The sequence below is a fragment of the Methylobacterium mesophilicum genome (assembly GCF_036441335.1).
GTDB lineage: Bacteria > Pseudomonadota > Alphaproteobacteria > Rhizobiales > Beijerinckiaceae > Methylobacterium > Methylobacterium mesophilicum_B.
Window position 1 is genome coordinate 1 of record NZ_MLBW01000028.1, and the last position, 55,847, is coordinate 55,847.

49 protein-coding genes and 4 pseudogenes are annotated in these 55,847 nt (G+C 71.8%); 23 read left to right on the forward strand and 30 right to left on the reverse strand.

The window, feature by feature from the left end; translation table 11 throughout:
• Window positions 1–471: 471 nt before the first annotated feature.
• The 5 genes from purQ to MMR14E_RS18180 all read right to left on the reverse strand — a co-directional run bounded on the left by purQ (window position 472) and on the right by MMR14E_RS18180 (window position 3,974).
• Window positions 472–1,152: a phosphoribosylformylglycinamidine synthase subunit PurQ gene (gene purQ / locus MMR14E_RS18160; protein ID WP_331316176.1), complete on the reverse strand. Its 681-nt coding sequence runs from the start codon at window positions 1,150–1,152 to the stop codon at window positions 472–474.
• The gene (gene purS, locus MMR14E_RS18165) at window positions 1,152–1,391 is read right to left on the reverse strand and encodes a phosphoribosylformylglycinamidine synthase subunit PurS (protein WP_020093986.1); all 240 of its coding nucleotides are present in this window, start codon (window positions 1,389–1,391) and stop codon (window positions 1,152–1,154) included. Before purS ends, purQ begins: the two co-directional genes overlap by 1 nt.
• 177 nt (window positions 1,392–1,568) lie before the next feature.
• Window positions 1,569–1,808 carry a hypothetical protein gene (locus MMR14E_RS18170; RefSeq protein WP_331316178.1) on the reverse strand — a complete coding sequence of 80 codons (240 nt, stop codon included), beginning with the start codon at window positions 1,806–1,808 and terminating at the stop codon, window positions 1,569–1,571.
• 128 nt (window positions 1,809–1,936) lie between these two features.
• Entirely contained in the window at window positions 1,937–2,536 is a 600-nt protein-coding gene (locus MMR14E_RS18175) for an ActR/PrrA/RegA family redox response regulator transcription factor (protein WP_012321283.1), read from the reverse strand.
• A gap of 46 nt (window positions 2,537–2,582) precedes the next feature.
• Window positions 2,583–3,974, reverse strand: coding sequence for an ActS/PrrB/RegB family redox-sensitive histidine kinase (locus MMR14E_RS18180; RefSeq protein WP_331316179.1), 1,392 nt, complete (start codon window positions 3,972–3,974; stop codon window positions 2,583–2,585).
• Window positions 3,975–4,244: 270 nt separating this feature from the next.
• Here MMR14E_RS18180 and MMR14E_RS18185 point away from each other — a divergent pair, with 270 nt between their 5' ends.
• From MMR14E_RS18185 to MMR14E_RS18235, 11 genes are all read left to right on the forward strand, one after another.
• Window positions 4,245–5,522: a polyhydroxyalkanoate depolymerase gene (locus MMR14E_RS18185; protein WP_331316445.1), complete on the forward strand. Its 1,278-nt coding sequence runs from the start codon at window positions 4,245–4,247 to the stop codon at window positions 5,520–5,522.
• A 591-nt stretch (window positions 5,523–6,113) separates the two neighbouring features.
• A complete protein-coding gene (locus tag MMR14E_RS18190; protein ID WP_331316180.1) occupies window positions 6,114–7,700 on the forward strand; it encodes an ABC transporter substrate-binding protein in 1,587 nt (528 codons plus the stop codon).
• A gap of 434 nt (window positions 7,701–8,134) precedes the next feature.
• Window positions 8,135–9,076, forward strand: a complete 942-nt coding sequence (locus tag MMR14E_RS18195) for an ABC transporter permease (RefSeq protein WP_331316181.1) — start codon at window positions 8,135–8,137, stop codon at window positions 9,074–9,076.
• Window positions 9,073–10,047: an ABC transporter permease gene (locus tag MMR14E_RS18200; protein ID WP_419539369.1), complete on the forward strand. Its 975-nt coding sequence runs from the start codon at window positions 9,073–9,075 to the stop codon at window positions 10,045–10,047. The genes MMR14E_RS18195 and MMR14E_RS18200 overlap by 4 nt, the downstream gene beginning before the upstream one ends.
• Window positions 10,047–11,057, forward strand: coding sequence for an ABC transporter ATP-binding protein (locus MMR14E_RS18205; RefSeq protein WP_331316182.1), 1,011 nt, complete (start codon window positions 10,047–10,049; stop codon window positions 11,055–11,057). The genes MMR14E_RS18200 and MMR14E_RS18205 overlap by 1 nt, the downstream gene beginning before the upstream one ends.
• A complete protein-coding gene (locus tag MMR14E_RS18210; protein ID WP_331316183.1) occupies window positions 11,054–12,070 on the forward strand; it encodes an oligopeptide/dipeptide ABC transporter ATP-binding protein in 1,017 nt (338 codons plus the stop codon). Before MMR14E_RS18205 ends, MMR14E_RS18210 begins: the two co-directional genes overlap by 4 nt.
• 138 nt (window positions 12,071–12,208) lie before the next feature.
• Complete coding sequence (locus MMR14E_RS18215; protein ID WP_331316184.1) at window positions 12,209–13,348, forward strand: amidohydrolase/deacetylase family metallohydrolase; 1,140 nt, start codon at window positions 12,209–12,211, stop codon at window positions 13,346–13,348.
• A 169-nt stretch (window positions 13,349–13,517) separates the two neighbouring features.
• Complete coding sequence (locus MMR14E_RS18220; protein WP_020093977.1) at window positions 13,518–14,288, forward strand: ABC transporter ATP-binding protein; 771 nt, start codon at window positions 13,518–13,520, stop codon at window positions 14,286–14,288.
• Entirely contained in the window at window positions 14,281–15,213 is a 933-nt protein-coding gene (locus MMR14E_RS18225) for an ABC transporter permease (RefSeq protein WP_331316186.1), read from the forward strand. Before MMR14E_RS18220 ends, MMR14E_RS18225 begins: the two co-directional genes overlap by 8 nt.
• 179 nt (window positions 15,214–15,392) lie before the next feature.
• Window positions 15,393–16,481 carry a YeiH family protein gene (locus tag MMR14E_RS18230; RefSeq protein WP_331316188.1) on the forward strand — a complete coding sequence of 363 codons (1,089 nt, stop codon included), beginning with the start codon at window positions 15,393–15,395 and terminating at the stop codon, window positions 16,479–16,481.
• A 225-nt stretch (window positions 16,482–16,706) separates the two neighbouring features.
• Window positions 16,707–17,159 (forward strand): MucR family transcriptional regulator, encoded by a 453-nt coding sequence (locus MMR14E_RS18235; protein WP_012321295.1) that lies wholly within the window; start codon window positions 16,707–16,709, stop codon window positions 17,157–17,159.
• On the opposite strand, the gene MMR14E_RS18240 is transcribed toward MMR14E_RS18235, so the two are convergent.
• The 6 genes from MMR14E_RS18240 to MMR14E_RS18265 all read right to left on the reverse strand — a co-directional run bounded on the left by MMR14E_RS18240 (window position 17,132) and on the right by MMR14E_RS18265 (window position 24,162).
• Window positions 17,132–17,476 (reverse strand): hypothetical protein, encoded by a 345-nt coding sequence (locus MMR14E_RS18240; RefSeq protein ID WP_331316190.1) that lies wholly within the window; start codon window positions 17,474–17,476, stop codon window positions 17,132–17,134. The genes MMR14E_RS18235 and MMR14E_RS18240 overlap by 28 nt on opposite strands.
• A 188-nt stretch (window positions 17,477–17,664) precedes the next feature.
• Window positions 17,665–19,269 carry an ABC transporter ATP-binding protein gene (locus MMR14E_RS18245; RefSeq protein ID WP_331316191.1) on the reverse strand — a complete coding sequence of 535 codons (1,605 nt, stop codon included), beginning with the start codon at window positions 19,267–19,269 and terminating at the stop codon, window positions 17,665–17,667.
• Window positions 19,270–19,273: 4 nt separating this feature from the next.
• Window positions 19,274–20,695 carry a M20 family metallopeptidase gene (locus MMR14E_RS18250; protein WP_331316192.1) on the reverse strand — a complete coding sequence of 474 codons (1,422 nt, stop codon included), beginning with the start codon at window positions 20,693–20,695 and terminating at the stop codon, window positions 19,274–19,276.
• 60 nt (window positions 20,696–20,755) lie between these two features.
• Complete coding sequence (locus MMR14E_RS18255; RefSeq protein ID WP_331316194.1) at window positions 20,756–21,691, reverse strand: ABC transporter permease; 936 nt, start codon at window positions 21,689–21,691, stop codon at window positions 20,756–20,758.
• Between the two features lie 10 nt (window positions 21,692–21,701).
• Window positions 21,702–22,619 carry an ABC transporter permease gene (locus MMR14E_RS18260; protein ID WP_331316196.1) on the reverse strand — a complete coding sequence of 306 codons (918 nt, stop codon included), beginning with the start codon at window positions 22,617–22,619 and terminating at the stop codon, window positions 21,702–21,704.
• Window positions 22,620–22,629: 10 nt separating this feature from the next.
• Window positions 22,630–24,162, reverse strand: coding sequence for an ABC transporter substrate-binding protein (locus MMR14E_RS18265; RefSeq protein ID WP_331316197.1), 1,533 nt, complete (start codon window positions 24,160–24,162; stop codon window positions 22,630–22,632).
• A gap of 170 nt (window positions 24,163–24,332) precedes the next feature.
• Between MMR14E_RS18265 and MMR14E_RS18270 the strand changes: the two genes are divergently transcribed.
• A complete protein-coding gene (locus tag MMR14E_RS18270) occupies window positions 24,333–25,235 on the forward strand; it encodes a LysR family transcriptional regulator (RefSeq protein ID WP_331316198.1) in 903 nt (300 codons plus the stop codon).
• Between the two features lie 27 nt (window positions 25,236–25,262).
• Here MMR14E_RS18270 and MMR14E_RS18275 read toward each other — a convergent pair whose 3' ends face one another.
• The gene (locus tag MMR14E_RS18275; protein WP_331316200.1) at window positions 25,263–25,913 is read right to left on the reverse strand and encodes a CDP-diacylglycerol diphosphatase; all 651 of its coding nucleotides are present in this window, start codon (window positions 25,911–25,913) and stop codon (window positions 25,263–25,265) included.
• A gap of 47 nt (window positions 25,914–25,960) precedes the next feature.
• Between MMR14E_RS18275 and MMR14E_RS29300 the strand changes: the two are divergent.
• Window positions 25,961–26,041: pseudogene (locus tag MMR14E_RS29300) on the forward strand (hypothetical protein); the annotation flags it as partial.
• 266 nt (window positions 26,042–26,307) lie between these two features.
• On the opposite strand, the gene MMR14E_RS18285 reads toward MMR14E_RS29300, so the two are convergent.
• Together MMR14E_RS18285 and MMR14E_RS18290 are read right to left on the reverse strand one after the other, a co-directional pair.
• Window positions 26,308–26,613, reverse strand: a complete 306-nt coding sequence (locus MMR14E_RS18285) for a hypothetical protein (protein ID WP_331316201.1) — start codon at window positions 26,611–26,613, stop codon at window positions 26,308–26,310.
• Between the two features lie 100 nt (window positions 26,614–26,713).
• Window positions 26,714–29,572 carry a PAS domain-containing protein gene (locus tag MMR14E_RS18290; protein WP_331316203.1) on the reverse strand — a complete coding sequence of 953 codons (2,859 nt, stop codon included), beginning with the start codon at window positions 29,570–29,572 and terminating at the stop codon, window positions 26,714–26,716.
• 361 nt (window positions 29,573–29,933) lie between these two features.
• On the opposite strand from MMR14E_RS18290, the pseudogene MMR14E_RS18295 reads away from it, so the two are divergent.
• Together MMR14E_RS18295 and MMR14E_RS18300 are read left to right on the forward strand one after the other, a co-directional pair.
• Window positions 29,934–30,890, forward strand: a pseudogene (locus MMR14E_RS18295) (DEAD/DEAH box helicase); the annotation flags it as partial.
• A gap of 284 nt (window positions 30,891–31,174) precedes the next feature.
• Window positions 31,175–31,609 carry a heme-binding protein gene (locus tag MMR14E_RS18300; RefSeq protein ID WP_331316206.1) on the forward strand — a complete coding sequence of 145 codons (435 nt, stop codon included), beginning with the start codon at window positions 31,175–31,177 and terminating at the stop codon, window positions 31,607–31,609.
• A 13-nt stretch (window positions 31,610–31,622) separates the two neighbouring features.
• Here MMR14E_RS18300 and MMR14E_RS18305 read toward each other — a convergent pair whose 3' ends face one another.
• Window positions 31,623–32,189, reverse strand: a complete 567-nt coding sequence (locus MMR14E_RS18305) for a PAS domain-containing protein (RefSeq protein ID WP_331316208.1) — start codon at window positions 32,187–32,189, stop codon at window positions 31,623–31,625.
• A gap of 484 nt (window positions 32,190–32,673) precedes the next feature.
• Between MMR14E_RS18305 and MMR14E_RS18310 the strand changes: the two genes are divergently transcribed.
• The 3 genes from MMR14E_RS18310 to MMR14E_RS18320 all read left to right on the forward strand — a co-directional run bounded on the left by MMR14E_RS18310 (window position 32,674) and on the right by MMR14E_RS18320 (window position 34,890).
• Window positions 32,674–33,960 (forward strand): allantoate amidohydrolase, encoded by a 1,287-nt coding sequence (locus tag MMR14E_RS18310; RefSeq protein WP_331316210.1) that lies wholly within the window; start codon window positions 32,674–32,676, stop codon window positions 33,958–33,960.
• Between the two features lie 41 nt (window positions 33,961–34,001).
• Window positions 34,002–34,295 (forward strand): hypothetical protein, encoded by a 294-nt coding sequence (locus MMR14E_RS18315; RefSeq protein WP_331316212.1) that lies wholly within the window; start codon window positions 34,002–34,004, stop codon window positions 34,293–34,295.
• Between the two features lie 139 nt (window positions 34,296–34,434).
• Window positions 34,435–34,890, forward strand: a complete 456-nt coding sequence (locus tag MMR14E_RS18320) for an SRPBCC domain-containing protein (protein ID WP_331316213.1) — start codon at window positions 34,435–34,437, stop codon at window positions 34,888–34,890.
• Between the two features lie 48 nt (window positions 34,891–34,938).
• Here the strand turns inward: MMR14E_RS18320 and MMR14E_RS18325 are convergent, their stop codons facing one another.
• The 3 genes from MMR14E_RS18325 to MMR14E_RS18335 form a co-directional block, all read right to left on the reverse strand.
• Window positions 34,939–35,190, reverse strand: a complete 252-nt coding sequence (locus tag MMR14E_RS18325; RefSeq protein ID WP_331316215.1) for a hypothetical protein — start codon at window positions 35,188–35,190, stop codon at window positions 34,939–34,941.
• A 252-nt stretch (window positions 35,191–35,442) separates the two neighbouring features.
• Window positions 35,443–35,805, reverse strand: coding sequence for a hypothetical protein (locus MMR14E_RS18330; protein ID WP_331316216.1), 363 nt, complete (start codon window positions 35,803–35,805; stop codon window positions 35,443–35,445).
• Between the two features lie 177 nt (window positions 35,806–35,982).
• Entirely contained in the window at window positions 35,983–36,939 is a 957-nt protein-coding gene (locus MMR14E_RS18335) for a LysR family transcriptional regulator (RefSeq protein WP_331316218.1), read from the reverse strand.
• Between the two features lie 101 nt (window positions 36,940–37,040).
• Here MMR14E_RS18335 and MMR14E_RS18340 point away from each other — a divergent pair, with 101 nt between their 5' ends.
• Genes MMR14E_RS18340 through MMR14E_RS18350 form a run of 3 tightly spaced genes read left to right on the forward strand, consistent with a single transcriptional unit; the run spans window position 37,041 to window position 38,852 of the window.
• Window positions 37,041–37,661 (forward strand): YceI family protein, encoded by a 621-nt coding sequence (locus MMR14E_RS18340; RefSeq protein WP_331316220.1) that lies wholly within the window; start codon window positions 37,041–37,043, stop codon window positions 37,659–37,661.
• A 16-nt stretch (window positions 37,662–37,677) separates the two neighbouring features.
• Window positions 37,678–38,283: a cytochrome b gene (locus MMR14E_RS18345; protein ID WP_331316222.1), complete on the forward strand. Its 606-nt coding sequence runs from the start codon at window positions 37,678–37,680 to the stop codon at window positions 38,281–38,283.
• Window positions 38,280–38,852, forward strand: coding sequence for a YceI family protein (locus tag MMR14E_RS18350; RefSeq protein ID WP_331316225.1), 573 nt, complete (start codon window positions 38,280–38,282; stop codon window positions 38,850–38,852). The genes MMR14E_RS18345 and MMR14E_RS18350 overlap by 4 nt, the downstream gene beginning before the upstream one ends.
• A 163-nt stretch (window positions 38,853–39,015) precedes the next feature.
• Here the strand turns inward: MMR14E_RS18350 and MMR14E_RS18355 are convergent, their stop codons facing one another.
• From MMR14E_RS18355 to MMR14E_RS18365, 3 genes are all read right to left on the reverse strand, one after another.
• Window positions 39,016–39,594 carry a GNAT family N-acetyltransferase gene (locus MMR14E_RS18355; RefSeq protein WP_012321323.1) on the reverse strand — a complete coding sequence of 193 codons (579 nt, stop codon included), beginning with the start codon at window positions 39,592–39,594 and terminating at the stop codon, window positions 39,016–39,018.
• Complete coding sequence (locus tag MMR14E_RS18360) at window positions 39,594–41,939, reverse strand: Orn/Lys/Arg decarboxylase N-terminal domain-containing protein (protein WP_331316228.1); 2,346 nt, start codon at window positions 41,937–41,939, stop codon at window positions 39,594–39,596. Before MMR14E_RS18360 ends, MMR14E_RS18355 begins: the two co-directional genes overlap by 1 nt.
• 300 nt (window positions 41,940–42,239) lie before the next feature.
• The gene (locus tag MMR14E_RS18365) at window positions 42,240–43,220 is read right to left on the reverse strand and encodes a hydroxyacid dehydrogenase (RefSeq protein ID WP_331316229.1); all 981 of its coding nucleotides are present in this window, start codon (window positions 43,218–43,220) and stop codon (window positions 42,240–42,242) included.
• A 512-nt stretch (window positions 43,221–43,732) separates the two neighbouring features.
• Between MMR14E_RS18365 and MMR14E_RS18370 the strand changes: the two genes are divergently transcribed.
• Together MMR14E_RS18370 and MMR14E_RS18375 are read left to right on the forward strand one after the other, a co-directional pair.
• Window positions 43,733–45,862, forward strand: coding sequence for a TonB-dependent receptor (locus MMR14E_RS18370; protein ID WP_331316231.1), 2,130 nt, complete (start codon window positions 43,733–43,735; stop codon window positions 45,860–45,862).
• A gap of 153 nt (window positions 45,863–46,015) precedes the next feature.
• On the forward strand, window positions 46,016–46,771 hold the full coding sequence (locus tag MMR14E_RS18375) for a hypothetical protein (RefSeq protein WP_331316233.1): 756 nt from the start codon (window positions 46,016–46,018) through the stop codon (window positions 46,769–46,771).
• Between the two features lie 9 nt (window positions 46,772–46,780).
• Here MMR14E_RS18375 and metB read toward each other — a convergent pair whose 3' ends face one another.
• From metB to MMR14E_RS18420, 9 genes and pseudogenes are all read right to left on the reverse strand, one after another.
• Entirely contained in the window at window positions 46,781–47,941 is a 1,161-nt protein-coding gene (gene metB, locus MMR14E_RS18380; protein ID WP_331316235.1) for a cystathionine gamma-synthase, read from the reverse strand.
• 59 nt (window positions 47,942–48,000) lie between these two features.
• Window positions 48,001–48,603, reverse strand: coding sequence for a cytochrome b (locus tag MMR14E_RS18385; RefSeq protein WP_331316237.1), 603 nt, complete (start codon window positions 48,601–48,603; stop codon window positions 48,001–48,003).
• Window positions 48,600–48,932 (reverse strand): annotated as a pseudogene (locus MMR14E_RS18390) (catalase); the annotation flags it as partial. The pseudogene MMR14E_RS18390 and the gene MMR14E_RS18385, both read right to left, overlap by 4 nt.
• Window positions 48,899–49,438, reverse strand: coding sequence for a BLUF domain-containing protein (locus MMR14E_RS18395; protein ID WP_331316239.1), 540 nt, complete (start codon window positions 49,436–49,438; stop codon window positions 48,899–48,901). The pseudogene MMR14E_RS18390 and the gene MMR14E_RS18395, both read right to left, overlap by 34 nt.
• Window positions 49,439–49,470: 32 nt before the next feature.
• Window positions 49,471–50,895: pseudogene (locus MMR14E_RS18400) on the reverse strand (putative bifunctional diguanylate cyclase/phosphodiesterase); the annotation flags it as partial.
• A complete protein-coding gene (locus tag MMR14E_RS18405) occupies window positions 50,880–51,425 on the reverse strand; it encodes a PaaI family thioesterase (RefSeq protein WP_331316243.1) in 546 nt (181 codons plus the stop codon). The gene MMR14E_RS18405 and the pseudogene MMR14E_RS18400, both read right to left, overlap by 16 nt.
• A 475-nt stretch (window positions 51,426–51,900) precedes the next feature.
• Window positions 51,901–53,217 (reverse strand): glycosyltransferase family 87 protein, encoded by a 1,317-nt coding sequence (locus MMR14E_RS18410; protein WP_331316244.1) that lies wholly within the window; start codon window positions 53,215–53,217, stop codon window positions 51,901–51,903.
• 155 nt (window positions 53,218–53,372) lie between these two features.
• Window positions 53,373–53,777 (reverse strand): GtrA family protein, encoded by a 405-nt coding sequence (locus tag MMR14E_RS18415; protein ID WP_331316246.1) that lies wholly within the window; start codon window positions 53,775–53,777, stop codon window positions 53,373–53,375.
• Between the two features lies 1 nt (window position 53,778).
• The gene (locus MMR14E_RS18420; RefSeq protein ID WP_331316248.1) at window positions 53,779–55,275 is read right to left on the reverse strand and encodes a UbiA family prenyltransferase; all 1,497 of its coding nucleotides are present in this window, start codon (window positions 55,273–55,275) and stop codon (window positions 53,779–53,781) included.
• Between the last annotated feature and the right edge of the window lie 572 nt (window positions 55,276–55,847).

Below are 55,847 nucleotides of genomic sequence, written 5' to 3' on the forward strand. Positions count from 1 at the left end.
GCGCAGGCCGGCGGGCTGTACTGAGGCGGCGCGTCCCGCCCGGCCCGCTCCCGGCCGAGAAAGCTCCCAGCTCAGCCCAGGTCGGGTCCGCCCGGCCTGGGCTCTCGCGTTGCGGGTCGGGGGCGACGGTGCGGCGGACGGTCATCGCCGGGTCGAGGGGCCCGCGAGCGCGACCGACGCCGTCCGGGATGGCGCGGCGGCCATGTCCGTGCGCCATGTCCGCGCGTCATGTCCGCGCGTCATGTCCGCGCGGGCCGTTCCCGCGCGGGGTCTGCCCGTCGGCACCGACCCACGTCGCGCTCCGCAGGCGCACAGAAAAAAGCCGCCCCGGATGGAGCGGCTCGAGGAGTCATCAGGGAGGCATCAAAACAGAGCGGACGTACATGTCCAACTCGACATCCAGATCACTGGATGCCTGTTTATGCCTCGAAAACCTTAATGCGGAGTTAAGTCGGTTCTCGCCCGGCGACCTCAGGCCGCCAGACTGTCGAACAGCCCGCGCCCGTCGGTCCCGCCGACCAGATCCTCGACGAAGTTCTCCGGGTGCGGCATCATCCCGAGGACGTTCCCGGTCTCCGACAGGACGCCCGCGATGGCGTTGAGGGAGCCGTTGCGGTTCGCCTCGACGGTGATCGCGCCGGTCGCGTCGCAGTAGCGGAAGGCGACCCGGCCCTCGCCCTCGATCCGCGCCAGAGTCTCGGGATCGGCGAAGTAGTTGCCTTCCCCGTGGGCGACGCAGACGTCGATCACCTGGCCCCGGGTGTAGGCGCTGGTGAAGCGGGTGTCGGTGCGCTCCACCCGGAGCGTCTGCCGGTGACAGATGAAGCGCCGGTCGATGTTGCGCATCAGCACGCCGGGCAGCAGGCCTGATTCGCACAGGATCTGGAAGCCGTTGCAGATGCCGAGCACGAGGCCGCCGCGGGCGGCGTGGGCCCGGACCGCGTCCATGGCGGCGGCCCGGCCGGCGATGGCGCCGCAGCGCAGGTAGTCGCCGTACGAGAAGCCGCCGGGCAGGACGGCGAGGTCGGTGCCGGCGGGGAGCGCGTGGTCCGCGTGCCAGACGAGGCTCACCTGCGCGCCGGAGCGCCGCAGGGCCCGGACGATGTCCGACTCGCGGTTGGAGCCCGGGAAGACGACGACCGCGGCGTGCATCAGAGGATCTCGATCGCGTAGTTCTCGACGACGGTGTTGGCCAGGAGCTTCTCGCAGGCCGTGCGCAGCGTCGCCTCGGCGGCGGCGCCGTCGGCCGCCGACACCTCGATGTCGAAGACCTTGCCCTGCCGGACGCCGTCGACGCCCTCGATGCCGAGGGACCTGAGGGCGGCCTCGATCGCCTTGCCCTGCGGGTCGAGTACACCGGTCTTCAGGGTGACGATGATACGGGCTTTCATGGATCTTCGGGTCTCACGCGTGTCCGGGACGGGAGTGTGACCTGCGACAACATCACACAGACCGTCGCCGGTCACTTCTAGCAGGAAGGCCGGCGCACTGTCGAACACGCCGCACGCATAGGGATCATTCCGCTGTTCGATACAACTCGAACGCGGAACCCGCGCGCGGGCGCGCGCTCAGCGATGCGCCGCCGGGGCCGGTCCCCGCAGGGGCTCGATGCTGGTCGCCCGGCGCCAGAGCTGGAGCATGATCCAGGCCGCGAACAGGCTGAACAGGCCCATCAGGACGTGTCCGACCCGCTCGCCGAGATCGAAGATGCCCGCGATGGCCCAGCCCGCCGCGATGGCCACGGCGAAGACCTCGGTGCCGACGAGGACCATCATGCTGATGATGGTGATGGCGTTGCGCCCGTTCACGAGATCCGCCCTCGAAAAGATTTCGGGCCCCGGACGAACCGTCCGGGACCCGCGCAGCTAGCCCACAGAGGCGGGGCGATGCAACCGATCGGGCCGGGGCCAGGGCCGCGGCCCGGTCCGGACCGGCCTCAGCGCGGCGCGCGCTTGGCCAGGATCCGCTGCAGGGTCCGCCGGTGCATGTTGAGGCGTCGGGCGGTCTCGCTGACGTTGCGGCTGCACAGCTCGTAGACGCGCTGGATGTGCTCCCAGCGGACCCGGTCCGCCGACATCGGGTTCTCGGGCGGGTCGGCCCGCTCCCCCGGCTGCGCCATCAGCGTGCCGTGGATCTCGTCGGCGTCCGCGGGCTTGGCGAGGTAGTCGAAGGCGCCGAGCTTCACCGCGGTGACCGCGGTGGCGATGTTGCCGTAGCCGGTCAGGATCACGCCGCGGGCCTCGGGCCTGCGCTCCTTGAGGCGGGCGATCACGTCGAGGCCGTTGCCGTCGCCGAGGCGCATGTCGATCACCGCGAAGGCCGGGGCGCGGGCCTCGACGGCGGAGACGCCATCCGCGACGCTGTCGGCCACCTGCACGTGGTAGCCGCGGCTCTCCATCGCGCGGGCGAGGCGGGTCTGAAACGGCTTGTCGTCGTCGACGATCAGCAGGCTGCGGTCGGAGAAGGCGGCCAGCGGATCGGCATCGTTGATCACGGCGGGGTCTGTCGCCGCCGAGGTCCCGGGCTGCGTGAGCATCCGGCACTCCTTTCGGGTTTTCGTCGTCGGGTTCTTGGTCTGTCCCTCATATAGGGACGGCATCGCCCGGTGGCAGGGGGGCGTGGATACTGAGTTCCGGAGAATGTCGCGGCGCGGCGCCGCGCTCGAAGATGTGACGGGCCCAGGAGACGCGCACGATCGCCCCGTGGGCGTCCGGCGCCGCGACGTTCATCAGGGCGAGCTGCGCCCCCGAGCGCTCGATCAGGGTCTTGGCGATGAACAGCCCGAGGCCGAGGCCGGCCCCCACGGTCCCGCCGGATTGCGGCCGGTCGTGGCTGCGGGTGGTGACGTAGGGCTCGCCGGCCCGCAGCAGCACCTCGCTGGAGAAGCCCGGCCCGTCGTCGCGGATCTCGATCCAGACCCGGTCGGGGGTCCAGCGCCCCTCCACGGTGACGCCGGCCTCGGCGAAGTCGACGGCGTTGTCGAGGATGTTGGCGAGCCCGAACATGACGCCCGGGTTGCGCCGGCAGGCCGGCTCCGGCCCCTCGCCGGTGCTGGTGACGGCGAGGGCGGCGCCGAGTGCCCGCTGCGGCGCCACCAGCTCCTCCACGAGGTGGCTGAACGTCACCGTCTCCAGGAAGCCGGCCCCGGCCCCGTCCCCGTCGAGGGAGGTCAGCTTGCCGAGGATGCCGCGGCAGCGGTCGACCTGCTCGCGCAGCAGGTTGAGATCCTCCGCCACCGCCGGCGAGGCGGTGGGCCCGAGCTGGCGGATCAGCTCCTTGGTCACCACCATGATCGTGCCCAGCGGCGTGCCCAATTCGTGGGCAGCCGCGGCCGCGAGCCCGTCGAGCTGCGACAGGTGCTGCTCGCGGGCGAGCACCAGCTCGGTGGCGGCGAGCGCCTGGGCGAGGAGCCGGGTCTCCTCGGCCACCCGCCACGCGTAGACGCCCGTGAAGGCGGTCCCGAGCAGGATCGCGGTCCAGACGCCGGAGACGTACAGGAACGGCAGCTCGATCCGCCCGTCCGCGAACCAGGGCAGGGGCCGGTGCACCAGGGCCAGCAGGGTCGCCAGCCCCACCGCCAGGAGGCCGAGCGCCAGCGTCCGCTCAGGCGGCAGGGCGGTCGCCGAGATCAGCACGGGGGCGAGGAACAGCAGCGAGAACGGGTTCTGGAGCCCGCCCGTGAGGAACAGCAGGGCCGCGAGCTGCACGATGTCGAAGGCGAGCAGCAGGGCCGCGGAATCGTCGCTGAGCCGGTAGCTCGCCGGGAAGCGGATCCGCAGGGCGAGGTTCAGCCAGGACGAGGTGGCGATCACCAGGAAGCACCAGCCGAAGGGCAGGGGCAGGCCCAGGCCGAACTGCGCCCCGACGACCGCCGCGCTCTGGCCCGTGATGGCGAGCCAGCGCAGGCGGACGAAGGTGTCGAGCCGCAGGTGTCGCGCGTCGCGACCGAGGCCGCTGAGATCGGTATCGGGCATAGTCTGTATCGGTGCGTCGCCGGACGGGCCCGCCGGCGCGGCGTCCCGTGGACTCCCTTCGCATGACGCGGCGACGGGATCCCGGCGCGCCGACCCGGACACGTCGTCGCTGCGGACGGTCGCCCGCGGACGTGGTCACAGGCAAGTCGCCGCAGCTCCGGGATGTTCCGCCCGCGTTCAGGCTGGAGCATTATCCTATCGATTCGGGTTGCAGGGGGTGTGGGCCGCGCGGCCCGATGCCCGCGGCCACACCGAGACCGCGAGGTGACGATGCTGCTGGCCTATTCCCTGTACGAGGGCGCCCGCGCCCTGATGGCACCGGCCCGCGTCGCCGCCGACCTCACCCGCTACGGGCTGCAGATGCCGGGCAATCCCCTGGCCTACGGACCCTATGCCCGCGCGGTCAGCGCCGGCTGCGAGATGTTCGAGCGCGTCACCCGCCAGTACGGCAAGCCCGCCTTCGGCTTCACCGAGACGGTGGTGGACGGCGTGGCGGTCCCGGTCACCGAGCGGGTGGTCTGGGAGCGGCCGTTCTGCCGCCTGATCGCCTTCGACCGCGCGTTCCCGGCGGCCCCCGCGGAGCCGCAGCCCAAGCTGCTGATCGTCGCGCCGATGTCGGGGCACTACGCCACGCTGCTGCGCGGCACCGTCGAGGCGATGCTGCCGAACCACCGGGTGTTCATCACCGACTGGACCGACGCCCGGATGGTGCCGCTCTTCGCGGGCCAGTTCGATCTGGACGATTACATCGACTATCTGCAGGAGATGTTCGCGGTCCTCGGGCCGGACCTGCACGTCATGGCGGTCTGCCAGCCGGCGGTGCCGGTGATCGCCGCGGTGGCGCTGATGGAGGCGGCCGACGAGCCGGCGGTGCCGGCCTCCATGACCCTGATGGGCGGCCCGATCGACACCCGCCGCTCGCCCACCGCGGTGAACTGCCTCGCGCAGGAGCGCGGCCAGAAATGGTTCGAGCAGAACACGATCAGCCTCGTGCCGCCGATCTACCCGGGCGCGTGGCGCCGGGTCTATCCGGGCTTCCTGCAGCTGTCGGGCTTCATGGCGATGAACCTCGACCGCCACGTCACCGCCCATTCGGACATGTTCGACCATCTGGTGACGGGCGACGGCGACTCGGCCGAGAAGCACCGCGAGTTCTACGACGAGTACCTCGCCGTGATGGACCTGACGGCCGAGTACTACCTCCAGACCGTGCAGACCGTGTTCGTCGACCACGCCCTGCCGACGGGGCGGATGACGCACCGCGGCGCGCCGGTCGACCTCGGCGCCATCCGCCGCTGCGCGATCCTCGCGGTCGAGGGCGAGAACGACGACATCTCCGGCGTCGGCCAGACCAAGGCGGCCCTCGACCTGACGCCGAACCTTCCCGAGGCGCGCAAGGCCTACCACCTCCAGGCCGGCGTCGGCCATTACGGCGTGTTCAACGGCTCGCGCTACCGGTCGGTGATCGCGCCCCGGATCGCGGCCTTCATCCGCGCCATGCAGGCGGTGCCGGGCGCGCGGGGCGGCCACCTGCGTCAGGTCGGCTGAGGCGCCCGGTTCGGCTCCGCCCGCCCCCGCCGGGCCCTCCTCCGCGGAGGCTCGCGGATTCGTCTCGGGCCGAAGGGCGGGCGCCCTCTCGCCCCCCTCGCGTCGGGAGAGGCCCGCACGGCCCCCGGCGACCGTGCGGGAAGCGCCACGCTCGCATCCAAGCCCCGAAACGACCTGTGATCCCGTCTCCGATCGACGGTTTCGGCATAGCCGCTCCGCGGGCGGAGCGAGGCAACCCGGGCTGCGCGACGCCGGCGGGGATCGCGCTGCCCTGTGTCGCTGCGCGGCGCCCGCGATGACGGTGCGGGACAGATCGGCCGAAACGCCGCGCGCGCCACAGTCCTGAATACATAACGCAGTGACGGGCGGGCTGGCGCGGGGCTTGCGAGACGCGCCCCGTGAGTTCGAGCCGCGCCGCCACAGCCCCCATCCACGCCGACGTCGCCCCGGGGCCGGCGGCGGGGCGGGCGCGTGGCCGGGCGCCGTTGTCACGCCGGGCCATTGCGCCCGTGCATCAGAACCGTTCAAACTCGCCCGCAAGGTGCGGGCCGGCGACCGATGCTTGAGATCCGCACCGCCAGGGAGACGACGATGGACCGCAGGACCTTTCTCAAGGGTTCGGCCGCGCTCGGTTTGGCTGCGCCGCAACTCGCGCGGCCGGCCCTCGCGCAGGGCGGCAAGGTCCTGCGCTTCGTGCCGCAGGCGAACCTCGCCAATTTCGACCCGATCTGGGGGACCCAGTACGTGGTGCGCAACGCCGGCACCCTCGTCTGGGACATGCTCTACGGCGTCGACGCGCAGCTGAAGCCGCAGCGCCAGATGGTCGAGTCCGAGGAGGTCTCGGGCGACAAGCTGACCTGGACCTTCCGGCTGCGTCCCGGCCTCAAGTGGCACGACGGCGAGCCGGTGCTGGCCAAGGACGTGGTGGCGAGCCTCACCCGCTGGATGGCCCGGGACCCGATCGGCCTGATGATCCGCGGGATCCAGGACGACCTCGCGGCGACCGACGACAGGACCTTCCGGTGGCGCCTGAAGAAGCCGTTCCCGAAGCTGCTCTACGCGCTCGGCAAGACCAACGCGCCGATGGCCCTGATGATGCCGGAGCGGATCGCCAAGACCGACCCGTTCACGCAGATCACCGAGTATGTCGGCTCGGGCCCGATGAAGTTCGTCCGCAACGAGTGGGTGCCGGGCGCCCGGGCGGTGTTCGAGACCTTCACCGACTACAAGCCCCGCGACGAGCCGAATTCCTGGCTCGCGGGCGGCAAGCGCATGCTGGTCGACCGGGTCGAGTGGGTGATCATGCCGGACGCCGCCACCGCGTCGGCGGCCCTGCAGAACGGCGAGGTCGACTGGTGGGAGAACCCGATCTCCGACCTCGTGCCCCTGCTGCGCAACAACAGCAGCCTCAACGTCGATATCGCCGACCCGCTGGGCAATATCGGGTCGTTCCGGATGAACCACCTGCATCCGCCCTTCGACAACCCGAAGATCCGCCAGGCCGTCCTGACCGCGATGAGCCAGGAGGACTACATGCGCTCGATCGTCGGCGACGACGACAGCCTGTGGAAGAAGCTGCCGGGCTTCTTCACGCCGGGGACGCCCCTCTACAGCGAGGCGGGCGGCGGCAATGTCGGCAAGGGCGACATCAAGCTCGGCCAGAAGCTGCTCAAGGAAGCCGGCTACAAGGGCGAGCCGGTGGTCTGCATCGTGGCGCAGGACCAGGGGATCACCAAGGCGCAGGGCGACATCACCGCCGACCTCCTGAAGAAGATGGGCTTCAACGTCGATTTCGTCGCGACCGACTGGGGCACCACCGGCACCCGCCGGGCCTCCAAGGCGCCGCCGTCCCAGGGCGGCTGGAACATGTTCCACACCTGGCACGCGGGCGCCGACTGCATCAACCCGGCGGGCTACCCGGCGGTGCGGGCGAGCGGCGACAAGGCGTGGTTCGGCTGGCCGAACATCCCGCCGGTGGAGACCGCCATCGCCGAGTGGTTCGACGCCGCCGACCCGGCCGCCGAGAAGGCCGCCATCGACAAGGTCAACGCCGCCGCCTGCGAGGGCGTGGTCTACGTGCCCACCGGGTTCTTCCTCGGCTACCAGGCGTGGCGGAAGAACGTCTCGGGCATCGTGAAGGGGCCGATCCCCTTCACCTGGGGCGTGTCGAAGGCGTGATGGCGCAGGACTTCGCCACGTCGGCTTGCCCGATCGGCCCGGTCTCGCGTGCCGGCTGCCCGCTTCGGGCAGCGCGCTCGGCGACGCGGCCGCAGGATCAGGCGCGGGTCCCCTCTCCATCCCGGTCGGGCTTGCCCGACCCGGGCTCCGCGGTGCGGATCTCGGGCAGGCCCGAGATCCTTCGGGAGCGGGACAGGGTGAGGGACGAGAACTCTCAGAAGGAGGCGCGACCGGTCCACGCCGCAAGGCGGTGCTCTGTCCTGAACCTTCTCATCCCTCACCCCAACCCTCTCCCGCCCGGGAGAGGGGGCCCGTCGCGCCCTGCCGCCAGCGTCGGCACCAGACCCAGACGTGTGAATATCGGCACCCGCAGAGGGGGGAGGGGGACGCGCGGCGCCCGCCGCGCCCTCGGCCCGGCACGATAGCGAGGACCCATGCTCGGCTATATCGGCAGGCGCATCCTCGCCACCATCCCCGTCATGGCGGTGGTCGGGCTGTTCGTCTTCAGCCTCCTCTACTTCGCCCCCGGCGATCCGGCGGCGATCATCGCGGGCGACCAGGCAACCCCCGACGACGTCGCCCGCATCCGCGCGACGCTCGGCCTCGACCGGCCGTTCCTGGTGCGGTTCTGGGAATGGTCGTGGCAGATCCTCCACGGGGATCTCGGCACCTCGATCTTCACCAACCTGCCGGTCACCACCATGATCGGCCAGCGGGTGCAGCCCACCGTCTCGCTGATGCTCGTCACCCTGGTCTTCGCCATCGTGGTGGCGGTGCCGCTCGGCGTCGTCGCCGCCTGGAAGGCCGGCAGCCTGATCGACCGCCTCGTGATGGGGCTCGCCGTGACGGGCTTCTCGGTGCCGGTCTTCGTGGTCGGCTACGTCCTGGCCTACGTCTTCGCCCTCGAGCTCGGCTGGCTGCCCGTGCAGGGCTACACGCCGATCGAGCAGGGCCTGTGGCCCTGGCTGTCCAACCTGATCCTGCCGGCGGTGACGCTCGGTCTCGTCTACATCGCGCTGATCGCCCGGGTGACCCGCGCGACCATGCTCGACGTGCTCCAGCAGGATTACGTGCGCACGGCCCGGGCCAAGGGGCTGTCGCAGGGGCCGGTCCTGTTCGTCCACGCCCTCAAGAACGCCGCGGTGCCGATCGTCACCGTGATCGGCATCGGCATCGCGTTGCTGATCGGCGGCGCGGTGGTGACCGAGACGGTCTTCGCGATTCCCGGCCTCGGGCGCCTCACCGTCGACGCGATCCTGCGGCGCGACTACCCGGTCATCCAGGGCGTCGTGCTGCTGTTCAGCTTCGTCTACGTGCTCGTGAACCTCGCCATCGACCTCTTCTACACCGTGCTCGACCCGAGGATCCGCTATTGACCGCGACCGTCGCGCCCTTCCCCAGCAGCGCCCCGCAGGCGGGCACCCCGCCCGAGGGGGCCGCCCCCAAGGCGCCCCCGCCGCCGGGCCTCGCCGTCGCGGCGCCGCTGCCGGACGTCATCCCGGCCCGCAAGCGCCGGGGCCGGGTCTGGACCTACGTGCGCCGCAACCCGACCATCGTGGTCGGCGGCGTGCTGCTCCTCATCGTCTTCCTGATGGCGGTGCTGGCCCCCTATCTCGGCACCGTCGACCCGACCGCCCTGGCGCCGGCCAAGCGCACCCGGGCCCCGTCGGCCCAGTACTGGTTCGGCACCGACATGCTCGGCCGCGACGTCTACTCGCGGGTGGTCTACGGCGCCCGGGTCTCGCTGCTGGTCGGCTTCTCGGTGGCGTTCCTCGCCTCGGTCGCGGGGCTCGCGGTCGGCCTCGTCTCCGGCATGGTGCGCTGGCTCGACGGGATCGTCATGCGGGTCGTCGACGGCATGATGTCGATCCCGCCGATCCTGCTCGCGGTCGCGCTGATGGCGCTCACCCGCGGCTCGGTCCAGAACGTGATCATCGCCATCACCATCGCGGAGATCCCGCGCGTCGCCCGCCTCGTGCGCGGCGTGGTGCTGTCGCTGCGCGAGCAGCCCTACGTCGAGGCGGCGGTGACCACGGGCACCCGGATGCCGGCGATCATCTGGCGCCACATCCTGCCCAACACGCTGGCGCCCATGACCGTGCAGGCGACCTACATCTGCGCCTCCGCGATGATCACCGAGGCGATCCTGTCGTTCATCGGCGCGGGCGTGCCGCCCTCGACGCCCTCCTGGGGCAACATCATGGCCGAGGGCCGGGCCCTCTGGCAGGTGAAGTTCTACATCATCCTGTTCCCGGCCATCTTCCTCTCGATGACGGTGCTCGCCGTGAACCTCGTCGGCGACGGCCTGCGCGACGCCCTCGACCCCCGCATGGCGAAGGACGTGTGATGAGCACAGGCGTGAGCGGCCCCCCCCTGCTGTCGATCGAGAACCTGCAGGTCCATTTCCGCACCCCCGACGGGGTGAACCGGGCGGTGGACGGGGTCTCGTTCGCGATCCAGTCGGGCGAGACCCTGGCGATCGTGGGCGAGTCCGGCTGCGGCAAGTCGGTGACCTCGATGTCGATCCTGCGGCTCCTGCCCGAGCCGCCGGCCCGCATCGCCGGCGCGATCAAGTTCGAGGGCCGGAACCTCCTCGACCTGCCGAACAGCGCCATGCGCAAGATCCGCGGCAACGACATCAGCGTGATCTTCCAGGAGCCGATGACCTCCCTGAACCCGGTGCTGACGGTCGGCCGCCAGATCGGCGAGACCCTGCGCCTGCACCAGGGGCTCGGCCGCCGGGAGGCCGAGGAGCGGGCCGTGGAGATGCTGACGCTGGTCGGCATCCCCGAGCCGCGGCGCCGGGTGCGGGAATACCCCCACCAGCTCTCCGGCGGCATGCGCCAGCGGGTGATGATCGCCATCGCGCTCGCCTGCTCGCCCAAGCTCCTGATCGCCGACGAGCCGACCACGGCCCTCGACGTGACCATCCAGGCCCAGATCCTCGACCTGATGCGCGACCTGAAGGCCCGGGTCGGCGCCGCGATCATGCTGATCACCCACGATCTCGGCGTGGTCGCCGAGGTCGCCGACCGGGTGGTGGTGATGTATGCCGGCCGCAAGGTCGAGGAGGCGCCGGTCCGCGACCTGTTCCGGGCGCCGCGCCACCCCTACACCCGCGGCCTGATGGGGGCGGTGCCGAAGCTCGGCGCGGTCGAGCACGGCGGCGACGAACGGCTCGCCGAGATCCCCGGCATGGTGCCGAGCCTCAAAGGCCGGATCGAGGGCTGCGTCTTCGCCGGGCGCTGCCCGGACGTCACCGACCTGTGCCGCGCCTACGCGCCGGCCCTGGAGCCGAAGGCGCCGGGCCACCTCGCCGCCTGCCACTACGCGCCGAAGGACGCCCTCGCGGCATGAGCGCCACGCCCGCACCCGCCGCCCGCACCCTGCTGGAGGTCAACGACCTCAAGAAGCACTTCGCCCTCGGCGGCGGCCTGTTCGGCCAGTCCAAGCGCGTGCTCAAGGCGGTGGACGGCCTGTCCTTCACGGTCGCCCGGGGCGAGACCCTGTCGCTCGTCGGCGAGTCCGGCTGCGGCAAGTCCACGGTCGCCAAGGCGCTGATGCGCCTCTACGCGCCCACCGCCGGGCAGGTGGTGCTCGACGGGCGGCGCATCGACGACCTCTCGGCCGGGTCGCTCCGGCCCCTCCGGCGCCACATCCAGATGGTGTTCCAGGACCCGTTCTCGTCGCTCAACCCGCGGATGCGGGTGCGGGCGATCCTGGCCGAGCCGATCCGCAATTTCGGGCTGGCCCGCAACAGTGCCGACCTGGAGAGCCGGCTGGCCAGCCTGATGGAGCGGGTCGGCCTGCCGCGGGAGGCGCTGGGGCGCTTCCCGCACGAGTTCTCGGGCGGGCAGCGCCAGCGCATCGGCATCGCCCGGGCGCTCGCCGCCGAGCCGGACCTGATCATCTGCGACGAGGCGGTCTCGGCCCTCGACGTCTCGGTGAAGGCCCAGATCGTCAACCTGCTGCGCGACCTGCAGCGCGAGCTCGACCTCGCGATGCTGTTCATCTCGCACGACCTCGCCATCGTCGAGCACATGACCCACCGGGTGGCGGTGATGTATCTCGGCAAGATCGTCGAGATCGGGCCGCGCCGCGATCTCTTTCTCGCGCCCAAGCACCCCTACACTCAGGCCCTGCTCTCGGCGGTGCCGATCCCCGAGCCCGGGGCCGGGCGCACCCGCATCGTGCTCAAGGGCGACGTGCCGAGCCCGATCAACCCGCCCGCGGGCTGCCGCTTCCATACCCGCTGCCCGCACGCCTTCGACCGCTGCCGGACCGAGGTGCCGGGCCTCGACGCGGTCGGCGCCGGACACTTCGCCGCCTGCCACCTCAACGACGCGGCCGCCCCCGCCCGGGCGGCCTGACGGAGCCGTCTTTGCGAGCGCAGTGAAGCAACCCGGTGTCGCGCGCGATCCCCGAGCATGGCGGATCCCTGGGTCGCTTCGCTTCGCTGCGCTCGCGATGACGGTCGAGCTGTTCGCGACCAACATTCGGAGCCTTCCGTGCAGCACGACCTCATCCTGAAGGGCGCGCGGGTCATCGACCCGTCGCAGAACCACGACGGAATCTGCGACGTCGCCTTCGCGGACGGCCGGGTCTCGGGCTTCGGCCGCGACCTGCCGGCCGGCCCCGGCACGCAGGTCCGCGACATGGAAGGCGCGATCGTCACGCCGGGCCTGATCGACCTGCACACCCACGTCTACTGGGGCGGCACCTCCCTCGGCATCGACGCCGACGAATTCTGCCGGACCTCCGGGGTGACCACCTCGGTCGATACCGGCAGTGCCGGGCCCGGCAACTTCGCGGGCTTCCGCAGCCACGTGATCGAGCGGTCGCAGGCGCGGATCCTCGCCTACCTGCACGTCTCCTTCGCCGGCATCTTCGGGTTCTCGAAGACCATCATGGTCGGCGAGAGCGAGGATCCGCGGCTCATGGCGCCCCGCGAGGCGGTCGAGGTCGCCGACGCCAACCGGGACGTGATCGTCGGCATCAAGGTCCGGGTCGGGCGCCACGCCTCGGGCGACCAGGGCACCGCGCCGCTCGACATCGCGCTGCAGGTCGCGGAGGAGACCGGCCTGCCGCTGATGGCCCATATCGACGAGCCGCCGCCGAGCTACGAGCAGGTGCTGGCCATGCTGCGGCCCGGCGACGTGCTGACCCACGCGTTCCGGCCGTTCCCGAACTCCCCCATCACGGCCCAGGGCGCCGTGAAGCCGGCGCTGCGCGAGGCGCGGGCGCGGGGCGTGATCTTCGACATCGGCCACGGCAAGGGCTCGTTCGCCTTCAAGACGGCGCGGGCCATGCTGGCGGGAGGCTTCCTGCCCGATACGATCTCGTCGGACGTGCACCAGCTCTGCATCGAGGGGCCGGCCTTCGACCAGGTCACCACCATGTCGAAGATGCTCTGCCTCGGCATGAGCCTCACCGACGTGATCGCCGCCTCCACGGTGAACGCCGCCGTGGCGCTCAAGCGGATGGAGTACGGGACCCTGAAGGTCGGGGCGCTCGGCGACGCCACCGTGCTGGCGGTGCGGGACGGCGCGTTCGACTACGTCGACACGCGGGGTGAGCACATGACGGGCGACCGGCGGATCACCGCCGAGGGCGTGGTGCTGAAGGGCCGGTGGTGGCATCCGGCCTGACCTGTCGGGCCTGACCAGTCGGGCCTGACGATCGGGACCAAGATCCCATCGCATACAGAATATCGACCTTTACAGCCTCTTCCGCGGCCCGATACACTTTCCTGTGAGGGGCGGACCATCTCCGGCCCTCAGCGAAACGCGGTCCAAGCCGCGGCGCCAGGGAGGATGGATGGACACGGGTCAGCCTCTGCTGGAGGTCGACGGCGTCACGCTCCGCTACAAGACGCCCGAGCACCTCGTCACGGCCACCTACCGGGTGAGCTTCCGGGTCTGGCCCGGGGACCGGTTCGTCCTGCTCGGGCCGTCCGGATGCGGGAAGTCGACCCTGCTCAAGGCGGTGGGCGGCTACATGGCGCCGACCGAGGGCGAGATCCGCCTGAAGGGGCGCCCGGTCACCGAGCCCGGCCCCGACCGGATGATGGTGTTCCAGGAATTCGACCAGCTCCTGCCGTGGAAGACGGTCCGGCAGAACGTGGTCTTTGCCCTCGAGGCCTCGGGCCGGCTGAGAGGTCGCGAGGCCCTGGACCGGGCCAACCTCTACATCGACAAGGTCAACCTCACGAAGTTCGCCGACAGCTACCCCCACACCCTGTCGGGCGGGATGAAGCAGCGCGTCGCCATCGCCCGCGGCATGGCGATGGAGCCCGACATCCTGCTGATGGACGAGCCCTTCGCGGCGCTCGACGCGCTCACTCGGCGGCGCATGCAGGACGAGCTGCTGGCCCTGTGGGAGGGCACGCGCTTCACCGTCCTGTTCGTCACCCACTCGATCCCCGAGGCGATCAAGGTCGGCTCGCGCATCCTGCTGCTCTCGCCCCATCCCGGCGAGGTGAAGGCCGAGCTCAACAGCGCCGCCTCGCCGGAGGCTGCGCTGCAGCTCGAGGGCCGGATCCAGCACATGCTGTTCTCGGAAGAGATCCAGGAGGCGGAGAATGTCTAGCGCGCAAGCCCTGAGCGGCGCCCCGCTGGCCGGGACGGGCGCGGCGCCGCGCCTGTCGCCCCTGGCGCCGTCCGGCCGGCCCGAGATCGTGCGCGAGACCGGCCACGCCCACGGCGCCGCGGTGGTCGAGAAGCCGCTGTCGATCACCGAGCGGCTCTACAACCAGGCCTGGCTGCGCAAGATCGTGATCCTCGTGATCCTCGCCGGGATCTGGGAGGCCTACGGGCGCTACCTCGACAACGACCTCCTGTTCCCGACCTTCTCGGCGACCGTGGAGGCCTTCTTCCGTGGCATCGCGGACGGCACGCTGCCGGCCCGGGCCTGGAGCTCGCTGAAGGTGCTGCTCATGGGCTACGCCGCCGGCGTCGCCCTGGCGACCGTGCTGACCGGCGTCGCCATCGCGTCGCGGATCGGGACCGACCTGCTCGAGACGCTGACGTCCATGTTCAACCCGCTGCCGGCGATCGCGCTGCTGCCCCTGGCGCTGATCTGGTTCGGCCTGGGCAACGGCAGCCTGATCTTCGTGCTGGTCCACTCGGTGACCTGGGCGATCGCCCTCAACACCCATTCGGGCTTCCTGTCGGTGAGCCGGACGCTCAAGATGGTCGGGCGCAATTACGGGCTGTCGGGCCCGCGGCTGATCGGCAAGATCCTGATCCCGGCGGCCTTTCCCTCGATCCTCACCGGCCTGAAGGTCGGCTGGGCCTTCGCGTGGCGCACCCTGATCGCCGCCGAGCTGGTCTTCGGGGTGTCGTCCGGGGCGGGCGGCCTCGGCTGGTTCATCTTCGAGAACAAGAACATGCTCGACATCCCGAACGTGTTCGCCGGGCTGCTCACCGTGATCCTGATCGGCCTCGTCGTCGAGAACCTGATCTTTCAGACGATCGAGCGGCGCACCGTCCAGCGCTGGGGCATGCAGGCCTGAACGCGGCCGGTGCGCGGCACCGGCCTCGCCCGCCCGCCTGCACGGCCTCCGGGGGAAGGACCGTCTGAGATCGACCTTCTCGCACGGCGCGCGGATGGAGATCGAACTTCTCCGTCGCGCGGGTGCGGCGAACGTTTTCTTCCTATAGGCTCCGCCGACGACCCCCGGAGCCCGATCCCGTGAACCCTGAAGCCCCCTCCAAGACGGCCCCGACGCCGGCGCGCCCCGACCGGGGAGGGCGATCTGACACCGCCGCCTCGGTCCTGCCCGGGATCGGCCTGTGCGCGGCGATCACCGGCGTGGCGATGGCCGCGCAGGCGGTGGAGGAGCGGGTCGCCGGCCACCCCTACATCGAGGCCCTGGTCCTGGCGATCCTGATCGGCATCGCGGTGCGGACCGCCTGGACGCCTCCGGCGCAGTTCCGCACCGGCATCGCCTTCTCGGCCAAGCAGCTGCTCGAGGTCGCCGTGGTGCTGCTCGGCGCCTCCCTGAGCCTCGGGGCGATCCTCGCCTCCGGTCCGGCGCTGCTGGCCGGCATCGTCGGGACCGTCGTCCTCGGCATCGCCGCCAGCGTGGCGATCTGCCGGGCGCTCGGGCTGCCGGCCCGGATGGCGATCTTGGTGGCCTGCGGCAACGCCATCTGCGGCAACTCGGCCATCGCCGCGGTGGCGCCCGTGATCGGCGCGGAGGCGAAGGACATCGCCGCCGCCATCGCGTTCACCGCCGTCCTCGGCGTGCTGATGGTGCTCGGGCTGCCGCTGTTCGTGCCCCTCGCCGGCATGACCGACAACCAGTACGGGGTGCTGGCGGGGCTGACCGTCTACGCGGTGCCGCAGGTCCTGGCCGCGACCGTGCCGGTGAGCCTGCTGTCGACCCAGGTCGGCACCCTGGTCAAGCTGGTGCGGGTGCTGATGCTCGGCCCCGTCGTGGTGGCGTTCTCGCTGATCGCCCCGCGGCTGCCGCGGGCGGCCGGGGCGCCGGCGGCGCCGGCCCGTCCGGGCTTCACCAAGCTGGTGCCCTGGTTCATCCTCGGCTTCCTGGCGCTGGCCACCCTGCGCTCCCTGGGCCTCGTGCCGGATCCGGCGGTGAAGCCTCTGACCCAGCTCGCCGGCGTGCTCACCGTCCTGTCCATGGCCGCCCTCGGCCTCGGGGTCGACGTCCGGGTCCTGGCCCGGGTCGGCGGCCGGGTCACCCTCGCGGTCACCGCCTCGCTGGCGGTCCTGATCGCCCTCAGCCTCGCGCTGATCCGCGCCCTCGGGATCGGGTGAGGCCGCGCGGGGTATTTCCCGCCCTGCGTCCCTCCGGTCTCTGTAACCGGCATTCAATGGGCACCTTTGTGCAGGTGACCGAGGCCTTTCGCGCCGGGGTGCCGGCTCTCGCATCGAAAAGCGCTATGCGAGATCGCTCCTCTGTCGAGATCGGCTTGACACATACGCGGTTTTTGCTTTGGAACCGCAGGCGTCGTCGTCGAAAGCTTCGTGTGGACTCGCGCAGTGCCTGAAAAGAATCCCGAGAACAGCCTCAGGTTGGTCACGCTGGTGGGCGAGATCGTCGCCGCCTACGTCTCGAACAATTCCGTTCCGCCGACGGCCCTGCCCGAGCTGATGGCGAGCGTGCACGCGGCCCTGGCGGCCCTCGACGGGCAGCCGCCGGCGGCGGCCGCCGAACCGGCCGTGGAGCGGCCCACGCCAGCCCAGATCCGCAAGTCGGTCCAGGAGGACGGGATCGTCAGCTTCATCGACGGCCGGACCTACAAGACCCTGAAGCGCCATCTCACCGCCCACGGCCTGACGCCGGAGCGGTACCGCGAGCGCTACGGCCTGCCGGACGATTACCCGATGACCGCGCCGGGCTACGCCGCGCAGCGCTCCGCGCTGGCGAAGGCGATCGGTCTCGGTGTGCCCGGCGGGCGCGTCGATCAGCGCAGGACGGGCACCGGCGGCTGATCGGCGGAGCGGCGCGGGGTCGCGCGCGGCGCGGTCTCGCTGCGGCGCCCCTGGAACGGCAGCACCTGCGCGGAGCCGGGGGCGGACCGGCCGGGCTCGCCGCGGCCCGGTCGGCCGAACGTGTCGGCCCAGCTCAGCTTGATCACCCGGTCGTCGGCGGGCGCAGCGGCTTCCGCGGGACGCGGAGCCTTGCGGTTTGCGGCGCCGATCCAGCGCACGATCCGGTGTTCGCGCCCGCGGCGCAGCACCGGCGGCAGATCCATCTCGCCGCGCTTGCGGTTCGGCCGGATGTCGTCGGTCTTGTCTGAGATCGACACGCTCGATAACCCTGTCCCCGTGCGAGGTGCGAGCGGGGACGGATAGCGGGTGCAGCCGTGGATCCGCCGGGGTGCTCCACCCTCGACAACGGCGCTATCCTACTGAACTTGCAGGATCCGGACAGGGCAGTCCCGTCCAAAAAACTTGTCTCTGCGTCCCAGATTGGCCGGTCCGGGGCCGGAGCGGCTCAGGACGCGTGTGCCCCCGGCACCGCGGCGAGCAGGGTGCGGGTGTAGGCGTGCTCCGGCGCGGCGAACAGGTCCGCGGTGCCCCGCATCTCCACGATGGCGCCGCGGTGCATCACGGCGATCCGGTCGCAGATCGTGGCAGCCACCCGCAGGTCGTGGGTGATGAACAGCATCGCCAGCGACAGGCGCTGCTTCAGATCCTCCAGCAGATCCAGCACCTGCCGCTGGACCGAGACGTCCAGCGCCGAGACCGCCTCGTCGGCCACCAGCACGTCCGGTTCCATGGCGAGCGCCCGGGCGATGCCGATGCGCTGGCGCTGCCCGCCCGAGAAGGCGTTGGGGTAGCGGGCGGCGGCCTTCGGATCGAGGCCGACGAGGTCGAGGAGGCTGCGCGCCCGTTCCCGCGCCTCGGCGGCCGGGACCCCGTGGGCGATCGGCCCCGCCGTGATGATCTGCTCCACGGTGCGCCGCGGGTTCAGCGACGCGAACGGGTCCTGGAAGATCATCTGGATCCGGCTGCGCTTGTCGCGCAGAGCCGCCTTCCCGAGGGCCGTGTAGTCGAGATCCCCGAGCCGGACCGTTCCGCCATCGGGCTCGATCAGCCGGATCGCGAGCCGCGCGGTCGTCGACTTGCCCGAGCCCGATTCCCCGACGATGCCCAGGGTCTCGCCGCGGCGGACGTCGAAGGAGACTTGCCTGACCGCGGCCACGACCCGCGGCTTGCCGAACAGGCCGGAGCGCCCGGAATAGGTCTTGGACAGCCCGGTCACCGAGAGGGCGACCGGAGCCGCCTCCAGGGCTGCGCGCGGCGGCGGCGTCAGGCTCGGGACGGCGGCGAGCAGCGCCCTGGTGTAGGGCGCCTGCGGGTTGCGCAGCACCGCCTCGGCGGTGCCGGATTCGACGAGTCGCCCGCGCTGGAGCACCGCCACGTGGTCGGCGATCTCCGCCACCACACCGAAATCGTGGGTGATGAACAGGACGCTCATCCCGCGCTTCTGCTGCAACTCGCGGATCAACCGGAGGATCTGGGCCTGGGTGGTGACGTCGAGCGCCGTGGTCGGCTCGTCGGCGACCAGCACCGAGGGCTCCAAGGCCAGCGCCATGGCGATCATCGCCCGCTGCCGCTGGCCGCCGGAGAGCTGGTGCGGGTAGGCCCGCACTGCCTCCTCGGGGTTCGGCAGGCCGACCTCGGTGGCCAGCGCCACGGCGCGGGCCCAGCGCTCGCTCCGGCTGAGCAGGTTGTGGGCCTCGAACATCTCGGCGATCTGGTCGCCGATCCGCATCACCGGGTTCAGGGCCGTCATCGGCTCCTGGAACACCATGGCGATGCGCCGGCCCCGCAGCGCGCGCCACGCGGCCTCGTCGAGGGCCAGGAGGTCCCGGCCCTCGAACAGGATCGTGCCGGACGTCGGCTTCAGGGCCCGGGGCAGGAGGCCGGTCAGCGCGTAGGCGCTCATCGACTTGCCCGAGCCGGATTCCCCGACGACGCACAGGATCTTGCCGGCCTCGAGGTCGAGGTTCAGGCCCTCGACCGCGTGCGGGCGGTCGGCGCCCTTGGGGAGCGCGATCGTCAGATCGCGGATGCGGACGACCGGCTCGCTCATCGTGTCAGGCCCTCGCTGTGCGGCGGCGGAGGATGTCGGGGCCGGCCTCGGCCAGATCCCAGAACAGGCCGGCCATGATCGCCAGGCCCTCGCGGGTGCCGGAGGCGAGCATGTGCTCGTCGGGCCCGTGCTGGCGGCAGGCCGGGTAGGAATGCGGCACCCAGAGGGTCGGCAGGCCCAAGATTTCCGAGAAGGCGTCGTTCGGCAGCGAGCCGCCGAGATTGGGCAGCAGCGCCGGCTTCTTGCCGCTGCTCGCCTCGATCGACTGGAGCGCCCACTCCACCCAGGGATCCTCCACGGGCAGCCGCGTCGCCTGAAAGACTTCCGCGGCGCGGGCCGGTCGAACCTCGATCATCGGGAAGCCGTGCGCGTCGAGATGGGCGCGCACGTTCCGGATGAGGTTCTGCCAGTCGGTGCCGACCACGAAGCGCAGCTGCAGGGTCGCCTTGGCGTGGGGCGGCACGGCGTTGAGCGGCCCGTCCGGATCGCCGGTCTTGAAGGCCAGAACCTCCAGCGTGTTCCAGGCGAAGACCCGCTCGGCCGGGGTGAGGCCCGGCTCGCCCCAGTCGGTGTCGATCGTGGGCGCGGTCGGGTCCTCGCCGACCCGGATGTCGGCGAGCGCCGCGCGCACGCCCTCGGGGATCGGCGGCGGCCGCAGGGCGTCCACGCGGATGCTGCCGCGGGCGTCGACCATCGAGGCGATCGCCGAGGCCAGCACCGTGCCGGGGTTGCGCAGCAGGCCGCCCCAGTTGCCCGAATGGTGCGGGCCCTCGCGCAGGTTGAGGCTCAGCTCGAAATTGTAGGCGCCGCGGGAGCCCAGGAAGAGGGTCGGGCGCTCGCCGTTGAGGCGGGGGCCGTCCGAGGCGATCAGCACGTCGGCGCGCAGGGCCTGCGCCTGCTCCCGGCAGAACGGCCGCAGGCCCGGGGAGCCGGATTCCTCGCCCATCTCGATCAGCAGCTTCACGTTGAAGCCAAGCTTCCCGTCGCGCGCCGCGATCACTTGCTCCAGGGCGGCGAGGTTGAGGACGTGCTGGCCCTTATTGTCGGCGGTGCCGCGCCCGTACCAGCGGTCGCCCTCGACCACGATCTCCCAGGGGCCGAGGCCTTCCCGCCACTGCTCGGGATAGCCGCGCACGGTGTCGCCGTGTCCGTAGATCAGGACGGTCGGCAGATCCGCGCCCTCGTGGCGCTCGGCGATCAGGAAGGGCCCGTGCACCCCGTCCGGGTTGGGAAAGATTTTTAGGGCCGCGAAGCCGAGGCGGGCGACCAGCGGCGCGATGAAGGCGTCGAGATAGGCGCGCAAAGCCGCCTCCTGGCCGGGCGCCTGGCTCTCGGTCGGCATCGCCACCGCCTCCCGCAGGAGGGCGAGGAACGCGCCCGAATCGAAGGCCTCCGTGGCGCGCGCGATGGCGGCGTCTCGCGTCATGGTGTGTTTCCCGTGAAACATTTCGTTAATCCGCCGGCCGGCTCCGGCCCGGCGGAGGCGTCAGTGGCGCGCCTCGGGCGCCGTGATGTCGCGCAGGCCGTCGCCCAGGAGGTTGATCGCCAGCACGAGGAGGAGGAGCGCCACGCCCGGGATGGTGATCACCCAGGGCTGGAAGAACATGTACTGCTTGCCCTCGGCGATCATCAGGCCCCAGGAGGGCAGGGGCGGCTGCACGCCGAGCCCGAGGAACGACAGGGCGGCCTCCAGCAGGATCGCGTGGGCCATCTCCAGGGTCGCCACGACGATCAGCGCGTTCATGATGTTGGGCAGGATCTCCTGGCGGATGATGCGCAGGTCGGTCAGCCCCGCGGCGCGGGCGGCCGAGACGAAGTCCTGGTTGCGGATCTGCTGGGTCGCGGCCCGGGTCACCACGGCGAAGCGGTCCCAGAGCAGGAAGCCCAGCACCAGCACCACCACCTTCAGCGAGCCGCCGACCAGGGCCGCCATGGCGAGCGCCACCAGCACCACCGGCATGGCGAGCCGCGTGGTCACGACGTAGCTCACCACCGAGTCGACCCAGCCGCCGAAATAGCCGGCGCACAGGCCGAGCGTCGTGCCGATCAGCCCGGAGATCAGCGCCGCCGAGATCCCGATCAGGAGGGAGATCTGGCCGCCGTAGAGGAGGCGGCTGAGGTAGTCGCGGCCGAGCTTGTCGGTGCCGAGCATGTGGTCCCAGGAGCCCTTGGCCTGCCAGATCGGCGGGATCAGGCGGCGGGACACGTCCTGCGCGTAGGGGTCGTGCGGCGCGATGAGCGGGGCGGCGAGCGCCGCCAGCACGATCAGCCCGAGGATCCCGGCCCCGATCAGGAAGCCGGTGTGGCGCAGGCCCCGGCGCAGGATCAGGCGGGTGGGGGAGGGGACCGGCGCCAGCGCGACCGGCGCGTCCGGGGGCAGGGCGGGGGCGGCCAGGGCCGCCGTGTCGGGGGGGAGGCTCATCGGCGGATCCTCACGACTGGCGCAGGCGCGGGTCGAGGAAGGCGTTCAGCAGGTCGGCGGCGAGCGTCAGGCCGATATAGATCATGGCCAGCACCAGCACGATCGCCTGGACGACGGGGAAGTCGTTGCGGGCGATCGATTCCCAGGCGAGCTGGCCGAGGCCCTGGAGCGAGAACACCGCCTCGATCACGATCGAGCCGCCGAGCATGAAGCCGAACTGCACCGCCGAGAGGGCGATCACCGGGATCACGGCGTTGCGGAGCGCGTGCCGCACCAGGATTTTTCTGGGCGGCAGCCCCTTGGCGCGGGCGGTGCGGACGTAGTCGGAGGCCAGCACCTCCAGCATGCCGTTGCGGGTGAGCCGCATCACGGCGGGCATCGCGTAGTAGCCGAGCGCGACCGCCGGCAGGACGAAGTTCTTCCACGTGGCGTTGCCGGAGACCGGCAGCCAGCGGAGGTTGACGGAGAAGATCAGGATCAGCGTGAGGCCGAACCAGAAGCTCGGCATCGCCTGGCCGAGCACCGAGACGGCCAGCGCCGTACGGTCGATCCACGTGTCCCGCTTCACCGCGGCGACGACGCCCAGCGGGATCGCCACGAACAGGGCCACGCCGAGGGCGATGATGCCCAGGTAGAGGGTGATCGGCAGGCGGGCGGCGAGCAGGTCGATCACGCTCTCGCGGAAATAGAACGAGTTGCCGAAATCGAGGTGCAGGGCCCGCCAGCCCCAGGTGAGGAACTGGGCCAGCAGCGGCTGGTCGAGGCCGTAATCCCGGCGGATCTGCGCGATCTGGGGGCCCGTGGCCTCCGGGCCGGCGATGGCGGTCGCGAGGTCGCCCGAGAGGTGGAGGAGCAGGAAGCTCGCCACCGAGACCGTGAGGGCCACCGCCAGGGCGACCAGCACGCGCCGGAACGTGAAGGCCAGCATGGAAGGCCTCCTACTTCCACGACGCCGCGTAGAAGCGCGCCACCTCGTCGGGCTGGGCGGTGAAGTTGAGGTCCGACGTGAAGGCGTAGTTGGTCGAGTAGGAGAACATCGGCAGGGCGTAGGCCTCCGCGGCGATCCGCTGGAGCGCCTTGGCGTAGGCGGCCTTGCGGGTCTCCGGATCGGTCGAGCCGTCGCCCTTCTGGAGGTCGGCGATCACCTGCGGATCCTTGGTCAGGTCCTCCTCGCCGCCGCGAAAGTACACCCCGTCGAAGGCCGAGACGTCGAGCACCGAGAACGAGCCCCAGGTCTGGTAGCCGATCGAGGTCTTGCCGGCCCGCAGCGAATCGCGGAACGCCGCGTAGCGCAGGTAGTTGAGCCGCGCCTTGATGCCGACGGCGCCGAGATAGCCGATCACCGCCTCGGCGTAGTCGCGCTCGCGGTAGGCGCCGAGGTCGATCTCGAACCCGTTCGGGTAGCCGGCTTCCTTCAGCAGCGCCTTGGCCTTGGCGGGGTCGTAGGGGTAGCGCATCACCCCCTGGTCGGTGCAGCCAAACTGGTCGACGAAGCACAGCGCGTTCATCACCCGCGAGGCGCCGCGCACGAGGTTGTCGACCATCGCCTTGCGGTCGATGGCGTAGGAGATCGCCTGCCGGACGCGCACGTCCTTGAGGGGCGAGTTCTCCTTGGCGCGGCCCAGCGTGTCGAACTGCAGGAAGCCGACCCGCATCGTCTCGGAATTGAGGACCGTGATGTTGGGCGCGGCGCGCAGCTGCTCGGCCTGATCGCTCGGCACCCGCCAGATCCAGTCGACGCCGCCGGTCATCAGCTCGGCCATCCGGCTCTCGCCGTCCGGGATCACGCGGAACTGCAGCTTGCCGATCTTCGGCTTACCCAACGGGCTGCCGGCCCAGTACCTGTCGAACCGCTCCATGGAGACGCCGCGGCCGCTGTCGACCTTGGTGATCCGGTACGGGCCGCTGCCGACCGGCGCCTTGGCGAAGCCGTCGAGGCCGACCTTCTTGAAGTAGTTGGCCGGGAAGATCGGGGTCGGGCCGGCGAGGTACTCGAGCGCGGCCGGGAACGGCGCCTTGAGGTGGATGCGGACCGTGTGCGGACCGGTCACCTCCACCGACTTCATCCAGTCGACGTTCTGGCGGGTGACGGTGCGCGCCTCGGGCGTCAGCACGTAGTTGAACGTGAAGGCCACGTCCTCCGGCCCGAGCGGATCGCCGTTGTGGAAGACCACGCCCTCGCGGATCGTGAGATCCAGCGTCGTGTCGTCCTTCCAGGTCCAGGCGGTCGCCAGGAACGGCTTGTAGGTGCCGTCCTTGGGATCCCGGTACAGCAGCGTGTCCCAGCAGTTCCGGGCCAGGATCACGCCCTCGCGGGCGCTGTTGTGATACGGGCTGACGTTCTCGGGCTCGCTGTCCGACGCGTAGACCAGCGTGTCGTCGGCCTTGCCGGCCAGCGCCGGGTGCGCGGCCATCAGCGTGGCGAGCGAGGCGGCCAGGGTGGCGGCCCGGGTGAGAGTCCGTAGCGGCATGCAGGCTCCGACGGCGCGGCGGACAGGCCCGGCGGACGGTTCCGCGGCTGCCGCGTTTTTCACCCTGCCATGGTGTTGTGCATCTGGGATCGCAACAAGTAGAATTTAGCGAGTGCTGCGTTGCCATATCGGCAATGTGCACGGCACCATACAGCGTATCGGGCACAATAATGCAGAGTACGGCCCTGCGCTACTTCCTGGCCGTGGCCCGCACCGGGTCGATCGCGGCGGCCTCGGCCCAGCTCAACGTCGCGGCCTCGGCGATCAGCCGGCAGATCGCCAACCTGGAGGCCGAGCTCGACTGCGTGCTGTTCGAGCGCCGCCCGCGCGGCATGGTGCCGAGCCCGGCCGGTGAGCTGCTGGCGCAGCACGCCCATCAGGTGCTGATCCGCTCCGAGCAGGTGGTCACCGAGATCCGGGAGCTGGAAGGGCTCGCCCGCGGGCTGATCCGGGTCGCCTGCTCGGAGGGCTTCTCCCTCGACATCGTGCCGAACGCGATCGCGGCCTTCCACGCGGCCCATCCCGGCATCCGCTTCGAGGTCACGGTCCAGCCCCCGGCCCAGGTCACCCAGACGGTGGCGGTGGGGGATGCCGATCTCGGGATCACCTTCGCGCTGACACCCACCGCGCAGGTCGAGGTGCTCTACGACGGGCAGGTCGACATGCTGGCGCTGGCCGCGCCCGACCACCCCCTCGCGCGGGCGCCGGCCCTGCGCCTCGTCGACCTGCTGGAGTATCCCGTCGCCCTGCCGACCCGGGACACGACCCTGCGGCAGGTCTTCGACGCCGCCTGCGCGCACGCGGGCATCGCGGTCGAGCCGGTGCTGACCTCCAACACGCTCTCGGCGCTGCTGCCCTTCGTGCGGCGCTCCCGCGGCATCGCCCTGATGTCGGCGCTGTCGGTGCAGACGCCCCTGCGTCTCAACGAGCTTGTCAGCCTGCCGATCCAGTCCCGGGCGAGCCTCGCCCGGAGCGTGAAGATCCAGGCGATGCGCGACCGGCGGCTGCCGAAGGCGGTGCGGGCGTTCCTGCGCCAGCTGCTCGACGCGCTGCCGCCGCCGCGATCGCCGTGATTCTCGAGACGCCCGGCCCGCGGGCGCTCAGGCGCCGCCCCGGGCGGTGGCGACGGTGCAGCTGTGATCCATCACGTCCTCGGCGCTGGCGCTCGGCGCCCGGTAGGCCAGCAGGATGTAGCCCGGCTCGGGATCGCCCGGGGGCGTGGCGAGCGCCGCGAAGCTCGTCCGGTGCAGGTCCGGCCGGGCGCCCGGCAGGCTGTGCAGGGCCGCGAACGGGTTGAACTGCGCGGCCTCCGCCTCCGGCACGCGCAGGGCGTAGTAGCGGTCGCCGGCCAGCGGCACCGGGAAGCGGCTCCAGCTGTGGCGCACCTGCCGGCCGTGCGCCCGGATCGCCTTGAGCACGCTCGGCCTCAGGCAGTCGAGGTGGATGTGGAGCTGGTCCTGGCTGCGGCCGCGGGCCGAGTTGACCGCGAGCCCGACCTCCGCGGGGGTGAGCTTCCCCTTCAGCACGTCCGACACGAGCGGCCGCGCCGCCAGGGCCGCCCGCCAGTAGGCGGTCCCGCGCGGCCCGCGCAGCACCGGCGCCTCCAGGCCCGGCACGGTGTCGGTCGGCATGACGACGCTGTGGGTCGGCTCGCCGGGCGCGCGCAGGACCGCCGAGCCCGGACGGTCACCGTCCCCGAGATCGACCGAGAGGCACGGGAAGGTCCGGTTGGCGAGCCGTTTGGCGAGCACGCAGGTCTTGAGGGCGGCCTGTACGCGATCATGGTCACCGGCTCGATCTGGCCTCGACCTGCCGCTGGACATCGCCGAGCAGCAGGTCCAGGCGGCGATCANCGGAGGCGCACCTCGCGGCGGGCCTCCCGCACGTCACGGGCGACTACATGGGCGAGCACTGGCTCGCGACCTTCGCGCTGCTGGCCCTCGAGGCCGGCGCCGCGGGCGACGCCCGCGGGAGCGGGAAGACGTTCTTGAGAGATTCGTGAGAAGCGTCCGTCCCGGGCCCGGTCGAGGCGCGGGGGACGGCAACAAAAAAGGACCGCCCTCAAGAGGAACGGTCCGGAAGTCTAGGGAGGAAACGCCCACGAGGGGCCGCAAGACGGCGACGCCGTCGCGGTCTTGCTTCCGGTCAACCCGAGAGGGGCGTCCTTGTTCCTGGCTCCGGTCCGCCGCGCGGCAGGGCCAGCCCGCCCGGGACCGCCGTGAGGCCGGCGGGGCGGCGCGGCTCGCCGGGGCCGAACTCGGCGCGGTAGGTCCGCTCCAGCGTCATGAGGCCCCGCAGCGGCCCCTCGGCGAGGTCGAGGAGCCGCGCGTCGCGCCAGCGCAGGGTTCGGCCGAGGCGGCGCCGGAACCAGCGCCCGCGCTCCTCCTCGACGAGCAGGATCAGCTTGCCGGTCCAGGTCCGGCGGAACCAGAAACGTCCGGTCAGCGGCATGGCGGTCGATGCCCCGGTGGTCGAAGGGGATAGACTACATCCGGATCCGATCTGCGGGAATATTTCGGTCCAGTCCGCGGATGAATTATGGCGAAGACTGTTAATCGGCGTCGGCGTCGGGCCGAGCCGGAGAGGCCCGCCGCCCGCCCCGTTGCGCCGTCTCGTAGAGGACCTGGGCGAGCTGCTCGGCCGAGTAGGGCTTGCGCACGAGGGCGAAGCCGTGCGCGTCGTCCTTGGCGAGGACGTGGCTGTAGCCCGAGGTCAGCACCACCGGCAGGTCGGGACGGTGGGTCCGGAGCTGCCGGGCTAGGGCGAAGCCGCCCATCCCCGGCATGACCACGTCGGAGAAGACCGCGTCGAACCGGTCCGGCGCCCGGCGCAGCTCGTCCAGCGCCTCCTCGGCGGATTTCGCCCAGACCGGCGCGTGGCCGAGATCCTCCAGGATCTGGGTGCAGAAGCGCCCCACCCCGAGATTGTCCTCCACGACGAGGATGCACAGGCCCCGTCGCGGCTCCGCCGCCCGGCGGGCCTCGCGGCCGGCCTCGGACGTCGCGGCGGGCGCCTCGACCTGCGGCAGGTAGAGCGTGAAGGTGGTGCCGTGGCCGAGCGCGCTCGCCACGTCGATGTCGCCGCCCGACTGCTTGGCGAAGCCGATGACCTGGGACAGGCCGAGGCCGGTGCCCTTCCCGACCTCCTTGGTTGTGAAGAACGGCTCGAAGATCCGCCCCAGATCCGCGTCCGGGATGCCGGCGCCGGTGTCGGAGACCCGCACGGCCACGAACGGCCCCTGCGCGCCGGCATGCCCCCGGATCGACGGCATCGGACGGTCGCCCTCCAGCCGCAGGGTCAGGCTGCCTTCCCCGTCCATGGCGTCGCGGGCGTTGACCGCCATGTTGATCAGCGCGGTCTCGAACTGGCTCTCGTCGGCGCGCACGTAGCGGGGCGCCTGCGGCAGGTCGATGACCACGCGGATGCGCGCGCCGGTGACCGAATCGAGCATGTCGGCGATGCTGCGCAGGCGCGCGCCGATGTCGAACACCTGGGGCTTCAGCGCCTGGCGCCGGGCGAAGGCGAGGAGCTGGCCGGTGAGCTTGGCCGCGCGGTCGACGGTGTCGGAGACGGCGTCGAGGTAGCGGCGGCGCCGCTCCTCGGCGAGGTCGGGCCGGCGCAGGAACTCCACGGAGGACCGGATGATGGTCAGCAGGTTGTTGAAGTCGTGCGCCACCCCGCCGGTGAGCTGGCCGATGGCCTCGAGCTTCTGCGACTGGCGCAGCGCCTCCTCGGCCTGGCGCTGCTCGGTGATGTCGCGCCCGAAGCCGTAGAACAGCCCGTCCTCCGGCACGACGGTCCAGAGCACCCGCCGCCGGTCGCCGGCGCGGGTCAGGCAGGACAGTTCGACATCCTCGACCCGGCTGTCCGCGCAGAGGGGGCGCAGCGCCGCCTCCGCCGCCGCGCGCTCGGTGGGGGCGAGGAAGTCCAGCGCCGGCCGCCCGACCGTCTCCGCCTCCGACCAGCCGAGCGCCCGGCTCCACGAGGGGTTCACCGACTGGACCTGCCCGGCCCGGTCCGAGACGAGCTTCAGCACCGGCGACAGCGTCCAGACCCGGTCGCGGTCGCGGGTCTGGGCGGCGACCTGCGCCTCCAGGTGCTCCGCCCGGGACTGGAGCAGGACCTCGTTCCGCTTCCGCTCGGAGACGTCGTGGGCGAAGACGTAGAACCCGTCGACGCGTCCGTCCGCACCGCGGCGCGGGAGGTAGCGGGTGTCGGCGATCCGGGCCTGCCCGTCCGGGAAGGTCCAGGCCCATTCCTCCCGGACCTCCTGACCGTCGAGCGCCCGCTCGATGCCGGCGCGTCGGGCCTCGAACGCGCCGGGGCCGAGGAGGTCGCCGACGGTCCGGCCGACGACGGCGTCGGGCGCCTGGCCGGTCCAGGCCTCGTAGGCGGCGTTCGCGAACCGGTAGGTCAGGTCGCGGTCGATGAAGGCGATCAGGACCGGCATCGCGTCCGCGACCAGCCGGAGCTCCGCCTCGCGGGCCCGCAGCGCGTTCTCGCTCCGGCGGCGCTCGGTGATGTCGTTGAACAGGATCGCGAGGCGGTTCCGCGCCGGCCCGTCGACCCGGTAGGCGTGCACGTCGTACCAGCGGCCCAGCGCCGCGGCGGCCTGCTCGAATCGGACCGGCTCGCCGGTCAGGGCGACCCGGCCGTAGAGGTCGAACCAGTGCTGCTCGTGGTCGGGGGCGAGGTCCCGCATCCGGCGGCCCACCGGGTCCCGCAGCCCGGTCTGCCGCTCGAAGGCGGGGTTGACCTCCAGGAAGCGGTAGTCGACGGGCCGGTCGCCGTCGGCGAACTCCATCTCGATCAGGCAGAAGCCGGCATCGATGAAGGTGAACAGCGAGCGGTAGCGCTCCTCGCTCCGCCGCAGGGCCGCCTCGGCGTTCCGGGATTCGAGCTGCGTCATCACCGTCCGGGCGAGCGCCGTCAGGATGAAGCGCTGCTGGTCGGTGAGCGTGCGCGGGACGCGGTCGAGGACGCAGAGCGTCCCGATCGCCCAACCGTCCGGCGTCACCAGGGGCACGCCGGCGTAGAAGCGCAGGTGCGGCTCGCCGGTCACGAGGGGGTTGGCGGCGCTCTCCGGCTCCGCGGCCAGGTCGGGCAGCACGAGGACGCCGTCCGCGCGCATGGCCTCGGTGCAGAAGCCGAACGCGAGCGGCATCGTCCGCGCGGCGTGGCCGAAGGCGGCCTTGATCCACTGCCGGTCGGCGTCGACGAAATTGATGTGGGCCATCGGCGTGCCGCAGGCCTGGGCGGCCATCTCGGCGATCTCGTCGAACGCGCGCTCCGGCGGCGTGTCGAGGATCGCGCAGGCGCGCAAGGCGGCGAGCCGCTGGGGGTGCTGGGGCTCGAAACCCGACGGGCGGGGTATTGTCTCATTCGGCGACACGGGGCCGTCATAGCCCACGCTCCCGCTTCTCCCTAGTGAAACTCTGCATCACAGGTCCGTCGGCGCGACCAGCGCAAGCATTCCGCGATGGTTCAATACTCGACAGTCGCGCCGGATTGTTCCCGGCGGTGCGGCTACACGCTCACCGTCCAAGACTTGCTGGTGCGGCCGACCGAGCGACGGGGGCCCGACGGGATCTCTTCCTGCGGCGCCCGTCGCGGCCGCGCGACGCGGTCCGGCGGGCGCCGCACGGTCCCTGTCGCGCGGTCCCTGTCGCGCGGCCCCTGTCGAGCGGCCCCTGTGGATCGGATCGCCGCGGTCGGGAGCCCGCGGGCGGGTGCGGCGTTGCCGGCTCACGAGGGATGGGTTCGGATCAGGCATGGCCAAGCGCAGGACGAAGGCGGTCGCCCGGCAGGGGCTGGAGGACGCGCCGCTGATGCCGACCGGCGCCCTGGCGGTGGCGCTCCTGGCCTTCGCCGAGGGGCACGGTCCGGTGGTGCACGTGGCCCGGGACGCCCGCCGCCTCGAGGAGCTCGCCGCGACCCTGCGGGCGCTCGATCCCGACGCGCGGGTCGCGGTCTATCCCGAGTGGGACTGCCTGCCCTTCGACCACGCCTCGCCGTCGCGGGCGACGATGGGCGCCCGGGCCGCCGTGATGCGCTGGCTGACCGACCGCGCCGCGCTGCCGGACTTCGTGCTGACGACCGCCCCCGCCCTCGTGCAGCGGGTGCCGCCGCCGGAGACCTGGGCCTCGGCCCGCGTGACCCTGCGGGTCGGCGACCCCCTCGACGTCGCGGCCGTGACCGCTGACCTCAAGCGCCTCGGCTACATCCTCGACGAGCGGGTCGACGAGCCCGGCGAGATCGCCGTCCGCGGGCGCACCGTGGAGGTGTTCCCCGCCGCCGCGCCGCGGCCCTGCCGGATCGAGCACGCGGGGGGGCGCGTCACCGCGATCCGCTCCTACGACCCGATCTCGCAGCGCTCCCTGGCGGAGGCCGACGACCTCGTCATCGACCCGGCGACCGAGATCATCCTGGAGCCCGGCTCCGGCCAGAGCTTCGAGCCGTTCACCGGCCAGGAGCACCGCCTGGACCGCTACTACCCGCGCCTCGTCACGCTCCTCGACTACGTGCCCGAGGCGCGCCTCGCGGTCGAGGACGGCACGCAGGCCCGGATCGACGCGTTCTTCGAGCAGATGGACGAGGCGCGGGGCCGGCTGAAGACCCGCGACGCGCCGGCGGGGCCCGGCGCCGGCCTCTACCTGACGCCGGAGGCGTGGCGCGCCGTCGTGGCGGATCGCGGCCGGCTCACCGCCACCGAGGCNCCCGACCGGCCGCTGACCGCGATCGCCGCCGAGGCCGGGATCGTGCTGCGCGACGGGCGGGTGGTGTGGAAGCGGCCCTGCCCGGATTCCGCCGCCTGCGCGGCGCTCGCGACCGATCTCCTGGAGCGGATCCGCGCCGCCCGGGAGCGCGCGGGCTGACAGCGCGGACCAGAAGCGCGGACCAGAGGCGCGGACTGGCGGCCCGGGCCGCCCGCCGCCGACCTGCGGTTGATCTTGCATCGGCCGCTTCAAACCGTCACAGGCTGTCGCGCCAACAACGCGAACGGGAGGGTCCCATGCACGTGACGATCGAGCAGGCCGAGAAGGCGATCGCGGCCGCCCGGGCGAAGGCCGTGGAGCTCGGCACCCAGATGTGCATCGCGGTGGTCGATTCCGGCGGGAGCCTCAAGGCGTTCCACCGCATGGACGATGCCTGGGTCGGGTCGATCGACATCGCCCACAAGAAGGCCAAGACCTCGGTGTTCTTCGGCATGATGACCGGCCAGATCGGCCAGCTGTCCCAGCCGGGCGGACCGCTCTACGGGATCGAGCACTCGAATGACGGGCTGATCACCTTCCCGGGCGGGATCCCGATCGTCGACGCCGACGGCGTCATGTCGGGCGCCATCGGGGTCAGCGGTTCGACGGTGGAGAACGACCACGCCGTCGCGGAGGCCGGCGCCAAGGCCATCGGCCGGACCGAGCTGCCGGCCCATCCCTGGCGGACCTGAGCCGCCGGGCCTCTCAGGGGTCGCGCCGCGCCAGCGCGCGGCCGATCCCCAGGAGCAGCATCCCCGAGACCGAGCGCAGGAAGGGATCGCCGTGGCGCTCCAGCGCGGCGTGGATCTGGATGCCGTGATCGGCCGCGGCGTTCAGGTCAGCGCCACCCGCCGCGCCGCCCACCTCCCCCTCCATCACCCCGGTCTGGATCCCGTGCCGGTGGAGGTCCGTGACGTCGATATAGGCGCCGCGCCCGTGCAGCAGGCCGTCCGGATCGGCCGTCAGGCAGCCGCGGTTGAGGATCCAGCGGGTCTCGCCCGTCCCGGTCACGACGCGGAACTCCAGCGAGACCGGGCCGCCGGTCTGGCGGACGTGGCGGATCCGGCCGAACACCCAGTCCCGGTCCGCCGGGTGGATGCGGCCGAGGGCGGCGTCCAGCGGCAGCGGCGTCCCGGCGAGCCCCGGATCCCCCGCCATCAGCGACGCCGCGCCCGTATCCAGCACGGACCGGCCAGCCCGAACGTCCGTATCCCAGATCCCGACGAATCCGGCCGCCTGCAGGGCAGAGGCGGCCGTGGAAGCCAGCACCATGAAACCCCTCCGAACTGGCTACAATCGACGATTGTACAATGGCGGACAGACTGACCCGCAACACATGCTGTCCGCGAGCCCGAAGTCCAGTATCGGATGCGCGAATGGCTTCTGACACGCCGCCGCGGCCTCCCGCCACCGGGTTGCATTGCGGATGATCGAGACTTCGACTCCGGACAATCCCGTACTCGACAATCCTCGGCCGTCCCGGCCCGGCACAAAGGTCGGATTCACAGCGCTGCGGCGGGACAGTTCGATCACAAATGATCGGTAGACGCCGCGATCCGGCAGAAATCCGCACTTCGGCCCGGGGATTGGCGCGCGCCGAGGGGCGCCCGCGCCGCCAGCCTTCGACCGACACGGGATCCGCGCCGGGCCTGCCCTGGTGCGGGTCGTCGCTGCGCCGTAACCTGCATCTTCCGGTAGGCATTCGGCCGGAGAGGCCCGCAGCAGAGGCGCCGTGGGCCGCCGGATGGGGCGCAGGATGGATCGCACGATGGACCGCACCAACCTCCCGCTCTCGCAGGACCGACTCTGGGCCAGCCTGATGGACCTCGCCCGGATCGGCGCGCTGCCCAACGGCGGCAACGACCGGCAGGCCCTGACCGACCGCGACGCCGAGGGGCGCGCCCTGTTCCGGCGCTGGGGCGAGGCGGCGGGGCTGACGCTCACCGTGGACCGGGTCGGCACCATGGTGTTCCACCGGCCCGGGCGCGATCCGGGCCGGAAGCCGGTCGCCATCGGCAGCCACCTCGACACCCAGCCCACGGGGGGCAAGTTCGACGGCCCCCTCGGTGTCCTCGCCGGGCTGGAGATCATGCGCGCCCTGCACGAGGCCGGGATCGAGACCGAGGCGCCGCTCCTGCTGATCAACTGGTGCAACGAGGAGGGCGCGCGCTTCGCGCCGCCGATGAGCGGCAGCGGCGTCGCCATGGGCATCGTCCCGGAGGCCGACATCCTGGCCACCCGGGACCTCGCGGGCCACGCCTTCGGCGACGAGCTGCGGCGCATCGGCTGGCAGGGCGCGGCGGACCCGGCCGCCCTGCGGGAGATCGGCGCCTATTTCGAGCTCCACATCGAGCAGGGCAAGCGCCTGGAGGAGGCCGGCCTCACCATCGGGGTGGTCGACCGGGCCCTCGCCCAGATCTGGTACGAGATCACGGTGCTGGGCGAGGAGGCCCATGCCGGCAGCCCCATGGCGGGCCGGCGCGACGCCATGATGGCCGCGGCGGCGCTGATCGCGTCGCTCGAGGGCATCGCGGAGGCGGCGGTCGGCGCGGGCGGGGAGCGCGGCCGCGCCACCGTCGGGGTGCTGCGGGCGGAGCCGGCGAGCCGCAACATCACGCCCGGCCGGGTCTGGTTCAGCCTCGACACCCGCCACGGCGACACCGCGCAGCTGGAGGCGATGGGAGCGCAGATCCGGGCCCGGGCCGACGCCCTGGCGGCGGCGCGCGGCGTCGCCATCCAGGTCGCGGAGTTCTGGCGGGCGCCGCCGACGCCGTTCGACCCGGTCCTGGTGGACCGCGTCCAGGCGGCGGCCGAGGCGCGGGGCCATGCCTGGACGCGGATGCCGACCGCGATCTACCACGACGCCGTCTACTGCGCCCGCGCGGTGCCGGCGGCCCTGGTGTTCTGCCCCTGCCACGGCGGGATCAGCCACAACGAGGCCGAGAGCATCACGCCGGCCTGGGCCGGGGCCGGACTGGAGGTTCTCGCCGACGCGGTGCTGGCGACGGCGGGCCTCGCCGGCGCCCGGACCGGGCCGGCCTGAGCGCGGCGCCGACCGCGCACGAACGGAGTCTGGGTTCCCGCATGTCCGACGACAACGTCATCCGCCCCGCCTTCGGCGTCCCCCGCAATCCGGCGCCGGAGCCCGATCCGGGCCAGGCGCCCCTGCGCGTGTTCGGCACGGGGGCCGGCCACCGGGTCGGCCTGATCCACGACCCGTCGGCGGCCGAGGGCGACGTCATCCGGATCGTGGTCGGGCCCGAGGACGAGCCGGGAGTCGAGACCGTGGCGCTGGTCCCCGCCGACGCGGAGGCCGAGGCCGAGCGGATCGGCTTCGCCATCCTGCGGGCGCTGGAGGTGGTCGAGGGCGCGGACTGAGCCGCGCGCCGGCGCGGCGGCTGAACCGCCGGCAGAACTGCGGCCCGAACCGCGGTCTGAACCGCAGGGTGGGCGGTGCGCGTTCTCGGAGAGCGGGAGCGGCCGGCGCGAACGGTCGCCGGACCGCCGGGAGGGACGGATGACGGGCGCTCGGATCAGCAGCACGGAGATCGCGATCCCCGCGCGGGCCGGACTGGTCTGGTCGGTGCTGACGGATCTGGATTCCTACCCGGCGTGGAACCCGTACATCCGCAAGGCGGAGGGCCGCCTGCGCGAGGGCGCGCGCTGGCGCCTGGAGCGGACCCTGAACGGCCGCGCCTACCGGGCGCGCGAGGTGACGGTGACCTGCTGGGAGCCCGGCCGGCGGCTCACGTGGCGCGGCGGCATCCCGATGCCGCCCCTGCTCATCGGCGAGCACGAGGTCCGGATCACCGAGACCGCCGACGGGGTCCGCCTCGTCCAGGCCGAGACCGTCGCGGGCCTGCTCGCCCCCGGCCTGTTCCCGTGGCTGCGGACCCGCATGCAGGCCCGGTTCGCCGCGATGAACGAGGCCCTGCGCGAGGAGGTCGCGCGCCGGCTGGCCGAGAGCGCCTGACCGCGCCCGGTCGCTGTCGGCCGCCCGCGATCGCTCCGGTCCGCCCGGTCAGGCGACCGGCTTCGGCCTGACGATCGGCGAGCGGGTCAGGCTCTCGATCGCGCGTTCGGGCCGCCCGGCCTTGCGGGCGATCTCCCCCTCCTGCTCGGCGATGAGCTGACGGGCGGGCTCGTCGCCGTCGAGGCCGCCGAGGATCTCGGCCGGGACGCGCCGGTTCGAGGCCCGGGACCCGTCCGTGAAGACGATATCGAACAGGACGGAGCCCCGCTCCTGCGGTCTCGACTTGATGCGCTTGGCCATAGGTGCTGATACGCCGCCGGAATCGGTCGCGGCAAGGCGCGGTGCCGGGCGGGGGGTTGCGCGGCGCGCACTGCCGGGCCCGCGCTGGTCCGCACCGCCGAATCCGACCGGCCGACCACCGCCACCGCCACCGCCGCGGCGCCGCAGCCCGCGCCCGCGGCCGCCCCGTCGCAGAAGATCGATCCGATCGGCGACATCATCCGCGGTCTCGGCTTCGGCCGCGACGGCTGAGGCGATCGCGGGGCCGGAGCCCTACTCGACGTGGAGTGTGAGCTTCATCTTCGGGTGAATGCCGCACTGGATGACGAAATCCCCCGGTTCGGCCAGGGTCAGGCGCGTCTCGGCGCCGGGCTCCTGAGTGCCGGCATCGAACGAGAACCGCTCCGCCTCGATGAAGGCGTGGTGGGTCAGGCGCGCGTCGCCGTTGCGCAGGGCGACGGTGTCGCCGCGGCGCAGGTACAGGTCGGTCGGCATGTACCGGCCCCCCTTCTGCAGCACGATCCGGGTCGTGGCCGGCAGCGAGGCCCGGGCCGTCCCGAGGCTGATGCCCATCCCGACCAGCGCCAGGATCCCGGCGAACACGACGGCGCGCAGGCACCGGCTGCGGAGGGACATGACCGATATCCAGACGTGACACGCTGCGGGCCGGACCCCGTGGGGCGCCGACCGGGCGGCCGATTTTGCCGCTGCGGCGCAGCATGCGCGCCGCGCCTCAACCGGACGCTACGATATCCCGTAAAAATTTATCGATATAGACGTCTGTAGAGCGCATATACAGACAAACAAATCTATTTATCTGTATTCGCCGTCGAGTTCCGCGACGTCACGGGGGCAGCCCCGCGAGGCCAGCACGGTCCGGACATGCTCGCGGAAGACCTGGACGCGGGCCGGCAGCTCGCGCCCCGCCAGGGTGACGGCGCGGAGCCGGCTGCTGCGCGTCGCCCAGGGGCTGAGCACGCGCACGATCTGCCCCTCCTCCACGGCCCGGGCGGCCACGAGGCTCGGGAGATGGCCGATCCCGGCGCCCGCCAGGGTCAGCCGGAGCGCGGTCGCGAAGTCGCTGACCCGGATCGCCGGGCTCACGGACAGCGGCTCCGTGCGGCCCTGCCCGTCGGAGAGGGTCAGCCCGGCCGTGCCGATCCGTTCCCGCGCGAGGATCAGGTCGTGGTCGCGCAGATCGGCGAGCTCCGCCGGGGCCGGGCGGCGCTCCAGATAGGCGGGGGCGGCGTAGAGCGCGAGCGCCAGGGTCGCGAGGACCATCGCGCGGTAGCCGGTCTCCTCCGCCCCGCCCAGCCGCAGGGCGAGGTCGATCCGGTTGGCCGCGAGATCGAGGCGCGCGTCGGTGTTGAGCATCTCCACGGTGATCTGCGGGTAGGCGGCCCGGAAGCTCGCGACGATCTCGGGCATCACCTCGATCCCGAAATCGATCGAGGTCGTGATCCGCAGGTGGCCGGCCGGCACCGTGCGGGCGTCCCGGGCGGTCTCGGCCGCCTCGTCGAGGAGCGTCAGGCTCTCCTGGGCCTTGGCGTAGAAGGCGAGGCCCTCGGCGGTCGGCGAGACCGCCCGGGAGGTGCGGGCCATCAGCCGGACGCCCAGCGCCCGCTCCAGGCGGGAGATCCGCCGGCTGACGCTGCCCTTGGTCTCCTGCAGCGCCGCGGCGGCGGCCGTCACCGTGCCGCGATCCACGACGGCGCAGAAGGCCCGCACATCGTCGAGCCCGCCCCCGAAGGTTTCCGTTCTCGCAACCATGGGGTTCCGGATAGCAGGCTCAACCGGTGCCGTGAACGGGTCTACACGGCGGCTGCGGCGCAGCGAATCGCGCTCGGCCGTCTGCTCTGCAGGAGACACCCTTGAAGTCGATTCTCGCCTCCGGCCTTCTGGCCCTGCTGGTCGCCGCCCCGGTCGCCGCCCCCGCGCTGGCCCAGACCCCGCCGACCCGCGATCCGGCGCAGATCCGGGCCGGCACCTACGCGGTCGATCCCGGCCACACCCAGGTCGGCTGGCGCGTCTCCCACATGGGCTTCTCGAACTACGCCGGCGGCTTCTCGGACGTGTCCGGCACGCTGGAGCTGCAGCCGAAGAACCCGGCCGCCGCCAAGCTCTCGGTGAAGATCCCGGTCGCCTCGGTGACGACCACCAGCGCCAAGCTCACCGACGAGCTCAAGGGCGACCAGTGGCTCGACGCCGCCAAGTTCCCCGACATGACCTTCGTGTCCACCAAGGTCGCGCCGGCCGGCAAGGACCACGCGAAGGTGACGGGCGACCTGACGCTCCACGGCGTGACCAAGCCGGTGACCCTCGACGTGACCCTGGTCGGCGCCGGCGTGAACCCGCTGAGCAAGAAGTACACGGTCGGCTTCGAGGCTACCGGCACGCTCAAGCGGTCCGAGTTCGGGGTGAAGACCTACGTGCCGCTGATCGGCGACGAGCTGCACCTCACCATCGCGGGCGCCTTCGAGAAGCAGGACTGACCCGGGAGGATCCGCCATGGCGCGAGGGGTTTCCGCGCGGCGGTACTCCGCCGTGGCGATCCTGCTGCACTGGGCGAGCGCGCTGGGCGTGCTCGTCCTGATCGGCCTCGGCCTGACCATGACGCACGCGGCCCTGGCGCCGCTGCGCCAGTTCCAGCTCTACCAGTGGCACAAGTCGGTGGGGATCACCGTGCTGGCGCTGACGGCCCTGCGGGTCCTCTGGCGCCTGACCCACCGGCCGCCGCCGCACCCGGCCGGGATGCCGGCGCGGGAGCGTCGGGCGGCTGCGGCGGCCCATCACCTGCTGTACCTGCTCCTCGTCGGGCTGCCGCTGACCGGCTGGGCCGTGGTCTCGCTGTCGCCGTTCAACATCCCGACAGTGCTCTACGGGATCGTGCCCTGGCCGCACCTGCCACTCGCGGGCCTCGTTCCCGACCCCGCCGCCGCCGAGGGGATCCTGAAGCGGGTCCACGCCCTGGGGGCGTGGTTCCTGGCGGCGCTGCTCGCCGTCCACGTGGCGGCGGCCCTGCGCCACCACCTCCTCCTGCACGACGACGTGCTGCGCCGCATGCTGCCGGGACGCCCGGCCTCGACCGCCGCCACCGTGGAGCCGACCCGATGAACGCGCGTCACCTCTGCCTGCTCGCGGCGCTGCAGGCTGTCGCCCTGCCGGCCGCCGCCGCCGAGTGGGCGGTGGATCCCGCCAGGAGCGCGATCCGGTTCTCGGGTGTGCAAGTCGGCGTGCCCTTCACCGGACGGTTCGAGCGGTTCAGGGCCGACATCGATTTCGACCCCGCCAAGCCCGAGGCGGGGCACGCGCTCGTGCTGGTCGACCTCGCGAGCGCGCGGACCGGGGACGTCCAGCGCGACGAGGCCCTGCCGCAGAAGGACTGGTTCGACGTCAAGGCAGGAAGCGAGGCGCGCTTCGAGGCGACCCGCTTCGTCGACAAGGGGCAGGGCGACTACGCGGCCGTCGGCACGCTGACGATCCGCGGCACGAGCCGGCCGGTGACGCTGCCGTTCCACCTGACCGTCGAGGGCGGCACGGCGCACGCCGCGGGGCGCGTCGGCCTCGTCCGCACAGAGTTCGGCGTCGGGCAGGGGGCCTGGGCCTCGGGCCAGTGGGTGGCGCTCGACGTCGGCGTCGAGGTCGACCTCGTCGCGGCGGCGCGGCCGGCCTCCGGCCACTGATCCCCGCCCGGTCGGATCCTTCGGACGTCACGCGCTCCGTCCTCGCGAGCGCAGCGAAGCGACCCAGGGCAGCGCGCCCTCCGTCCGTGTGGCGCTCCTGGATTGCTTCGCCACGCTCGCGAGGACGGCGGCCGGGCGTCGGAGGCCGCCCGGTCCCGGCCCGCTACCCCGGCCGGTCCTCCGACCCGGTGCCCAGCGCCCGCTGGACCATGACGCTGTCCGACCAGTGGCCGTACTTGAAGCCCACCGCCCGCAGGTAGCCGACCCGCTCGAACCCGCAGGCCTCGTGGAGCCGCAGGGAGGCCGCGTTCTCGGCGTCGATGTAGCCGATCATCTGGCGGTAGCCGCCCGCCGCGCAGGCCTCGATCAGGGCCGGCAGCAGCCGCCGGCCGATCCCCGCGTGCAGGTGGTCGGGATGCACGTAGATCGAGTGCTTGAGGGTGTAGCGGTAGGCCGGCCGCTTCCGGAACGGCACCGCGTAGGCGTAGCCCGCCACCGCGCCGTCCCGGTCGGCCACGAGGTGCGGCAGGCGCTTCTTGCGCATGGTCTTGCGCCGCCGCTTCAGGTCGTCGGGGAGCAGCCGGTCCTCCTCGGCGACGCCGACGTCGCTGACGCCCCGGCTGATGTGGTGCTCGTAGATCGCCACCATGGCCTCGACATCGGCGTCCGAGGACGGGCGGATGACGATGTCGGGGCAGGACCGGGCCGGGACCGGGCCGGGCGTCTCGACCTCGATCTCCATCAGGCCCCCTCGCGCACGACGTAGGTGTGGAAACGGATCCGCCCGTCCGGCTCGACCTCGCGGTAGACGCCCTGGATCTCGGCCTCGAAGCCCGGGAACAGGTTGGCGGAGGCCTCGAACATCTTGAAATAGTCGAGCATGGGCTTGGCCCGCTCGTCGAGCCGCTCGCCCGGCAGCACGGTGCCGATGCCCGGCGGGTAGACCAGCATCAGCGTGGTGGCGATCCGCCCCTCGGCCTCGGCGATCGGCACGTAATCGACCTTGTTGCGGGTCAGCATCTGGGCGGCCTTCTTGGGCGGCATCACCATCTCGGGCAGGTGCTCGGGGGCGAACTGGCGCCGCTGGAGCGTCGAGGTGCCGGCCTCCCGGTGAAAGGCGTGGAACTCGCCGCAGAGGTCGCGCAGGCGCACGCCCCGGTAGCGGTTCGGCCGGCGGTTGACGAATTCCGGCATGGCCTCCTCCAGCGGGACGTTGTCGTCGTGGAGCCGCTTGAAGGCGACGAGGCCCGAGATCAGCGTGCCGGCCTTGGAGGATTCGACCCCCGGGGTCAGCAGGAAGAGCAGCGAGTTCAGGTCGTTCTTCTCGGCGACGATCCGGTTCTCACGCAGGTATTGCGCCACGATCGGCGCCGGCACGCCGTGCTGGGCGTAGGCCCCCGTGTGCCGGTCGAAGCCCGGGGTCAGCACGGTGAGCTTGTTCGGGTCGGTGATGGCGTAGCCCGGCGCCACGTGGGTGAAGCCGTGCCAGCGCGCGCCCGGCTTCAGCTCCCAGTGGCGCGGCGTGGCGGCGAGCTCGTCGGTCGGCACGCTCTCCCACGGCACCTCGGCGCCGTCGGCGTTCACCGTCACGTCCGGCACGAAGGGGTCGAAGAACCAGCGCCGCGCGGGATCGCGCTCGTTCTCCTCGAACTCGCGCCGGATCGCCCGGACCTTCTTGCGCCACTCGATCCCGAGCCGGATCGTGTCGTCCCACAGGATCATGCCCGAGCGCCCCTTCATCATCTGGGCGCCGACGTCGAGGGAGGCGAACAGGGGGTAGAAGGGCGAGGTCGAGGCGTGGACGAGGAAGCTCTCGTTGAGCCGCTTGTGCTCGACCCGCCGGGTCTGGCCGCGGATGTGCCCGTCCCGGGTGTGGATCTGCGAGGCCTGGCTGAAGCTCGCGAGCTGCTTGTGGGTCGACTGCGTGGCGACGATGCCGGGCGAGGTCTCGTCGAGGCCGGTCAGTCCCATGGCGAAGCGCCGCGCGTAGAGCGGGTGGAACTTCATGAAGCCCGCCCAGGCCTCGTCGAACAGGATGTAGTCGCAGAGATGGCCGATCTTCTCCAGGATCGCTTGCGCGTCGTAGATCGTGCCGTCGTAGGTGCACTGCTCGATCACCGCGACCCGGAACGGCCGCTCCCGGCGCCACGCCTCCGGGTCGGTCACCAGCGGGTTGCGGCGGATCTTCTCCCGGATCCGGGTCTCGTCCAGGGCCTCGTGGAAGATCGGCCCGATCAGCCCGTAGGCGTTGCGGTCGGTCTCCAGGAAGATCGGGATGCCGCCGCCCAGGAACAGGGCGCCGTGGTGGGCCGCCTTGTGGTTGTTGCGGTCGAACAGGACGAGGTCGTCCTCCGCCACCAGGGAGGACAGGACGATCTTGTTGGAGGCGGAGGTGCCGTTGAGGACGAAGTAGGTCTTCTCCGCCCCGAAGATCTTGGCGGCCTCCTTCTGGGCCTTCAGCGCCGGTCCCTCGTGGGTCAGGAGGTCGCCGAGGTCGAGGACCGAATTGTCGAGGTCGTCGCGGAAGATCGCCTCGCCGAGGTGCTCCACGAAGATCCGGCCGATCGGCGAGCGGTTGTAGAAGATGCCGCCGTTGTGGCCCGGGCAGGTCCAGAGCTGGTTGCCCTTCTCGGCGTAGTCGACGAGCGCGCCGAAGAACGGCGTCTTGAGCGTCTCGGCGTACTGCGTGACCCGGCTGACGAGGCCGCGGGCGATGAATTCCGGCGTCTCCTCCGCGAGGAAGATGTAGCCGTCGATGAAGTCGAGGAGCTCGACCGGGATGTCCTCCAGCCGCTTGCGGCGCACCATGATGACGATCGGCATCTCCAGGCCGCGCCGGCGCATCATGTCGATGAGGGCGGCGGCCTTGCCGTCGAGGCCGCGCTTGCCCCAGTCGACCACGAGGCAGCCGACCGCGGCATCGGTCTGGACCGCGATGGCCGCGTCCTCGACGCGCCGGGCGCGCACCACCTCGAAGCCGCGCTGCTCCACGGCCGCCACGATCTGGTTGACGCGCGCGCCCTCGAGATCGTCCGGGTCGAAGGCCGGGGCGCACATCAGGACCGTGAAGCGGCGGTGGAAGTCCATGGAGCCCTCTCTGGCCTCGGATGCAGCGGGTGGCTTTCCGGCCCGTCTGCGACGATTGCATGACACGGCGCGCGGCGGGCGGTCGCGGTCCGGACGAAACACCGTGATCCGGGCCGGCCACGACGGCCGCGCCGTCAGGATCGGCCGCGGGTCCCCTCTCCCGTGCGGGAGAGGGACAGGGTGAGGGGTGAGACCTCACCGGACGAGGCTTCCCCCTGGAATCGCGTCGATCGGGTGCCCGATCCCGAAGCCTCTCGTCCCTCTCCCCAACCCTCTCCCGCACGGGAGAGAGGGGGGCCATCACACCCCGCGCCGCCGCTCCCAGACGTCCGGGTTGACCAGCCCGCCCGGCCGCCGGCCGGCGAGGACGTCGACCACGCGGGCCGCGGCGGTCTCGGCGGTGCGGATCAGGGCCGCCCCGGTGGAGCCGCCGACATGGGGCGTCAGGATCGCCCGGGGCTGGCGGGCCAGCGGGTGGTCGACCGGCAGCGGCTCCTGGGCGAAGACGTCGAGCCCGGCGCCCGCGATCGTGCCGGCCTCCAGCGCCTCCACCAGGGCCGCCTCGTCGATCAGGCCGCCGCGGCTGGTGTTGATCAGGAAGGCGTCCCGCTTCATCCGGGCGAGCTGGTCCCGGCCGATCAGGCCGCGGGTGCCCGGGGTCAGCGGCACGTGCAGGGAGACGATGTCGGACTCCGCCAGGAGCGCGTCGACCGAGGCGGCCCGCAGGGCGCCGGCATTGGCGAAATCGGCGTCCGGGCGGCTCGGGCCGTAGGCCAGCACCCGCAGGCCCAGGGCGCCGGCGAGCCGGGCGGTCGCCTGCCCGATCGCCCCGAAGCCGACGAGGCCCAGCGTCAGGCCGGCGAGCTCGACCAGCCGGGCGGTGAACTTGAAGCTGTCGTCGCCGGCCCGGACCGAGCGGTCGGCCTCCGGCAGGGCCTTGGCCAGGGCGAAGATCAGCGCCAGCGTCTGCTCGGCCACCGAGACGGCGTTGGCGCCGGGCGTGTTGACCACGACGATCCCGGCCCCGGTCGCCTCGGCGGTGGCGACGTGGTCGGTGCCGGTGCCGTGCACGCCGATCACCCGCAGGGCCGGCGCCGCCGCGATGGCGCGGGCCGGGAAGCCGGTGTTGCGGGTGACGACGGCGACGCAGTCGGCGACCTCGCGGGCCAGCGTCCCGGGATCGGTCCCGCTCGCCGGGCGGGGCTCCAGCCCGGCCGCGCGCAACCGGTCGAGGCCCGCCGCGTGGATCGGCTGGACGATGAGGCACGGACCGGTGATCACGGGGAAACCTCTGCACAAGAGGAGGGGTGACGGGCAAAATTCGCGCCGGGCCCGTCTAGGCGGGGTGGGCAACCCTGGCAACCGGGCGCCCCGGTCCCCGCCGCGGCGACCCGATCGGACGCGCACGATCCACACCCGATCGCGGCCGGGTCGAGCCCCGCGCGCCCCGCCCGGCCCGACGATCCCGGCCGCGCGTCTCGGCCGAGATCCGGCCCGGCCTTCCGCGAAAGCGCCGACTCGACCGTGCGATGATGGTCGAAGCCCTGATAGAGATGTCGTTCGACGAAGGAAGTCAGTTTAGAGCGCACTCAATGTCGATCGCGCAGATCCGTCCGGCCTGATCCGAGTAGAATTGTAATTACTCCAAATGTATTTTTGACACATGTAGAGATATTTGCTGCCTTGCTCCGTGATTCGGAGCCTTCGTCACGACAATGCGGTCCCACGACTTCTCAGTGCCTGCTTCCGCGTGGACCCGGCGCCGGCGGCGCGCGGCCCGGCCGGTTCTCCCGATGGCCGTCCTGCTGGGCTTCGTCGGGGCCGGGCTGCACGCCGCCCGCGCCGAGGAGGCCGGGGCGGGGCGGGACGTCCAGCTCGACGAGCTCTCGGTCGCGAGCGCGGCCGGGCCGCGCGGCCCGGTCCCGGCCTATGCCGGCGGTCAGGTGGCGCGGGGCGGGCGCCTCGGCCTGCTGGGCGATACCGAGACGCAGAAGGCGCCCTTCAGCATCGCGAGCTACACCGACACGCTCGTCCGGGACCGGCAGGCGCGGACGGTGTCCGAAGCCCTGGTCCTCGACCCGTCGGTGCGCGCCACCCAGACCACGGGGGCGCCGTTCGATTCCTTCTCCATCCGGGGCTTCCCGTCCAACGAGAACACCAGCGGCGAGGTCGCCTTCGACGGCCTCTACGGCATCGCCCCGAGCTTCCGCATCTTCACCGACTACGTGGAGCGCATCGAGGTCCTGAAGGGGCCGTCCGCCGCCCTCACCGGCGTGTCGCCGAACGGCGCGGTCGGCGGCGTGGTCAACATCGTGCCCAAGCGGGCCGGCGCGGACCTGACCCGCGTCACACTGGATTACGGCTCGTCCGCCTGGGGCGGCAGCCAGGTCGACGTCGCCCGCCGCTGGGGGCCGGGCCGGGAATGGGGGGCCCGCGTCGTCGGCAGCCTGCACGGCGGCGCCACGCCCTTCGACCGCCAGACCGAGACGACCGGCGTCGGGGCCCTCGCCCTCGACTACCAGGGCGACCGGTTCCGCGCGTGGCTCTACCTGCTGGCGCAGACCGACCGCTTCGACGCGCCGCTGCGCCCGTTCCTCCTGCGGGCCGGCGTGCCCGTGCCGCGGGCGCCCGACGGCCGCCTGAACCTGACCCAGCCCTGGGAATACTCGGACGTCGACGATCGCGGCGGCCTGCTGCGCACCGAGTACGACCTGACCGATCAGGTCACGCTGTTCGCGGATGTCGGCGGCGGGCAGACCGGGGTGGAGCGCTACTTCCAGTCGGCGCCGACGATCCTCAACGGCCGCGGCGACACGACCAGCACGCCGCAATTCTACGCCCTGAACGTCGACCGGCTCACCTACGACGGCGGCGTCCGGGCCCGGTTCGAGACCGGCTTCATCCGCCACGCCCTGACGGTGCAGGGCTCCGTGTACGACGAGGCGACGGGACGGCGGTTCTCGCCCGGCCGGGGCGCCTACCTGTCGAACCTCTACGCGCCGGCCCTCGTCCCGTACATCGCGCCGATCTACGGCGTCGGCCGGCCCCGCCTGTCCGACAGCACCCTGTCGGGGATCGCGGTGGCCGACACGCTGTCGGCCCTCGACGAGCGCGTCCTGCTGACCCTGGGCGTGCGCCGCCAGCGCGTGGAGGCGCACAACTACGTGTCGAATGTCGGTACGCTGGCCTCGTCCTACGACAGGAGCGCCACGACACCGATGGTCGGCCTCGTGGTGCGGCCCTGGGATTCGGTCTCGCTCTACGGCAACTACATCGAGGGCCTGAGCCGCGGCGACGTGGCCCCGGCGGTGGCGACCAATTCCGGCACGATCCTGGCCCCCTACGTGGCCCGGCAGGTCGAGGCCGGCGTGAAGCTCGATCTCGGCCAGTTCGGCGCCACGCTCGGCGCCTTCCGGATCACCAAGCCCGCGGGCGAGCTCGGCCCGCAGGGGCGCTTCGCGGCGACCGCCGAGCAGCGCGTCGGCGGGCTCGAGCTGAACCTGTTCGGCGCGATCACCCCGCAGGTCCGGCTGGTCGGCGGCGTGACCCTGCTGGACGGACGCCTCGTCAGGACGGCGCTCGCCGCCAATCGTGGGCACCGGCCGATCGGCGTGCCGGAGGTCCAGGCGAGCCTGGGGGCCGAGTGGGACCTGCCCGGGCTGCCCGGCCTGACGCTCAACGGCGCGGTCATCTATACCGGGCGACAGTTCGTCGACCTCGCGAACACCCAGGCCCTGCCGGACTGGGCGCGCCTCGACCTCGGCCTGCGCTACACGACGCGCGTCGCCGGGCGGCCGACGACCTTCCGGGCCAGCGTCCTCAACGTGACCGACGCGCGGTACTGGACCGGGGTCGCCTCGTTCGGCACCTTCTTCCAGGGCGCGCCGCGCACCTACCTGCTGTCGATGGCGGTGGATCTCTGAGCCGGACCGGCGCGGCCGCGCCGGGCCCGTCGGGCGGCGCGATGTTTCACGGGAAACATTTTCTTAACCCTGAGCGGCGACCGCGCGGGACCGGCGAGCTGTTGCACCGGCGCCGTCGCGGCGCCGCGACGGCCGGGGTACCACCGGTCCGGCATGACGACATCGAGCTGGCGCACCCTCCGCAACGTGCAGGCCCGGAAACGGCTGGAGAAGGCCCTGCCGGCGATCTTCCCGGCGCCGGTCCTGCAGCACGCCCTCGCGCGGCCCCTGATCCCGCCGACGCCGCGGCTCGCCGTCGAGAGCTACTGGCGCAACCACATCCTCCGGGCCGACCGGCTCGCCCGGGCGCTGGCGGCCCGCTCCGGCACGCCGGAGGGCTGGGCCTGGCAGATCGGCGTAGAGGGGCGGGCCGGGAGCTTCCGCACGCCGCCCGCGCCGTTCCGCGATCCGGCCTTCGCCCGCGGCCGCGGGGCCTGCTGCATCTGCGGCCAGCCGGTCTACCGGTTCGGCTGGCACCGGGATCTCTGGGCGCGCGGCGCGCCCAACACCAATGCCGGCTGGCACGCGGCCTGTGTGGCGGCCTGGAAATTCTGGATCGCGCCCCACGCCCAGGTCCGGGCGCTCAAGCTGCGCCAGCGCCACCGCTGCACCACCACCGGCAAGCGCCTGCTGAGGACGGCCGAGGTCGACCACCTGCTGCCGCTCTACCGGGTCTGGCGGGAGCACCGCGACGCGCCCTGGCCGGAGCTCCTCGGCTACTGGGGCGCGCCGAACCTGCAGGTGGTCAACCGCGCCGCTCATGTCGACAAGTGCCGCGACGAGGCGGCCGAGCGCTCCCGGACCGTGCAGCTCGCCCGTTTCCGGGTGGTCGAGGACGAGTCCGGGTTCAGCGTGGTCGAGGAGGAGTGACCGGCCGGCTCAACCGTCCAGGGCCTTGAAGGCCCGCGACAGGTCGGCCAGCAGGTCGGCCTCCGCCTCCAGGCCGACCGACAGGCGCAGCAGCCCGTCGGTGATGCCCGCGATGGCCCGCGCCTCCGGGTCCATGGCCGCGTGCGTCATGGTCGGCGGGTGGGCGATCAGGCTCTCGACGCCGCCGAGCGACTCGGCCAGCGTGAACACCCGCAGGGCCTCCACGAAGGTTCTCACCGCGTCGCGGCCGCCGGCCAGCTCGAAGCTCAGCATCGCCCCGAAACCCGCCTGCTGGGCCTTGGCCAGGGCGTGCCCCGGATGCGTGGGCAGGCCCGGATAGTGCACCCGGGCCACCGCCGGATGGGCGTCGAGGAAGGCCGCCAGGGCGGCGGCGTTGCGCTGCTGCTGCTCCACCCGGACGAACAGGGTGCGCAGGCCCCGGAGCGTCAGGTAGGCGTCGAGGGGCGAGCCGGTCACGCCGATCGTGTTCGCCCAGGCGGCGAGGTCCTCGCCCATCGCCTTGTCGGCGGCGATCACGGCCCCGCCGATCACGTCGGAATGGCCGTTCAGGAACTTGGTGGTGGAGTGGACGACGAGGTCCGCCCCGAGGGCGATCGGCTGCTGCAGGGCGGGCGACAGGAAGGTGTTGTCCACCACTGCCAGCGCGCCGGCCGCCTTCGCGGCCGCGGTGATCCGCCGGACATCGACCACGCGCATCAGCGGGTTGCTCGGCGTCTCGAGCAGCACGACCTTCGGCCCCTGCGCCAGGGCCGCCGCCAGCGCGTCCGGATCGGTCTGGTCGACGAAGGCGACGCGGTAATGGCCCCGCTCCGCGCGGAAGCTGAGCAGGCGGTGGGTTCCGCCGTAGCAATCGTGCGGCGCGACCAGGAGATCGCCGGGCCGCAGGCTCGACAGGGCGAGGTCGAGGGCCGCCATGCCGCTCGCCACCAGGACGGCGCGGGCGCCGCCCTCGAGCTTGGCGATCGTGTCGGCCAGCGCGTCCCGGGTCGGGTTGCCCAGGCGCGAGTAATCGTAGGGGCCGGGCTGCTCGAAGGCCGGGAACTTGAAGGTCGTCGACAGGTGGATCGGCGCGATCACCGCGCCGAAGGCCGCGTCCTGGGCCACGCCGTTGGCCGCCGCTACGGTACGGGCCGCTAATCCCTCTGACATCGCCGCGTCCTCCACGCCGTGACCGCTCGCCCGGTCCGACCGGACCGGGCGAGCGTTCTTTATGGAGAACGGATCAGACTTTCAAGAGAACGAGAGCGCCGCCGCGGCGGCGCGGCGGTCCCGGACCGCGTCGACCGCCAGGGTGCCATGCTGGCGAAGACCCCGTCCTGGCGGATCAGCGCGTGTAGCAGCGCCGCCGCGAGATGCGCGAGGATCACGGCGAACAGTCCGTAGGCCAGCGCGGTGTGGAGCCGGCGCAGGACCGCGTACAGCGCCGGGTCCTGCGGCAGGATCGGCGGCAGGACCACCGGGCCGGCGAGGATGACGGGATAGCGCGCCGCCGACAGCATCGCCCAGCCGATGAGCGGCATGGCCAGCGTGAGGCCGTAGAGCAGGATGTGCGAGCCGTGGGCGGCGCGCTTCTGCCAGCCCGGAAGATCCGTCGGCAGCGGCGGCGGCGCGTGGCGCCAGCGATTGGCGAGCCGGAACCCGGCGAGGACCAGGATCAGGATCCCGAGCGGCCGGTGCAGGGCGACGAGGGTGCCGTAATCGGCGAGGGAGGTCACCATGGCGACGCCGATCAGCAGCATGGCCAGGATCAGCGCCGCCATGGTCCAGTGGAGCAGGCGCGCGGGCCGGTTGAAGCGGTCGGGCTCGGTCACAGGGCGGCTCCGTGGATCGCGGCGCCGGTGACGGCGCTCGGCGTCTTGGCCTCGCCGGCGCGGCGGGTGACGGACTGGGCGTAGGCCGCCGACCGGGCGCTCAGCAGCGGGTCGTCGCTCGGCGCGATGCCGTCCGGCAGCACCAGCGGATCGAAGTTGATGTCGCGGCAGGTGGCGGCGGCCTCCGGCGCCGCCGCCGTGAGGGTGAGGGTGCCGACATCGACGGTCTCGCGGTCGGCGGGCCAGGGCCGCGTCGCGTCGGCGGTGGGGTCGCCGGCCTGGCCGAGCGTGACGATCAGGTGCCAGCGGCGCGGGCCCTGCGCGAGCTGCNGTCCAGCCCGGGCGCCGCGCGCGGCCCGGGCTCGATCTCCGCGCGGACGGGTCCCGCGGCGGCGCCCTCCGCGGCCGGGTATCCCTCCTCCTCGAGCACGAGGCCGTGCAGCATGGTGAAGACCCGGTCGCCGTCGAGCCGCGCGAGGTCGAACCCGCTCTCGGTCCCGAGGCCGCTGAAGAGCGCCTGACCGCTGCGCGACGCGCCCACGAACGCCATCGACCAGTTCGCGAAGCCGCGGCTCTCGGCCGGGCCGCATTGCAGGACCGTGACGTCGTCGTGCCGCAGGTCGCGCTGGATCCGCTCGAAGGTCGCCTCGACGCCCCGCCGCGGGCCCTCCAGCACCTGCGCGAAGGCGCCCGCGTTGAACATCAGGGCGCCGGTCACGTCCAGCGCGGCGTTGTTCCGCCGGGACGCGTCCAGGATCTGCCGGACCGCGGCCATCGCCTCCGGCCCCTGGAGCAGGTTCTTGCTGGCGTAGACGAGGCGGTAGAGGTCGCTCATGGCTTCGCGTCCGGGAGGGGAGGGGCGGGGAGTCAGGCCTGCGGGAAGGCGGCGAAGACCTGGCGCAGGTCCTCGGCGGGAACGGGCTTGCTGATCAGGTAGCCCTGCACGTCGGTGCAGCCCTCCAGGCGGATGCGCTGCATCTGCTCCGACGTCTCGACGCCCTCGGCGACGGTGGTCATGCCGAGGCTCTTCCCCAGCCCCGCGATGGCCCGGATGATCGCCTCGCCGTCCGGCTTGCTGGTCAGGTCCTTCACAAAGGACCGGTCGATCTTGATCTTGTCGAAGGGGAACGAGCGCAGGTAGCTGAGCGAGGAGTAGCCGGTGCCGAAATCGTCCATGGAGACGCGCACGCCGAGCTCCCGCAGCCGGTGCAGGGTCTGGAGCGTCCGGTCGTTCTCCTGCAGCAGCACGCCCTCGGTGATCTCGACCTCGAGCCGCCGGGGCGGCAGCCCCGAACCCGCCAGGGCCGAGATGATCGTCTCCACGAGCCGGTCGCTCTTGAACTGCGCGGGCGAGACGTTGACCGCCACCGACATCGGATCCGGCCAGGACATGGCGTCCCGGCAGGCCTGGCGGACGACCCACTCGCCGATCGGGACGATGAGCCCGATCTCCTCGGCCAGCGGGATGAAGTCGAGGGGCGAGACCAGCCCGCGGTCGGGATGGCGCCACCGGATCAGGGCCTCGCAGCCGATCAGCGTGCCGCTCGCGAGCTGCATCTGCGGCTGGTAGTGCAGCTGGAATTCCCGGCGGGCCAGCGCCTGGCGCATGTCGAGCTCGAGCGTCCGGCGCGCCTGCATGCGCGCGTCCATCTCCGGCTCGAAGAACCGGTAGGTGCCGCGGCCGTCGAGCTTGGCCCGGTAGAGGGCGAGGTCGGCGTTCTTCAGGAGCCGTTCGGCATCGGCGCCGTCCGCGGGAGCGAGCGCCACGCCGACGCTGGCGCCGATCGTCAGGAGATGGCCCTCCACCATGTAGGTCCGGCCGATCAGGTCGACGACGCGGCGGGCGAGGGCCTGCGTGCCGGCCGCGTCGCGGATCCCGGCCTGCAGGATGACGAACTCGTCGCCCCCGATCCGCGCCACCGTGTCGGTGTCCCGCACCGTCGAGCGCAGGCGGTCGGCGACCGTCGCCAGCAGCGCGTCCCCGACCGGGTGGCCGAGGGTGTCGTTGACCGGCTTGAACCGGTCGAGGTCGATGAGCAGCAGGGCGCAGCTCTCGCCGGTGCGCGCGAGGCGGGCGAGCGCCTCGGCGAGGCGCTCGCGCAGGAGCAGGCGGTTCGGCAGGCCGGTGAGCGGGTCGAGCCGCGCCATCGCGTCGGCCCGGGCCTCGGTGGCCTTGCGGGTGCTGACATCCTCCAGCGCGACCACCCAGCCGCCCTCCGCGAGGGGGTGGAGCTCGACCTGGACCGTGGGCACGCGGGCGCCGTCCGCCCGCGCGGTCAGCCGGCGGACGGCGTCCTCACCCCGGGCAGATCGAACAGGAGGCAGGTCGTGCTCGCGGTCGCGACGAGGCGGCCGGCCTCGTCGCTGAGGCGTCCTTCCGCCACGGCCTGCTGCCGACCGGCGTGGACGACCTGCCCGACCGCGGTCAGCTGACCGGAACTCTCGGTGGCCGCGCGCATGAAATTCAGCTTGAACTCCAGCGTCGTGTAGGCGCGTCCCACCGGCAGGGTCGAGTGCACGGCGCAGCCCATCACGCTGTCGAGCAGCGTGGCGAGGGAGCCGCCGTGGACCGAACCCAGCGGGTTGAAGAGGTACTCCGCGGCCGGCATGCACATCCGGGCCGTGCCAGGATCGACCGAGACGAACGCGATGCCGAGCAGCTGGATCGCGGGCGGCGGCGGGATCTCGCCCGCCACGAGCGCCCGCAGGAAGTCGATCCCCGCGAGGGCTCGTCCCGCCGCGGCAACGGAGCGGGGATCTGCCCATTCGACGACCCTACGCCGCGAAGGCTCGGGTGATCGTGGAGCCACATCGCCGGCCATCGACGAGCCTTCTCAGGAGGGGAGGGGACGAGGGCAAGGCCTCGCGTTCGACCCGTTATCGATGTCGACAATAATCTATATAAATGCAGATCACAATCTTAAAGCGCGGGCCTCGGGCGCGCGCTCCGACGCGGAGGCGCCGGGCCCATCGAGGCGGTCTCCCTCGCCGGGTCCGGGTGCGCGGCCCGGGCCGCCTTCGCCGCGCAGGGTCTCCCCCGGGCCGGCGACGCGCCTGCCACCGGTGTGCTCACGAATGACGGCGCCGACCGTCCACGAGGCCCGGTGTCCTGGCCGTCCGAGCTGAGCCGATACCGACTGCCGGAAGCCTCGAAGCGGTCGGCAGTCGACTTCGAGACCCCTCCCGACGACGGGGCCTGGAGCGCGGAGCCGGCCGTCCAGCCTCATCGCCGTGTGTGGATGCGCGCCTGTCCCGACGCGACAGGGCCCGTCCGCGGTGATTGTCGCGATCGTGGCGTCAGATGCGGGAGGAAGAGGTGCCGAGGGACTGGAGACGGCTGCCTTGAGGAGCGCGGTGTCCTTCGAGCGCGTCGATGCGGCTCGCGGCGCTCGCTCTCAATGCGGACGCCGTGAAGAGGCAAGCGACCAGCACCATGATGCCGTTCCGGCCGCTCAGGAGAATTCGCGCGCCTTCGAGTACCGGCCAGGTCGGCGATACGACGAAAGGCACGATGACGGGCAGCGTGAATATCCAGAAGACAGCACACCATGCCGCCGCAGCACTTATCCAGCGTCCTCGCTCGATGCGTGATTTGGCTGCCGCGCGTTGCGCGCACAGGACTGACCCGTACAAGGCCGGCCAGATCAGGATGAGGTGATCGCCCTCCAAGAGCGGCCCGCAACTCAGCGCGAGGCCGACGGTGAGGCCGACCTCGGCCAGAGGCCTCCCGGTATCCGTGGTGTCGTCGGCGGCCTCCGCGCGGCCCCGGTCCATCGCTATGGCGGCGAGGAAGACCGTCACGGCCGCGATGGCAGCGAGAACGCTGACCGCCTGGGCCAGGACGGGTGCGTCGATCCATGGAACGCTGAACGGATTCTCGGCGAACAGGCGTTTGGCGAGGGCGGGCAGTGACTGATGATCGGGCCGGGCCCCTGCCGGCAGGGTCGTGTAGAAGGTCGATGCCGCGACCCATCCTCTGACCGCCGCCAACGGGCTGCCGATCATCAGGAACGGCCCGAGGAAGAGGACGGCCGCGATCCCTGCCGTCATGACCGCCGCCCGCCATCCGCGCCGGAACAGCAGATAGAAGACCAGCACGCCCATGAACGGCTTGCAGACGATCACGAATGCCCAGGCGGCCGATCCCCGAACGGTGGCTCGATTCAGGAACGACCGCAGTCCGAGCAGGAGGACGAAGAGCAGAAGGATGTTGATCTGCCCGTGAAACAGGTCCGAGCGGATCGCGCGGCTGCACAGCAGTACGCCGGTCGCGAGCAGAAGCCACCCGTCTGGCATGATGCGCCCGAAGCGGCGCAACAGCAGAACGCAGCCGGCCAAGAGCCCGATGCTCAAGCACGGCCAGAAGATCCAGAGCTTACCGTAGCCGATACCCTGGCCAATCAGACCCACGAGGCCGGCGAGGAACGGGGGATACGCGAAGGGATCCCGATCCGCGTCGAGGATATACGGGCTCTGCCCCTGCACGAACAACTTCGCGGCATCGAGGTATATGTCGAGATCCGCCGAGACCGGCCAGCCGGGCCGCTTCGCGATCGTCAGTAAGGCCGCCGCGATCCCGACGATTGTCAGTGCCAGGCCCAGGAGCGAGGCCACGCGTTCTCCCCGCACAGTCCCGTCGCGGGCGTCCGAAGCGGCCCCGATCGCGGTTGATGCGCTGCGCGTTCTGAGCATTGCTCGTTCCAGTCCAATCGTATCCGGACGTTTTTTTCAAGACGACAGTACAGACAGGGAGAACGGCCCGGGAATGATCAGGCGGTTCTGAAGGTGATCGATTTATGGCCGAGATAATTGGCGACCGCACCGGCCGCTATGCCGATCGCGTGCGAGGCCGGTGCGGCGGCGCCGAGGCCCAGAGGCGAGAGTATCTGATCGCACGTGAAGGTGGCCACCGCGACCGTCACCGCGCCTCCGATGAGGTTCACGACCAGAAAGCCGCAGAGCTGTGCGAGGAGCGGACGGCGGGAATCCGGGAAGACCAGGCTCCGATAGGCGATGAAGCCGATGACCATGCCGGTCGCGGTGGCCGCCGCGACGGCCGCCGCGTACGGCATCACGGTACTGAACAGGAAGCGTGCGAGCCAGCTGACACCGGCGGCGAAGCCGCCGGCGAACAGGAACCGAACGCGCCGGTCGAGGTGGTCGAGACGCCGCATCTCAGGACGCGATACCCGCCCAGGCCAGCGCGAAGCAGACCGAGAGCCCACTCCCCGCCGCGAGCGCGAGTCTGTCCGTCAGAGCGAAGACGACGGGATCGTCCTGGAGTTCTCCGCGCTGGCAAGCGACCCAGATCCGCCCGACGATGATCGAGAGCGCCACCGGAAAGCCCCACAGCCACGCCACATCGCCGTAGAACGTCTGCTGAAACGCGTCGTTGATGATGTAGAATACCAAGATCAGAAGCGCTGACGTGCCTGCTGCCACACCCGCCGCGAGCACGAGCGGCAAATCCGCCGCGACATAGCCGCGTCCGTTGATCCGGGCCGTGCCGCGCTCGATGGCGCGCGCGATCTCGGTGTGGCGCTTGGCGAGTGCCAGCGAGGTGAACAGGAAGATGGAGAACACGAACAGCCACGGCGAGGCCTTGGCCGCGACGGCGACGGTGCCGACCGCCATGCGGAGCGTGAAGAGGAAGGCCAGCGTCAAAGCATCGAGCAGGACGACGCGCTTGACGTAGAACGAGTAGAACAGGGTCAGGACCGTGTAGCAGGCCAGCATCAGGACGACCTTCGGCCCGGCCACCGCACCGAGAAGAAAGCCCGCGGCGAGACCGATCGGGACCGCGGCCAAGCCGTAGGCCATCGGCAACCGACCGCTGGCGAGCGGACGGTTCCGTTTGGACCAGTGCCGGCGATCGTCGGCAACGTCCCAGATATCGTTGAGAATATACGTCGCCGAGGCAATCAGGCTCAGGGCCATGAAGCTCACGATCAGCTGCCAGATCGCGCCAGCATCGAAAATGCGCCCCGCGAGGATGGCCGGGACGAGGATCAACGCGTTCTTCGCCCATTGGTGGGGCCGCATGCTCTCGATCAGCGGGCCGACATAGGACGGGCGTCGGAAGATGCCGATCACGTTGGCGGCCGCGCCCGCGGCTCTCTCGACCCGCGCGGACGCTCCGACCACGATGGCCTGTCGGGCAGCGTGCCACACGGGCAGATCGGCTCGGCTGTCGCCAGCGTAGTCGAAACCCAAGGGAAAGCGGCGCGCCAACTCCGCCGCCTTGGCGTGCCCCTTCAGATTCGTCGTCCCGTCGCTGGCGATGACGGTCGTTATGAACGGGAACCGCCTGGCAATCTGGGCAGCCGTCACGTTGTCGGTCGCCGTCGACATATGGACAGGCCGGCCGCCGTCGGCCTCGGTCTGCGCGAATTCGATCAACTCCGCGTTGACCGGCAATGTCTCGACGTCCAGCGTCGCATTCTGAGCCATCCGCCGCTTGAGGTGGGCGCGCCCCCCGAAGGCCCAGTACGCGATCTTGACGATGTTCAGGGGGTCTGCACGGACGAGAGCGATGGCCTTCTCGTGGAGGACATCCGCGCGCAGGAGTGTTCCGTCGAGGTCGAGGACCAATGGAACGTTGTACGATGCCGAGGCCGTCGGCTCCGCCGCCGGGACCGCTGTGTTTCCTGGATCGATTTGCGCCGTCAGCATTCGACCGACTCCGAAGCTCGGTCGCTATCGTCACGGCTCCGGTCGCGGCGAAGAATTTGTTCTTTCGAGGTATATGAAAACCGTTATGTACCCATAAAAGCAGGTCCAATCCCTGAAGGGGGCGGTGCCGGCCGTGCGCACGACCGGCGGGATATTTCCGATCGCGTCGCCGATCGAGAACACGCGGGCGCGGGGCGGACTCAAGCACGGTGTCTCGACGCGACGAGCGCGTCCGGACCGCGCGGCGCCGAAGCGGTTCACCGGCCTTCGGCTCGGATGAGCCGGCGCGCGACTGATAACGGTCGCGGCAGCTGTCGATCGGGCGGATGCCGCAGCGCATGGGAAGCCATCGGCGACCGTTCGATAGCGCGCCTGAATCTTCGCCATCGCGCGCTCCCGACATCGAGTTCCCGGCGTTGCTGAAGCCTTCCTCTCCGCCTCGAAGATCTCGGCCTGCTGCCTCGAAGATCCCGGCTTGCGGCCTCGAATGTCCGGTCCGGCTCAGGCCGGTGATCCGACGCGACGTAATCTGCCGGTCGGTGGCTGGGTTGCTCCGGACATTGTTCGGACGA

What these genes read in the sequence shown, in the direction of transcription:
- MMR14E_RS18180 (WP_331316179.1), bottom strand. Translation starts at nt 3,974, where the DNA reads ATGCCCGATACCGATCTCAGCGGCCTCGGTCGCGACGCGCGACACCTG.
- MMR14E_RS18350 (WP_331316225.1), top strand. Translation starts at nt 38,280, where the DNA reads ATGAACGCGCGTCACCTCTGCCTGCTCGCGGCGCTGCAGGCTGTCGCC.
- MMR14E_RS18205 (WP_331316182.1), top strand. Translation starts at nt 10,047, where the DNA reads ATGAGCACAGGCGTGAGCGGCCCCCCCCTGCTGTCGATCGAGAACCTG.
- MMR14E_RS18310 (WP_331316210.1), top strand. Translation starts at nt 32,674, where the DNA reads ATGGATCGCACGATGGACCGCACCAACCTCCCGCTCTCGCAGGACCGA.
- MMR14E_RS18225 (WP_331316186.1), top strand. Translation starts at nt 14,281, where the DNA reads ATGTCTAGCGCGCAAGCCCTGAGCGGCGCCCCGCTGGCCGGGACGGGC.
- purS (WP_020093986.1), bottom strand. Translation starts at nt 1,391, where the DNA reads ATGAAAGCCCGTATCATCGTCACCCTGAAGACCGGTGTACTCGACCCG.
- MMR14E_RS18245 (WP_331316191.1), bottom strand. Translation starts at nt 19,269, where the DNA reads ATGAGCGAGCCGGTCGTCCGCATCCGCGATCTGACGATCGCGCTCCCC.
- MMR14E_RS18335 (WP_331316218.1), bottom strand. Translation starts at nt 36,939, where the DNA reads ATGGTTGCGAGAACGGAAACCTTCGGGGGCGGGCTCGACGATGTGCGG.
- MMR14E_RS18300 (WP_331316206.1), top strand. Translation starts at nt 31,175, where the DNA reads ATGCACGTGACGATCGAGCAGGCCGAGAAGGCGATCGCGGCCGCCCGG.
- MMR14E_RS18195 (WP_331316181.1), top strand. Translation starts at nt 8,135, where the DNA reads ATGCTCGGCTATATCGGCAGGCGCATCCTCGCCACCATCCCCGTCATG.
- MMR14E_RS18190 (WP_331316180.1), top strand. Translation starts at nt 6,114, where the DNA reads ATGGACCGCAGGACCTTTCTCAAGGGTTCGGCCGCGCTCGGTTTGGCT.
- MMR14E_RS18325 (WP_331316215.1), bottom strand. Translation starts at nt 35,190, where the DNA reads ATGGCCAAGCGCATCAAGTCGAGACCGCAGGAGCGGGGCTCCGTCCTG.
- MMR14E_RS18305 (WP_331316208.1), bottom strand. Translation starts at nt 32,189, where the DNA reads ATGGTGCTGGCTTCCACGGCCGCCTCTGCCCTGCAGGCGGCCGGATTC.
- MMR14E_RS18330 (WP_331316216.1), bottom strand. Translation starts at nt 35,805, where the DNA reads ATGTCCCTCCGCAGCCGGTGCCTGCGCGCCGTCGTGTTCGCCGGGATC.
- purQ (WP_331316176.1), bottom strand. Translation starts at nt 1,152, where the DNA reads ATGCACGCCGCGGTCGTCGTCTTCCCGGGCTCCAACCGCGAGTCGGAC.
- metB (WP_331316235.1), bottom strand. Translation starts at nt 47,941, where the DNA reads ATGTCAGAGGGATTAGCGGCCCGTACCGTAGCGGCGGCCAACGGCGTG.
- MMR14E_RS18185 (WP_331316445.1), top strand. Translation starts at nt 4,245, where the DNA reads ATGCTGCTGGCCTATTCCCTGTACGAGGGCGCCCGCGCCCTGATGGCA.
- MMR14E_RS18405 (WP_331316243.1), bottom strand. Translation starts at nt 51,425, where the DNA reads ATGGCCGGCGATGTGGCTCCACGATCACCCGAGCCTTCGCGGCGTAGG.
- MMR14E_RS18360 (WP_331316228.1), bottom strand. Translation starts at nt 41,939, where the DNA reads ATGGACTTCCACCGCCGCTTCACGGTCCTGATGTGCGCCCCGGCCTTC.
- MMR14E_RS18270 (WP_331316198.1), top strand. Translation starts at nt 24,333, where the DNA reads ATGCAGAGTACGGCCCTGCGCTACTTCCTGGCCGTGGCCCGCACCGGG.
- MMR14E_RS18315 (WP_331316212.1), top strand. Translation starts at nt 34,002, where the DNA reads ATGTCCGACGACAACGTCATCCGCCCCGCCTTCGGCGTCCCCCGCAAT.
- MMR14E_RS18370 (WP_331316231.1), top strand. Translation starts at nt 43,733, where the DNA reads ATGGCCGTCCTGCTGGGCTTCGTCGGGGCCGGGCTGCACGCCGCCCGC.
- MMR14E_RS18220 (WP_020093977.1), top strand. Translation starts at nt 13,518, where the DNA reads ATGGACACGGGTCAGCCTCTGCTGGAGGTCGACGGCGTCACGCTCCGC.
- MMR14E_RS18345 (WP_331316222.1), top strand. Translation starts at nt 37,678, where the DNA reads ATGGCGCGAGGGGTTTCCGCGCGGCGGTACTCCGCCGTGGCGATCCTG.
- MMR14E_RS18175 (WP_012321283.1), bottom strand. Translation starts at nt 2,536, where the DNA reads ATGCTCACGCAGCCCGGGACCTCGGCGGCGACAGACCCCGCCGTGATC.
- MMR14E_RS18375 (WP_331316233.1), top strand. Translation starts at nt 46,016, where the DNA reads ATGACGACATCGAGCTGGCGCACCCTCCGCAACGTGCAGGCCCGGAAA.
- MMR14E_RS18250 (WP_331316192.1), bottom strand. Translation starts at nt 20,695, where the DNA reads ATGACGCGAGACGCCGCCATCGCGCGCGCCACGGAGGCCTTCGATTCG.
- MMR14E_RS18285 (WP_331316201.1), bottom strand. Translation starts at nt 26,613, where the DNA reads ATGCCGCTGACCGGACGTTTCTGGTTCCGCCGGACCTGGACCGGCAAG.
- MMR14E_RS18320 (WP_331316213.1), top strand. Translation starts at nt 34,435, where the DNA reads ATGACGGGCGCTCGGATCAGCAGCACGGAGATCGCGATCCCCGCGCGG.
- MMR14E_RS18415 (WP_331316246.1), bottom strand. Translation starts at nt 53,777, where the DNA reads ATGCGGCGTCTCGACCACCTCGACCGGCGCGTTCGGTTCCTGTTCGCC.
- MMR14E_RS18265 (WP_331316197.1), bottom strand. Translation starts at nt 24,162, where the DNA reads ATGCCGCTACGGACTCTCACCCGGGCCGCCACCCTGGCCGCCTCGCTC.
- MMR14E_RS18260 (WP_331316196.1), bottom strand. Translation starts at nt 22,619, where the DNA reads ATGCTGGCCTTCACGTTCCGGCGCGTGCTGGTCGCCCTGGCGGTGGCC.
- MMR14E_RS18420 (WP_331316248.1), bottom strand. Translation starts at nt 55,275, where the DNA reads ATGCTGACGGCGCAAATCGATCCAGGAAACACAGCGGTCCCGGCGGCG.
- MMR14E_RS18255 (WP_331316194.1), bottom strand. Translation starts at nt 21,691, where the DNA reads ATGAGCCTCCCCCCCGACACGGCGGCCCTGGCCGCCCCCGCCCTGCCC.
- MMR14E_RS18355 (WP_012321323.1), bottom strand. Translation starts at nt 39,594, where the DNA reads ATGGAGATCGAGGTCGAGACGCCCGGCCCGGTCCCGGCCCGGTCCTGC.
- MMR14E_RS18210 (WP_331316183.1), top strand. Translation starts at nt 11,054, where the DNA reads ATGAGCGCCACGCCCGCACCCGCCGCCCGCACCCTGCTGGAGGTCAAC.